This is a genomic window from Paracoccus sp. Z118 (genome assembly GCF_019061185.1).
GTDB lineage: Bacteria > Pseudomonadota > Alphaproteobacteria > Rhodobacterales > Rhodobacteraceae > Paracoccus.
Genome location: NZ_JAHQZU010000003.1, coordinates 57,672 through 114,564, shown reverse-complemented (window position 1 = coordinate 114,564; position 56,893 = coordinate 57,672). Strand labels below are relative to the sequence as shown.

At 68.4% G+C, this 56,893-nt stretch carries 51 protein-coding genes (2 of these 51 only partly in view); 27 read left to right on the top strand and 24 right to left on the bottom strand.

The genetic code is table 11. From position 1 onward, the window contains the following. From tssK to KTN05_RS03380, 11 genes are all read right to left on the bottom strand, one after another. Positions 1-684, bottom strand: the 5' portion of a protein-coding gene (tssK, locus tag KTN05_RS03430; RefSeq protein WP_217327976.1) for a type VI secretion system baseplate subunit TssK. It extends 648 nt beyond the left edge of the window; only the first 684 of its 1,332 coding nucleotides appear in the window; it begins with the start codon at positions 682-684; the stop codon falls past the left edge of the window. A gap of 6 nt (positions 685-690) precedes the next feature. Further along, complete coding sequence (gene tssJ / locus KTN05_RS03425) at positions 691-1,155, bottom strand: type VI secretion system lipoprotein TssJ (protein WP_217327975.1); 465 nt, start codon at positions 1,153-1,155, stop codon at positions 691-693. After that, positions 1,148-2,389 (bottom strand): type VI secretion system-associated FHA domain protein TagH, encoded by a 1,242-nt coding sequence (gene tagH / locus KTN05_RS03420; RefSeq protein ID WP_217327974.1) that lies wholly within the window; start codon positions 2,387-2,389, stop codon positions 1,148-1,150. Before tagH ends, tssJ begins: the two co-directional genes overlap by 8 nt. Next, positions 2,386-3,465 carry a type VI secretion system baseplate subunit TssG gene (tssG, locus tag KTN05_RS03415; protein ID WP_217327973.1) on the bottom strand — a complete coding sequence of 360 codons (1,080 nt, stop codon included), beginning with the start codon at positions 3,463-3,465 and terminating at the stop codon, positions 2,386-2,388. The genes tagH and tssG overlap by 4 nt, the downstream gene beginning before the upstream one ends. Then, positions 3,429-5,318 carry a type VI secretion system baseplate subunit TssF gene (gene tssF / locus KTN05_RS03410; RefSeq protein WP_217327972.1) on the bottom strand — a complete coding sequence of 630 codons (1,890 nt, stop codon included), beginning with the start codon at positions 5,316-5,318 and terminating at the stop codon, positions 3,429-3,431. The genes tssG and tssF overlap by 37 nt, the downstream gene beginning before the upstream one ends. Before the next feature lies 1 nt (position 5,319). Next, positions 5,320-6,036 carry a type VI secretion system baseplate subunit TssE gene (tssE, locus tag KTN05_RS03405; protein ID WP_371823264.1) on the bottom strand — a complete coding sequence of 239 codons (717 nt, stop codon included), beginning with the start codon at positions 6,034-6,036 and terminating at the stop codon, positions 5,320-5,322. A gap of 31 nt (positions 6,037-6,067) precedes the next feature. Continuing rightward, positions 6,068-6,556: a type VI secretion system tube protein Hcp gene (locus tag KTN05_RS03400; protein ID WP_217327971.1), complete on the bottom strand. Its 489-nt coding sequence runs from the start codon at positions 6,554-6,556 to the stop codon at positions 6,068-6,070. A gap of 30 nt (positions 6,557-6,586) precedes the next feature. After that, the gene (tssC, locus tag KTN05_RS03395) at positions 6,587-8,095 is read right to left on the bottom strand and encodes a type VI secretion system contractile sheath large subunit (protein ID WP_217327970.1); all 1,509 of its coding nucleotides are present in this window, start codon (positions 8,093-8,095) and stop codon (positions 6,587-6,589) included. Position 8,096: 1 nt separating this feature from the next. After that, positions 8,097-8,630: a type VI secretion system contractile sheath small subunit gene (tssB, locus tag KTN05_RS03390; protein ID WP_217327969.1), complete on the bottom strand. Its 534-nt coding sequence runs from the start codon at positions 8,628-8,630 to the stop codon at positions 8,097-8,099. After that, positions 8,623-9,738: a type VI secretion system ImpA family N-terminal domain-containing protein gene (locus KTN05_RS03385; protein ID WP_217327968.1), complete on the bottom strand. Its 1,116-nt coding sequence runs from the start codon at positions 9,736-9,738 to the stop codon at positions 8,623-8,625. Before KTN05_RS03385 ends, tssB begins: the two co-directional genes overlap by 8 nt. A gap of 129 nt (positions 9,739-9,867) precedes the next feature. Continuing rightward, on the bottom strand, positions 9,868-11,961 hold the full coding sequence (locus KTN05_RS03380; RefSeq protein WP_217327967.1) for a serine/threonine-protein kinase: 2,094 nt from the start codon (positions 11,959-11,961) through the stop codon (positions 9,868-9,870). 140 nt (positions 11,962-12,101) lie between these two features. On the opposite strand from KTN05_RS03380, the gene KTN05_RS18025 reads away from it, so the two are divergent. Both KTN05_RS18025 and KTN05_RS03365 read left to right on the top strand, forming a co-directional pair. Then, positions 12,102-15,047 (top strand): ATP-dependent Clp protease ATP-binding subunit, encoded by a 2,946-nt coding sequence (locus KTN05_RS18025; protein ID WP_254367956.1) that lies wholly within the window; start codon positions 12,102-12,104, stop codon positions 15,045-15,047. 15 nt (positions 15,048-15,062) lie between these two features. After that, positions 15,063-15,482 (top strand): hypothetical protein, encoded by a 420-nt coding sequence (locus KTN05_RS03365; protein ID WP_217327966.1) that lies wholly within the window; start codon positions 15,063-15,065, stop codon positions 15,480-15,482. A 65-nt stretch (positions 15,483-15,547) separates the two neighbouring features. Here KTN05_RS03365 and KTN05_RS03360 read toward each other — a convergent pair whose 3' ends face one another. From KTN05_RS03360 to mmsB, 3 genes are all read right to left on the bottom strand, one after another. Then, on the bottom strand, positions 15,548-16,750 hold the full coding sequence (locus KTN05_RS03360) for an ABC transporter substrate-binding protein (RefSeq protein WP_217327965.1): 1,203 nt from the start codon (positions 16,748-16,750) through the stop codon (positions 15,548-15,550). 97 nt (positions 16,751-16,847) lie between these two features. Continuing rightward, complete coding sequence (locus KTN05_RS03355) at positions 16,848-18,350, bottom strand: CoA-acylating methylmalonate-semialdehyde dehydrogenase (RefSeq protein ID WP_217327964.1); 1,503 nt, start codon at positions 18,348-18,350, stop codon at positions 16,848-16,850. Between the two features lie 24 nt (positions 18,351-18,374). Next, positions 18,375-19,271, bottom strand: coding sequence for a 3-hydroxyisobutyrate dehydrogenase (gene mmsB / locus KTN05_RS03350; protein ID WP_217327963.1), 897 nt, complete (start codon positions 19,269-19,271; stop codon positions 18,375-18,377). Positions 19,272-19,496: 225 nt separating this feature from the next. Between mmsB and KTN05_RS03345 the strand changes: the two genes are divergently transcribed. Continuing rightward, positions 19,497-20,381: a LysR family transcriptional regulator gene (locus KTN05_RS03345; RefSeq protein WP_217327962.1), complete on the top strand. Its 885-nt coding sequence runs from the start codon at positions 19,497-19,499 to the stop codon at positions 20,379-20,381. 59 nt (positions 20,382-20,440) lie between these two features. On the opposite strand, the gene KTN05_RS03340 is transcribed toward KTN05_RS03345, so the two are convergent. Beyond that, a complete protein-coding gene (locus tag KTN05_RS03340; RefSeq protein ID WP_217327961.1) occupies positions 20,441-21,709 on the bottom strand; it encodes a S8 family serine peptidase in 1,269 nt (422 codons plus the stop codon). 60 nt (positions 21,710-21,769) lie between these two features. On the opposite strand from KTN05_RS03340, the gene KTN05_RS03335 reads away from it, so the two are divergent. The 3 genes from KTN05_RS03335 (at position 21,770) to KTN05_RS03325 (ending at position 23,490) form a co-directional block, all read left to right on the top strand. After that, entirely contained in the window at positions 21,770-22,285 is a 516-nt protein-coding gene (locus KTN05_RS03335; RefSeq protein ID WP_254367955.1) for an RNA polymerase sigma factor, read from the top strand. Positions 22,286-22,336: 51 nt separating this feature from the next. Next, complete coding sequence (locus KTN05_RS03330; RefSeq protein WP_217327960.1) at positions 22,337-23,056, top strand: anti-sigma factor; 720 nt, start codon at positions 22,337-22,339, stop codon at positions 23,054-23,056. Between the two features lie 122 nt (positions 23,057-23,178). Continuing rightward, a complete protein-coding gene (locus KTN05_RS03325; RefSeq protein WP_217327959.1) occupies positions 23,179-23,490 on the top strand; it encodes a hypothetical protein in 312 nt (103 codons plus the stop codon). Between the two features lie 66 nt (positions 23,491-23,556). On the opposite strand, the gene KTN05_RS03320 is transcribed toward KTN05_RS03325, so the two are convergent. Further along, a complete protein-coding gene (locus KTN05_RS03320; RefSeq protein WP_217327958.1) occupies positions 23,557-23,916 on the bottom strand; it encodes a DCC1-like thiol-disulfide oxidoreductase family protein in 360 nt (119 codons plus the stop codon). A gap of 83 nt (positions 23,917-23,999) precedes the next feature. Between KTN05_RS03320 and KTN05_RS03315 the strand changes: the two genes are divergently transcribed. From KTN05_RS03315 to KTN05_RS03300, 4 genes are all read left to right on the top strand, one after another. Continuing rightward, positions 24,000-25,376 (top strand): HTTM domain-containing protein, encoded by a 1,377-nt coding sequence (locus tag KTN05_RS03315; RefSeq protein WP_217327957.1) that lies wholly within the window; start codon positions 24,000-24,002, stop codon positions 25,374-25,376. Positions 25,377-25,484: 108 nt separating this feature from the next. Further along, positions 25,485-25,868, top strand: coding sequence for a response regulator transcription factor (locus KTN05_RS03310; RefSeq protein WP_254367954.1), 384 nt, complete (start codon positions 25,485-25,487; stop codon positions 25,866-25,868). Next, positions 25,865-26,161 carry a hypothetical protein gene (locus tag KTN05_RS03305; protein ID WP_217327955.1) on the top strand — a complete coding sequence of 99 codons (297 nt, stop codon included), beginning with the start codon at positions 25,865-25,867 and terminating at the stop codon, positions 26,159-26,161. The genes KTN05_RS03310 and KTN05_RS03305 overlap by 4 nt, the downstream gene beginning before the upstream one ends. Beyond that, positions 26,161-28,887, top strand: a complete 2,727-nt coding sequence (locus KTN05_RS03300; RefSeq protein ID WP_254367953.1) for a sensor histidine kinase — start codon at positions 26,161-26,163, stop codon at positions 28,885-28,887. The genes KTN05_RS03305 and KTN05_RS03300 overlap by 1 nt, the downstream gene beginning before the upstream one ends. Before the next feature lie 7 nt (positions 28,888-28,894). On the opposite strand, the gene KTN05_RS03295 is transcribed toward KTN05_RS03300, so the two are convergent. Further along, complete coding sequence (locus KTN05_RS03295; protein ID WP_217327954.1) at positions 28,895-30,466, bottom strand: XRE family transcriptional regulator; 1,572 nt, start codon at positions 30,464-30,466, stop codon at positions 28,895-28,897. A 172-nt stretch (positions 30,467-30,638) separates the two neighbouring features. Between KTN05_RS03295 and KTN05_RS03290 the strand changes: the two genes are divergently transcribed. From KTN05_RS03290 to KTN05_RS03270, 5 genes are all read left to right on the top strand, one after another. Next, positions 30,639-31,985, top strand: a complete 1,347-nt coding sequence (locus KTN05_RS03290; RefSeq protein WP_217327953.1) for a substrate-binding protein — start codon at positions 30,639-30,641, stop codon at positions 31,983-31,985. A gap of 107 nt (positions 31,986-32,092) precedes the next feature. Continuing rightward, the gene (locus KTN05_RS03285; protein WP_217327952.1) at positions 32,093-33,121 is read left to right on the top strand and encodes a branched-chain amino acid ABC transporter permease; all 1,029 of its coding nucleotides are present in this window, start codon (positions 32,093-32,095) and stop codon (positions 33,119-33,121) included. Between the two features lie 6 nt (positions 33,122-33,127). After that, entirely contained in the window at positions 33,128-34,264 is a 1,137-nt protein-coding gene (locus KTN05_RS03280; RefSeq protein ID WP_217327951.1) for a branched-chain amino acid ABC transporter permease, read from the top strand. After that, a complete protein-coding gene (locus KTN05_RS03275) occupies positions 34,261-35,049 on the top strand; it encodes an ABC transporter ATP-binding protein (RefSeq protein WP_217327950.1) in 789 nt (262 codons plus the stop codon). The genes KTN05_RS03280 and KTN05_RS03275 overlap by 4 nt, the downstream gene beginning before the upstream one ends. Further along, positions 35,046-35,804: an ABC transporter ATP-binding protein gene (locus KTN05_RS03270; RefSeq protein ID WP_217327949.1), complete on the top strand. Its 759-nt coding sequence runs from the start codon at positions 35,046-35,048 to the stop codon at positions 35,802-35,804. The genes KTN05_RS03275 and KTN05_RS03270 overlap by 4 nt, the downstream gene beginning before the upstream one ends. A gap of 282 nt (positions 35,805-36,086) precedes the next feature. On the opposite strand, the gene KTN05_RS03265 is transcribed toward KTN05_RS03270, so the two are convergent. Both KTN05_RS03265 and KTN05_RS03260 read right to left on the bottom strand, forming a co-directional pair. Then, the gene (locus KTN05_RS03265; protein ID WP_217327948.1) at positions 36,087-36,713 is read right to left on the bottom strand and encodes an inner membrane-spanning protein YciB; all 627 of its coding nucleotides are present in this window, start codon (positions 36,711-36,713) and stop codon (positions 36,087-36,089) included. A gap of 72 nt (positions 36,714-36,785) precedes the next feature. Further along, entirely contained in the window at positions 36,786-37,931 is a 1,146-nt protein-coding gene (locus KTN05_RS03260; protein WP_254367952.1) for a thioredoxin family protein, read from the bottom strand. A gap of 253 nt (positions 37,932-38,184) precedes the next feature. Between KTN05_RS03260 and acnA the strand changes: the two genes are divergently transcribed. Next, complete coding sequence (gene acnA, locus KTN05_RS03255) at positions 38,185-40,971, top strand: aconitate hydratase AcnA (RefSeq protein WP_217327947.1); 2,787 nt, start codon at positions 38,185-38,187, stop codon at positions 40,969-40,971. Positions 40,972-41,133: 162 nt separating this feature from the next. Here the strand turns inward: acnA and KTN05_RS03250 are convergent, their stop codons facing one another. The 3 genes from KTN05_RS03250 to ggt all read right to left on the bottom strand — a co-directional run bounded on the left by KTN05_RS03250 (position 41,134) and on the right by ggt (position 44,080). Beyond that, on the bottom strand, positions 41,134-41,541 hold the full coding sequence (locus KTN05_RS03250; protein ID WP_217327946.1) for a hypothetical protein: 408 nt from the start codon (positions 41,539-41,541) through the stop codon (positions 41,134-41,136). Between the two features lie 89 nt (positions 41,542-41,630). After that, a complete protein-coding gene (locus KTN05_RS03245; RefSeq protein WP_217327945.1) occupies positions 41,631-42,005 on the bottom strand; it encodes a hypothetical protein in 375 nt (124 codons plus the stop codon). Between the two features lie 257 nt (positions 42,006-42,262). Beyond that, entirely contained in the window at positions 42,263-44,080 is a 1,818-nt protein-coding gene (ggt, locus tag KTN05_RS03240; RefSeq protein WP_217327944.1) for a gamma-glutamyltransferase, read from the bottom strand. Between the two features lie 149 nt (positions 44,081-44,229). Between ggt and KTN05_RS03235 the strand changes: the two genes are divergently transcribed. Beyond that, complete coding sequence (locus KTN05_RS03235) at positions 44,230-45,129, top strand: ATPase (RefSeq protein ID WP_217327943.1); 900 nt, start codon at positions 44,230-44,232, stop codon at positions 45,127-45,129. Continuing rightward, positions 45,130-46,059, top strand: coding sequence for a homoserine O-succinyltransferase (gene metA, locus KTN05_RS03230; protein WP_217327942.1), 930 nt, complete (start codon positions 45,130-45,132; stop codon positions 46,057-46,059). Positions 46,060-46,182: 123 nt separating this feature from the next. On the opposite strand, the gene KTN05_RS03225 is transcribed toward metA, so the two are convergent. Continuing rightward, on the bottom strand, positions 46,183-46,812 hold the full coding sequence (locus KTN05_RS03225) for a hypothetical protein (RefSeq protein ID WP_217327941.1): 630 nt from the start codon (positions 46,810-46,812) through the stop codon (positions 46,183-46,185). Between the two features lie 145 nt (positions 46,813-46,957). Here KTN05_RS03225 and KTN05_RS03220 point away from each other — a divergent pair, with 145 nt between their 5' ends. The 6 genes from KTN05_RS03220 (at position 46,958) to KTN05_RS03195 (ending at position 53,088) form a co-directional block, all read left to right on the top strand. Further along, the gene (locus tag KTN05_RS03220; RefSeq protein WP_217327940.1) at positions 46,958-47,701 is read left to right on the top strand and encodes an SDR family oxidoreductase; all 744 of its coding nucleotides are present in this window, start codon (positions 46,958-46,960) and stop codon (positions 47,699-47,701) included. A gap of 152 nt (positions 47,702-47,853) precedes the next feature. Continuing rightward, positions 47,854-49,461: an ABC transporter substrate-binding protein gene (locus tag KTN05_RS03215; protein ID WP_371823263.1), complete on the top strand. Its 1,608-nt coding sequence runs from the start codon at positions 47,854-47,856 to the stop codon at positions 49,459-49,461. A gap of 9 nt (positions 49,462-49,470) precedes the next feature. Further along, positions 49,471-50,559, top strand: a complete 1,089-nt coding sequence (locus tag KTN05_RS03210; protein WP_371823262.1) for an ABC transporter permease — start codon at positions 49,471-49,473, stop codon at positions 50,557-50,559. Then, entirely contained in the window at positions 50,556-51,482 is a 927-nt protein-coding gene (gene nikC / locus KTN05_RS03205; RefSeq protein WP_217327938.1) for a nickel transporter permease, read from the top strand. The genes KTN05_RS03210 and nikC overlap by 4 nt, the downstream gene beginning before the upstream one ends. Further along, positions 51,479-52,318: an ABC transporter ATP-binding protein gene (locus KTN05_RS03200; protein WP_217327937.1), complete on the top strand. Its 840-nt coding sequence runs from the start codon at positions 51,479-51,481 to the stop codon at positions 52,316-52,318. The genes nikC and KTN05_RS03200 overlap by 4 nt, the downstream gene beginning before the upstream one ends. Further along, complete coding sequence (locus KTN05_RS03195; protein ID WP_217327936.1) at positions 52,315-53,088, top strand: ABC transporter ATP-binding protein; 774 nt, start codon at positions 52,315-52,317, stop codon at positions 53,086-53,088. The genes KTN05_RS03200 and KTN05_RS03195 overlap by 4 nt, the downstream gene beginning before the upstream one ends. Before the next feature lie 303 nt (positions 53,089-53,391). Here KTN05_RS03195 and KTN05_RS03190 read toward each other — a convergent pair whose 3' ends face one another. Beyond that, positions 53,392-54,534 carry an aminotransferase class V-fold PLP-dependent enzyme gene (locus KTN05_RS03190; RefSeq protein ID WP_217327935.1) on the bottom strand — a complete coding sequence of 381 codons (1,143 nt, stop codon included), beginning with the start codon at positions 54,532-54,534 and terminating at the stop codon, positions 53,392-53,394. 140 nt (positions 54,535-54,674) lie between these two features. Here KTN05_RS03190 and KTN05_RS03185 point away from each other — a divergent pair, with 140 nt between their 5' ends. The 3 genes in view from KTN05_RS03185 to KTN05_RS03175 are tightly spaced (at most 40 nt apart) and all read left to right on the top strand, a layout consistent with a single transcriptional unit that may run on beyond the window. After that, positions 54,675-55,367 (top strand): type 1 glutamine amidotransferase, encoded by a 693-nt coding sequence (locus tag KTN05_RS03185; RefSeq protein ID WP_217327934.1) that lies wholly within the window; start codon positions 54,675-54,677, stop codon positions 55,365-55,367. Further along, entirely contained in the window at positions 55,367-55,987 is a 621-nt protein-coding gene (locus tag KTN05_RS03180) for an FMN-binding negative transcriptional regulator (protein WP_217327933.1), read from the top strand. The genes KTN05_RS03185 and KTN05_RS03180 overlap by 1 nt, the downstream gene beginning before the upstream one ends. A gap of 40 nt (positions 55,988-56,027) precedes the next feature. After that, positions 56,028-56,893, top strand: the 5' portion of a protein-coding gene (locus KTN05_RS03175) for a glutamine synthetase family protein (protein ID WP_217327932.1). 490 nt of this gene lie beyond the right edge of the window; only the first 866 of its 1,356 coding nucleotides appear in the window; the start codon lies at positions 56,028-56,030; the stop codon falls past the right edge of the window.

Genomic DNA, 56,893 nt, shown 5'->3' with positions numbered 1-56,893 from the left:
GACCGTCCGGCCGGCGGCGCCCAGAACCATCTGGCCGTGCGCCTCGGCGATGCGGTCGAGGCCCATCGCCATCTCGGCCGCGAAAGCCGCATACCACGGCACCGCCGCCGTCCGCAGCGCTGGCGCGAGGAACCCCGGCGCGAGCCGCACGGACCCGTCAGCGGCCAGACCTTCGATCCGCGCCACGGGCATGGTGACATAGCCGGAGGTGTCCTCGCCCGGAACGAACAGCCGGGGCATGAGCCGCGCCACCTCGATCTCGGCCGCCTCTGCCCCGCCCTGCACCGCGTCGCGCACCGTCACGTGGACGCCCCGGTAACGCGCGCCCGCACGCGGCGCGTGGGCGGGTTCGGTCGAGGCTGCGCCGGCTGCGTCCAGCGGAACGCCGACACGGGCGAGCCCCGTTCCCTCGCGGCGGACCGGCACGGCGTCGGGCGCGGCGGCGTCGGCGGGAATGGCGAAGGGGGTCCCGTCGGGGAAGATACCGCTGGCCGCCGCGATGCCGATCCGCCCGGCCTGCAGCGCGCCCTCGTCCAGCGCCAGCGTCCAGAACCCCCACGCCTGAAGATGCGCGGCCCGCAGGCTGCCGCGCACCAGCGACTCGGCAAAGCGGTCCTGCTGCTGGAAATGCTGGGTCCGAAGGAACAACCCCTCGGACCAGACGACCCTGCTGGCCTCATCCATGCCGGCTCACGCTGCTGTGGCGGTCACGCCCGTCGCAGAGACGCCGACCGTCAGGTTCAGGCTGGCCCCGGCCGCCACCGGCACCAGCGCGCGGAATACCCGGCCCGTCGGATCGCGGAACCCGGCGTAGATGCCGAGCGCGGTCGTGGCCGGGTCCAGTTGCAGCGTCGTCGAGGCGCTTGCGCCGGGGGCGAGAACGATCTGGCTGGCCGAGACGAGATCGCCCCCCAGCGCGGTTTCCGGCGCCTGCAGCGCAAAGAAATCCGCCGCGTTGAACGCCCCCGTTCCCCGCAGTTGCAGCACGGTGAGCGTCAGCGGCCGGTCCGCGCCGTCCGGCCCCGGATTCATCCCCGCGCTGGCGGCGGCGGCGATGGTCGCGGTGGCGGGCGGCGGCTCCTTGCCGCCGCAGCCCGACAGGGCCAGCAGCCCGAGCGCGGCCCCGCCCATCAGCACGGTGCGTCTGTCAGTCATGGTCCATCCTCCCCTTGCCCTCGTATGCGTCGCGGAAATCGCCGCCGACCTCGCCCAGAAAGCGGTCCTCGGCCGCCTTGGCGATGCCCTTGTATCGTTCGCAGTAAAGCTGCCACAGCAGCGCGGACCGGCCGCCAGCGAGGATCGCCCGCAGCCGCCCGGTCGCCTCGATCTCGCGCTCGATCTCTTCGGGGTCGAAACGGTCGATCATCCGGCGCAGCGCCGCCTGAAGACCGGACCAGGACCGCATCTGGTGATCGGCAAGATCGCGCCCGGCGGCGGCGATCGCGGCGTCGGCATCCATGTAGCCGGGACGCGGCTGGCCGATCATCGCCTCGATCATCGCATCCGTGGTCGGCAGGAACTTCAGCGGGTTCACGTTGGCCGAGCCGATCACCGTCTGCGCGACGCGAAGATTGCGCTTCTCGCGCGCGCGGCTGCGCAGCGCCTGCTCGATCAACTCGACGAGCCCGCGGAAGCGCCGGCCCAGCGCCTCCATCTCGGCCGGTCCAAGCTCGCCCGCCGTGGCGGGGTCGAGGCCGAGACCGCTGACAAGAGCTTCGACCAGTGCGGCCTCGGTTGAGGACGCCACCGGCTGTGTGGGCCGAGGCTCGGGCGGGGCCTGCGCCATTTGCGTGACGGGAGGGGCTGGGGCGGCCTCATCTGCAAACGCGACGGGCGCGGGGGCGGCGTCTGAAGCGGACAGCGGCAGCGGGTCAAGCGTGAAGGGATCGTCGAAGCCCTGCCCCGCCGCTGGCCGGGCCGCCGCAGGTCGCGGCGGGGTTCGCGGCGCGTCGAACGGATCGGGCAGGTCCGCCGGCCGGGGCTGCTGCGTCTCCTCCACCGGGCGCTGCGCGAAGAAATCATCCGCAGAGAACGCGCCCGTGTCATGCACCGCCGCCGCCGTTGCGCGGGAAGCGACCCGCAGATCGGCGCGGATCACCACGTCGCCCAGCCGGATCCGCATTCCGTCACGCAGCGCGCAGCCCTGGCCCGCGCCAAGCGGCGCATCCGCCCCGTCCACGAAGACGCCGCCGCGGCTGATGTCGGTGACCGTGAAGCCGTCGCCCGCCGCCGCGATCAGGCAGTGCTTGCGCGAGATGAACATGTCGGGATCCTCGAGCCGCCAGTCGGCGTCGGCCCCTCTTCCGATCGACAGCTCGCCGCCTGGATGGGAAAGCTCGGGCACCGGCTGCGGATGCGGCGAGTGTTCGATGACGAGACGCAGGGTCATGCCGCCTCCCGCGTGATCCGTGGCAGCCGCAGATCGTCGCGGTCCGCCGGATGCGCCGCCCGCAACCACGCCGTGCGCCCAAGCGCGACGCGGCCCAGCAGGGGCGGCGGCACCGCATCCGCGGCCAGCACCGGCCGCAGGTCGATATCGATCTCGCGCCCGACGAGGTGCAGGACCAGATGCCGCAATGCGCCGCGCAGGGGCGCGTCGTCCGCAAGGCGCCTATAGGCGGGAAGATCGACCGGCCCGACCCGCAGCTCGGCCCGGTCCTGACGCGAGAATATCCGCGCCCCTGCGACGGCCCCGCCGCCCAGCCGCGCATGCGCCTGCCCGAGCCGCGTCTGAAGCGGCGCGGGAATGTCGATCCAGTTGGCGACGAACTCGACCACCCGAACCGGGGCGCCGAGCAGGTCCGCGACCGGCGCGGCAAGACGCTCGGGTCCGTGCACCTGCTGCGCGATCTGCATGGCGCGGTTCAGCTTGACCGGCTCGGCGGTGGCGGACGGGCTATTACCCCGCTTCTCTCCCCGCATCCCCGGCAGACCGACGCCCGCAAGCGCCGCCAGCGTGGCGCCGACGCGACCCGCGCCGGGGCGGCCCGCGTGCACGGAAGGCCGCGCGTCGCCCCATGCCCGCCAGTAGAGCGCGATCATCCGGTGTTGCAGCATGTTGCAGAAATCCAGCGCCGAGGTGTCGGCGGTCGCGTGTTCGCTGCCCGCCTCGAACCAGCGCTGCGAGACGCGGTCGAAGACCCGGCGGGTCAGGTGCAGCGGCATCGGCCCCTCGGGGCCGAGCAGTCCGATCACCTCGACCTCGATCCGGCGCGGGGCGTCGCCCCGCTGCGGGGTCAGGCGGGCCACGTCGCGGGTCGCGGCCGACAGCCGCGCCGATTGGCCGAGCCGCGCAGGCTCGCGCCCCGGCCCGCCGCTTCGGCCGAACCACTCCCCGCCCCTCTCCAGCCGGCGCAGAAGCTCGAAGAACTCCGTCGCTTCGTCCGGGGGCGTCGCATCCGGGGGCACCTCGTCGGGGGGCAGGCGCGTCAGATCATCGCGCGCGAGCCGAGCGTCATCGGCCATGCCACCTCCTCCTGCGCCTGAGAAAGCCGGACTCGCGTGCGGACAAAGCCGTTGATGGCGGCATGGCGCGCGAACAGCCGGGCCAGCAATGCGGGCAGCAGCAGCGCGCTCGACCCGGCGAAGGGGCCCTCGTCGAGGGTCAGCGCGATCTCGGTGCCGTGGCCGAAGCAGAGCGGGCCGGGCAGGTCCAGCCGCTCGACCACGCGACGGGAGCTGACGGCGCGGATCGCCTGCGCATGGCGGGCGAACGCCGGATCGCCGCGATCCGCATAGAGCCGCAGCAGCGCGACCAGAGGCTCCGCCCCCGGCACGCCGTCATCCTCGCCCTCGCCCTCGCCCAGCGAGAGATGGTTCAGCGCCAGTTGCGCCACCATCCGCCACGCCACCTCGTCCTGCCCGGTCTCGCCGCCGGGGCCGCGCTGGGGCGGGCGGCCGTGCCCGCCGGGAACCGGGCGCCGCAAGGGGCCGGTCAGCTCCACCCGCGCAACCGGGTCGCCGCTTTCAACGGCAAGCTGGGGCAGGTCATCGAGGATCGGCAGGTCGCGATTGGTGCAGAGCGCGCGGATGTCCAGGCTGCGCGGCACCGGCGCGCCCGCGACAGAGATGTAGAGGTCGTCCCCCGCATAGCTCGTCCGCATCTGCCCCCGCCGGATCTCGTCCTCGGCCGGGCGGCGGGGCCGGCGCTCGGTGGTATAAACCCTTCCCCCCGCGCCCTGCCCGGCCGCCATGTGCAGCGGCGGTATCGCGCCCGCCGCGCCGCCTGCGGCGGGGTCCTCCACCCGCAGCAGGCGATAGATCTCGAAGTCGCGGGGCTGCGCCCGGTCGGCGTGGACCACATGCGCCGAACGGCCGGGGTTCAGATCGACGATGTCGCATTCCCGCTCGAACAGGTTGATGACCGGCGTCGCGAACAGCCGGAAATCCCCCGCCGACACGTCCGCCAGCACGGGGCGCGGGCGCCGCAGCGGAATGACGATCTCCAGCGGGCCGGCAACGCAGTCGCGGACGGCAGCGGCGAGGCCGTCGAGCCGCAGATAATGGAACCGTTCCGGCATCAGGAAATATTCGCGCAGAAGGCGATAGCCGCCGAAGGCGGGGCGCAGCGGCGGCAGCAACGCCTCGGCGTCGCCAAGACCGGCCATCGCCGGCGCAGGCGCGGGGTGATAGCTGCCCACGACGGACGGGTTGCCGGGCGGCGCCGCAGCCCGCGTCTCGACAGGCAGCGCCTGGCCATGAATGGCGTCGAACAGCGCGCCGCCGCGATTGGCGAGGAACAGGTCCAGCCGGTCCAGCGACAGTTCGGCCAGCGCCCCCGGCCCGTCGCGCGCCAGTGTCAGGCGCAGCCCTGCCTCGGCCTCGCGCGCGCGCGGGGGCAGCCCGGCGGCATGCAGCGCCCCGCGATCGGCCAGATACTCGGCCCGCTCGACCCTGAGCGGCCACAGCGTCACGTCCTGCGCGGTGGTATAGACGGCGCGGGTCGCCAGCCCTTCGCGGAAAGCGGCGACGAGGCGGGTGCCGCGGCGCACCGGATGCCCGCCCGGCATCCCCTGAACCTGCGCGCCGGGATGCAGGACCGCCATGCCCATCGCGGGACCGGGCGCCAGCAGGTCGGGGGAAAGCGCGTCGAGCAGCGTCTCGACATAGCGCGTGCTTTCCAGATCGACCTTCAGCCGCGTGCGGGCGGCAAGAAAGGCCACGCCCTCCAGCAGCCGTTCCACATAGGGATCGGGACAGGGAACCGCGTCCAGCGACAGGTTGCGGGCCACGGTCGGGTGCAGGGCGGCGAACTCGCCCGCAAGCTCGCGCAGGTGGAGGAGTTCCTCCTCGTAATAGCCGAGGAACGTGCGGTCCATCTCACCGCTCCGTCAGCCGCGTGGCGGCGCGCCCGTTGTCGAGGTCGATGGTGGTGGACAGGTGCATCCGCTCGGGCACCGGCGCGAGCATCAGGACGCCCTCGACCTCGATCCGCAGGCCGGTGCGGTCGCCCGTGACCACCCGCACGACGATGCTGTCGGACCCCAGACGCGGCTCATAGGCGGCGACGATCCGGCGCAGCTCGCGGGAAAGGCGGTCGCTGTCGAAATCCTTGGCCCGCCGGCCGGAAAAGGCGGGAACGCCGAAGTTCACGACGCTGCGCCGCACCTGCGGGAAATCGGCGATCAGCGCGGCGGGGCTGGGCACGGATGCCCGCTCGGCGTCGGTCAGCAGCGGCTCGGATTCGAAGCGCTCGACGTTGAACAGGGCTTCCAGATCGCGGCGCACGGCCTCGCGCAACACCTCGGGGGTGACGACGATGCCGCGCTCCTGCAAGAAGCGCTGCCGTTCGGTCATCGCCAGCAGGTCGCGCAATTCGCGCCGGTGCAGATCGTCAAGCGCGGGTTCGGCCTCGATCCCCCGCTGTCCGGCCGCGAGCAGACGGTCGAGCCGCTCAATCCCCAGTTCGCGGCCGAGATCGCCCCGAAGCCGCGCGATCTCGACCGCAAGGCCGGGCAGGTCGTCCACCAGCCGGTCCCACAGGCTGGGCTGGACCGCCTCTCGCCTCGCGTTCGCGACTGTGCCACGATCCTGCACGCGTCATCCCCTTGCTGCGCCCGGTCCGGCCTCAGTGGCCAGCGACGATGTCGTATTCAACCTCATGCTCGTCGCCCGCCGAATGGTCGTCGGCCTGGACGGTATAGACGATGTTGATCTTCTCGGCCGTGAAGCTCACCTCCTCCTCGACCATCTGCTCGGGATCGGCCGCCTCGGTTTCCAGCATCCGAAAGCCCGAGACCGCCGCGTTCGAGAGCGTGATCTTGAGGTAATCGAGATGCGCGTCGCCCGAATCCTTGCGGGCCATGATGACGATCTCGGGAATGGACTTGGCCTGCATCACCGCCAGCGCGAGATAGGGCGAGGCCGCATCGGTGAACTTGCGTATCTTGATGTCGCTGATCTGCGCCCGCCCGCGTGAGCGGCCGGAGCCGACATTGGCCGAGGACTGCTGCTGGACCTGCCAGCCGATCGAGTGAACGTCGATCTCGTCCTCGTGGTCGGCGCGCTTGGATTCGCCCTTGATGTCCTCGATCTTGATGTAACCAGAGACGGGCATCGTCGTGTTCTCCCCCTTTTAGACGGTTCGTCAGCCCTTGATGGACGGAAGCTCGGACACCAGCCGCAGGCTCGCGTTGATGCCTTCAAGCTGGTAATGCGGGCGCAGGTAGAACCGGGCGCTGTAATAGCCCGGTCGCCCTTCGACGCTGTCCACCTGCACCTCGGCCCGCGCGAGCGGCCGCTTGGCCTTGGCCTTTTCGTCGGCCATCGCCGGATTGGCGAGGACGTAACGGTTGATCCATTCCGACAGCCATACCTGCATGTCGGCGCGTTCCTTGAACGTGCCGATCTTGTCGCGGGCGATGGCCTTGAGATAATGGGCAAAGCGGCAGACCGGGAACAGATACGGCAGGTTCGCGGACAGCCGCTCGTTCGCCTGCGCGTCCGGGTCCACCAGCCGCCCCGCCCGCGCCTCGTCGTCCTGCAACGAATGGGCGCCGATGAAGGCGGCAAGATCGGTGTTCTTGCGGTGCAGGATCGGCATGAGGCCGAGCTTGGCCAGTTCCGCCTCTCGCCGGTCGTCGATGGCGATCTCGGTCGGGCATTTCATCGCCACCGCGCCGTCGTCAGTGGGGAAGGTGTGGACCGGCAGGTTGATGACCGTGCCGCCCGACTCGACCCCCCGGATCTGCGTGCCCCAGCCGTAGAGTTTGTGGCTGCGGTTGATGTTCACCCCCATGGCGAAGGCGGCGTTCATCCAGACATAGTTGTCGTGCTTGCCGTCTATGGCCTCCTCGAAGGCGAAGCCCTTGACCGGCACCGTCGCCGCGCCATAGGGCAACCGCGCCAGAACGCGGGGCATGGCCAGGCCGATATAGCGGCTGTCCTCGCTTTCCCTGAGCGATTGCCAGCTGGCATAGTCGGGCGACGAGACGATCTGCTGCAGGTCCTGCGGGTTCGGCAGTTCCTGCCAGCTTTCCATGCGGAACAGCGATGGCGCCGCGGCGGCGATGAACGGCGCATGCGCCGAGGCGCAGACGCCCGACAGGTTGCGCAGCAGGCTCACATCGCTGGGGCGGTGGCTGAACTCGTAGGCGCCGATGATCGCGCCGATCGGCTGGCCGCCGAACATCGAATATTCGTCGGAATACACCTTCTTGAAGATCGGGGACTGGTCCCACATCTGCCCCTCGAAATCCGCGAGGGTGTCGCCCAGCTCCTCCTTGGTGATGTTCATCACCCGGATCTTCAGCTTCTGATCCGTTTCGGTGTTGTTGACCAGGTAATGCAGCCCGCGCCACGTTCCCTCGATCTGGCGGACTTCCTCGGCGTGCATGATCTCGTTGACCTGCGCCGACAGGACGCGGTCGATGCCCGCGATCAGGGACTTGATCGACCGGATCGCGTTGCCGGAAATCGCCTCGGTCCCCGTGCTTTCCAGCGCCGCGCGGGCGAGGTTCTGGACCAGGCCCTGAAGCTTCTCTCCCTCGGTGTCCTTGACCCGGAAATCCTTCTCCAGAAGCTCGCTGAACTCGTCGAGGCTCGGCGCCTCTGCGGCGGCGGGGGCGGCGGCCTCCTGCTTGCTGATCTCGGCCATCTCACGCCTCCTTGTCCGCGCCGGCGACGGCTTCGCCCGCGACGCGGGCCAGCAGCGGCTCGTTCGACAGCAGCTGGGCGATGCGCTTTTCGGCGTTCACCTTGCCGTCCATGTAACCCAGCAGCTCCTCGAGTTGGCGGCGCATCCGCAGCAGTTCGGCCAGGGCGGGCACCTGCTCGGCCATCCGGTCGGGGGCGAAGTCGCGCATCGACTTGAAGCTCAGATCGACGAACATCTCCTCGTCCGCCTCCTCGCCGGGCTTGCCGGGAAGGCGGTTCGGCACCCGCGCCTTCACCCGCGGCGACAGCGCCTCCATGAACTTGCCGAAGCGGCCCGCATCCACATCGACAAAGCTGCGCTCGCCCACCGGCTTCTGCGCCTCGCGGGTTTCGGAAGCGCCGGCGAGGTCCGCCATCACCCCCAGCACGAAGGGCAGTTCGATCGTGGTCGGGCTGCCGTAATGTTCGACGTCATAGGCGATCTGCACGCGCGGCGCGCGGTTTCGCTCGATCACCTTCTGCTTGCTCTCAGCCATCGGTTCCCCCCTTGGCCCTGGCCTTCTCGTCGGCGACCCCGGCGAGACTGCGCACTTCCTTCAGCCCCGCCGGCGCCATCTCCTCCATCAGCTGAAGGAAGGTCATCGGCACCATCCGGCGCAGCCGCCGCGCGATGAGCGGGATCGGTGAGGCAGGCTCGGTCCGCTCGTAGAAGGCAATGATGCCGTCCAGCATCCGCTCGACGTCGCGGCGCGAGGTGATCGCGGGGGCGGCGTCGGCCGTGGCAGGCTGACCCGGCTCCACCCCGGCCGGGGCCGTGGCGCTATCGGCCGGCGCGGCGGCGGCCGCCTGCCCGTCCGTCAGCGACATCGCCAGCTGATCGAGGAAACGGCCCAGCCTCGCAAAGGTGACGCCGGTGCCGTTGTCCGCCACGCGGGCCGACAGGCTGTCTTCCAGCGCCGCCAGTGCCGTCCGGGCCTGCTCCACGCCGCCGGCAAGGTCGGCCATGACGGCAGGTTCCTCGGTGGCCAGCGCCCGGCACGCGGTCCTGACCCGCTGCGCGAGCGCCTCGTGCTGCGCGATCAGCGCCGCGGTTTCGGCCTCGCCAAGCCCCGACGGCACCTCGGCCAGAAAGGCGGCGCGGGACAGGCTGCCCGCCGTGAGGTCGGCCCCGGTGAACCGCCCCAGCCCCCGCAAGGTGAACATGGTCCGATGGGACAGGTCGCAGAGCAGCCCGTCATCGGTGCTTTCCAGCTGGAACAGCGCGTTGATCCGGCGGATGGCGGCCTCGCGCGGCGAGGCGCGTTCGCGCAGTTCGGGGTGCAGGCTGGGCCAGTAGCTCTCGATCGTCCGCGTCAGCATGGACAGGCCCTCGGCCACGCCTTGGAACCCTTCCGACTGGGCCAGCGCCCGGACGACGATTACCAGCAGGCGCAGGTCGCGCCCGGTGGCGCCCAGCTCCTCGCACTGGCGCAGCACCTCGGCCCAATCGACGGCCGGTTCGCTGCCCGGCGCCTCGGCGCGGGCCGCACGGCTGGCGGGAAGGAGCAGGCGTTCCAGCGCATGGAAGCGCACGTCGTTTCGCAGGTCGATCCCTGATGGGTTCGGCTCGGAGATCGGAGCAAGGAACGCATCAAGCGAGCCCACACTGTCCGCCTTTCCAAAGCGTCAGCCGAGGGGCGGCCAGAGCTTCCCCGGAGCAAGATTGCCTGTCGCGACTCTGGCTCTATCCGTATGTCTCGGCTGATTGAATTGTCGCAGCGGGGCGTTCATCCGTCAAGGCCGCGCTTCCAGAACCCGCCGTGCAATCGCCACAAGGTTGCCGGGATTTCGGGCCTGCGCCTCGGCCAGTCCCTGGGCGAACGACTCGACCGATTCGTCGCGCGGACGGCGGACGTCGAACAGCGGCTCTTGCGACACGAAGGCGACGATCTCGCTCTTGCCGAAATCGTCGGCCGAGACCCGGAAGGCGAGCTTCGTGTTGTCCTGACCGAATTCGGCAACGGAATGAAGGACCCGTATCCTGCGGATGCCGTTCTCCACGACCCCCAGCCGGTCGATGCGATGCTCGGGCGCGGCGATGTTGGGGATCAGGTTGAAGACCTGCCCGGTATTGCCGACCAGCGCCACCGCAAGCCAACCCTGATCCAGCGCCACCGGCAGCTCGATATCGACAACCGGGTTCGCGCCTACGCCATACACACCCGAGGGATTGAGCCCGCCCGTCTGCCCGTCCGACATCCGCACGGACATCCGCCCCGAGGGCAGGTCCGGCAGCATCGCCCGGATCGCGCAGACCGAGGGGTTCACGACCTCCGTCTCGACCCGAACGGCGCGGTCGCCAACGACCCTTGCCAGCGCGTCGCGGATCGCGGCTTCGTCGCCCGGCGCGTCAATGTCCCCGGTGACGCGCACGGTGTCGCCCATCGCATAGCCATCTGCGGCGGAGTTCAGCGCCAGCGGCCCGCAGGTCGCATGGCTGGCGAGGGCGTCGGCCACCGTCCGCGCCGGAAGTATCCGCGGCCCCGCCGCCAACCGCAGGTCGAGATCGATTCCCGCCTCGGCCGCGATCCCGGAAAGCTCGGCAGCCTTCCTGTCGCGGCTCTCCCCATCGGGGGCGAGGCCGGCGAGGTGGACGCTCAGGTCCTGCGCCTCAAGGGTCCAGCCCTCCAGCCCCCCGGTGGCGGCGATAAGTTCGGCCATGACGGCAGGCCATTCCGGCGACGGAACCCCGGCGGCGAGCGTCAGCCCGCCCTCGGGCGGCATGGCGCCGGTCGCGGTGCCGAAAGCGCGGCGCAGCAGGGTTTCGGAATCGGCGTCTGGCACGTTGCCGCTGAGTTGCGGCGCGCCATCGACGCTCGCGACCAGCCGGTAAGGCGCGGCCGCCGGCAACTCGGGCGTCAGAAACCGCTGGAAGGCGCCGAACTGCCACAATACCACGAGCGCCCCCCCAAGCAGAAGGAAAAGCACGGCGGGCAGCACCCCTCGCCTGCGCGGGGCCCGGCCACCCTGCCCCGCAGAACGGCGCGACCCCCTGACCTCCCGCAGCGCCCCCTCGAACAGCTCCAGCGCGGCGGCGGTCGTCGCGGGGCGGGCCGCTGGCGACGGGGCCGCAAGCCGGTCGATCACGCCTTTGAGCGGCTCCGGCACGCCGTCCGTGTCCAGCGCCTCGCGCTTGCGGCGCACGATCTCGCCCGGCGTGGTGCCGACATCGGGAATCTCGCCGCGCCATGCCGCCAGCAGCGAGGCGCCAAGCGCATAGAGGTCCGAGCGGACATCCACCCGCCCCTCCAGCTGCTCGGGCGCGGCATATTCGTATTTGCCGGCGAAACTGTTGCCGACGATGGTCCGCGCCCCGGCAGCGGTATCCTTTGCGATGCCGAAGTCGATGATCGTGGCCTTTTCCACCGCGCCGCCGCGCAGGATGATGTTGTCAGGCGACAGGTCGCGATGGATGATGCCGCGCGCATGCGCCGCGTGCAGCCCCTCGGCCACCCGGTGCCCGAGGATCAGCAGCTCGCGCGGGTCAAACCGGCGGCGGCGCGATTCGGCGTCGAGCGAGGGACCCTCGATGTAGTCCATCACCAGAAAGACATGCCCGTCATCCGAGCGGGAACATTCCGTATAGCGCACCACCGCGTCATGGGCGATGTCGCGCATCTCCTCTTCGCGGCGCATGAGATCGATGTAATCCTCGTTGGCCGAGAACTGCCGCGCCAGCGCCTTGATCGCGACCACCCGGCCCGAGACGAGGTTGCGGGCGCGATAGACCTCGCCCGTGCCGCCGCGGCCGAGGACGCCCTCGATGTCGTAGGTGTTGTTCAGCACCTGGGCCTGGCTGAAGATGTCGGTGGGCAGCGGTGGGATCATGGGCCGGACCTCCGCAGGCTGGCCGGAAACGGGACCAAGAAAACTGTCGCCAGTGGCGCCTGACGATATTAAACTCCATTTGCAGGCCGTGTGCCGGATTTTTCGATTCCCGCCCGGCCGTTGCCCAAGGGAGAGGTCGGATGGCCGCACGGGCGATGGGCGAGACCGTCAAGCGGCGGGAACTCGTCGGCAAGCTGAACCCCGTCTGCATGCGGGCCTTTTCGGACGCCGCGCAGACCGCCAAGGCGCGGGGCAATCCCTATGTCGAGTTCGTGCATTTCATCGAACAGCTTTCGATCGCGCCTAATTCGGACTTCGAGATCCTGCTGAAATCGGCGGGCGTCGATTTCTCGCGCCTCGCGGCCGACACGACCCGCGCGCTGGACGCCCTGCCCCGCGGCGCCTCTGCGGTCGAGGAGTTCTCGGACCACATCTTCCGCGCCATTCAGGAGGCGTGGGCCTATGCCAGCCTCGAACGGGGCGAGGATACCGTCCGCTCAGGCCACATCCTGCTGGCGGCGCTGAAATCGGGGGTTCTGTCCGGGCTGCTGCTGAAGATCAGCCTTGAATACGACAAGCCGGACGCCGCTTCGCTGGCCGCCGCCCTGCCCGATCTGCTCGCCGGTTCGGCCGAACAGGACCGGCAGGCCGCGCCCGAGGCCGCGACGCCCGCGCCACGCGGGGACAGCGCGCTGACGAAATATGCGACGAACCTGACCGAGCGGGCGAAGGCTGGCAAGATCGACCCCGTCGTCGGGCGGGACGCCGAAATCCGCCAGATCATCGACATCCTGATGCGCCGCCGGCAGAACAACCCGATCCTGACCGGCGAGGCCGGGGTCGGCAAGACCGCCGTCGTCGAGGGCTTCGCGCTGCGGCTGGCGAAAGGCGATGTGCCGCCGCAGCTTGCGGGGGTGGCGCTTCAGATGCTCGACCTCGGGCTGATGCAGGCCGGCGCCAGCGTGAAGGGAGAGTTCGAGCGCCGCCTCAAATCCGTCATCGACGAGGTGCAGTCCAGCCCCGCGCCCGTGATCCTGTTCATCGACGAGGCGCATACGCTGATGGGCGCCGGGGGCGCTGCGGGCACGGGCGACGCGGCAAACCTGCTGAAGCCGGCGCTTGCGCGCGGAGAGCTGCGCACCGTCGCCGCGACCACATGGTCCGAATACAAGCAGCATATCGAGAAAGACCCGGCCCTGACCCGCCGCTTTCAGGTGGTCAAGATCGAGGAACCCTCGGAAGAAGCCGCGATCCGCATGTGCCGCGGCGTGGCCGAGGTGCTGGAACGGCATCACAAGGTCGAAATTCTCGACGAGGCCATCGAGGCCGCCGTGCGGCTGTCGCACCGCTACCTTCCCGACCGGCAGCTGCCGGACAAGGCGATCAGCCTGCTCGACACCGCCTGCGCGCGCGTGGCGGTCAGCCAGCATGCGACCCCCGCCGAGGTCGAGGACATCGAGCGGCGCCGCGCGGGCCTGCTGGTGGAGCAGGGCATCATCGAACGCGAAGCCGAGATCGGGATGGACGTGGCCGAGCGAAGCGCCGCGGTGCAGGCGGCCCTTGCCGCAGCCGAGGCCGATCTGACCGATGCGGCGGCCCGGTGGAACGCCGAGCGGGCATTGGTGGACGAGATCCTGTCGCTGCGGGCCCGGCTTCGCCGTGGCGGCGCGGCGGTGGGCGGGACGGACGGCAGCGGCATGAAGGCCCCGCAGCCAGATACGGCAGCGGCCGACTTGGCACCGGGCGATTCCTCCGCGGGCAGCAGCAAGGAGGCGTCGCCGTCCGCCGCGCCAGCATCCCAGACGGCAGCAGGCAGTGCGGAAGAGCGCGGCGCAGACGAGGCCGGCGCAGACGGGAAGGGCGCGGGCGGGAAGAGCGCGGGCGGGGACGGGGCAGACGAGGACGGGGCGAGCAACAAGGACGCGGCGATGGCTGCCGCCGAGCCGGAGCCGACCGGCAATGCCCCCGATACCGCAACCCCGCCCCCCCTTTCCCCTGCCGAGCGCGAGGAAGCCTTGCAGGCCCTGCGCGCCCGCATGTCGGAGCTCGGCGCGGCCCAAGGCGAGCGGCCGCTGATCCTGCCTTCGGTGGACCGCAGCGCCGTGGGCTCGGTCGTGCAGGACTGGACGGGCATCCCGCTGGGGCGGATGCTCACGAGCCGGACCGAAAAGGCGTTGAACCTCGCCACCATCCTGTCCCAGCGCGTCGTGGGCCAGGATCACGCCATGCGGATGGTCGCAAACCGCGTCCAGACCGCCTATGCTGATCTGGGCGCCCCCGAGAAACCCATCGGTGTCTTCCTGCTCTGCGGCCCGTCCGGCGTCGGCAAGACCGAGACGGCGCTTGCGCTGGCCGAGGCGCTCTATGGCGGCGAGCAGAACCTCATCACGATCAACATGAGCGAGTTTCAGGAGGCGCACACCGTCTCGACCCTCAAGGGCGCCCCGCCCGGTTATGTCGGCTATGGCAAGGGGGGCGTGCTGACCGAGGCCGTGCGCCGCCGCCCCTATTCGGTCGTGCTTCTCGACGAGGTCGAGAAGGCACATCCCGATGTGCACGAGATCTTCTTCCAGGTCTTCGACAAGGGCAGGATGGACGACAGCGAAGGGCGGCGGATCGACTTCAAGAACACGCTGATCCTGCTGACCTCGAACGTCGGAACCGACGAGATCATGGCTGCGGCCCGCAAAGGGGATGTCGATCCCGATGCGCTGGCCGCTAGGCTGCGCGCGCCCCTGCTGCGGGTCTTTCCGGCCGCCCTGCTCGGCCGGGTCGTGGCGATCCCCTATTACCCGCTTTCGACGGCGATGATCGAAGCGATCGCGACCCAGAAGCTGCGGGCCATCGCCGGGCGTCTGGCGCGGGGCCATGACGCCGAACTGGTCATCGGCGCGGGCACGATGGAGGTCATCCGCGCGCGCTGCACCGAGGTCGAATCCGGCGGCCGAATGATCGACGCCATCCTGACCAACACCCTGCTGCCCGAACTCAGCCGGCAGGTGCTGAACCGCCGCCTCGCCGGCGAGGCGCTGGCGCGTGTCACGGTGACCGGCGACGAACGCGGCTTTTCCTACGACTTCCAGTGACCCGGAGGATACGCGATGCCCGATGGCCAGCCGAGTGATTTCCGCTTCGATACAGGGCTGACGCAGGGATGGCTGAGGGATTTCTCGGCCTCGGGGTTTCCGCTGGTCGAGACAATCGACGGATCAGCGATGGAAGCGCGCTCGCTGGTCCCGCTCGGCCCGGCGGATCGCGGGCGCGAGGTCGTCCTGTGGTGCCCGGCCGGCGGCGCCCTCAATGCGGTCGTCCTCGGCCTCATCCGCCCGCCCGCGCTAACGGTCCGGGCCGACGAGGGCGCCGTGCAGATCATCGAGGCGCGCGAGCGGCTCGAACTGCGCTGCGGTCCGGCGAGCCTCACGCTGTTCTCCGATGGCCGGGTCGAGATCCGCGGCACCCAGATCCTGAGCCGCGCGCAGGGCGCCCAGCGGATACAGGGGGCGAGCGTCCATCTCAACTGAGGCGATCAAAAGGAAAGTGCCGGCAGCGGAACGCCGGCACTCGCAACGTCGGATCGGCGTCTGCCTCAGCCCGTCACAAGCGGGCAGGTCGATTGATCCAGCGGGGTGGCGGTCTGCTCGGCCGGGATGGTGCTGAGGATCTTGAAGTAGTCCCACTCTCCCGACGATTCCTCCGGCGTCTTGACCTCGAACAGATACATGTCGGTGATCATGCGCCCATCCTCGCGGATGCGGCCGTTGGGGGCGAAGGCGTCGTGGACCGGCATCTCGCGCATCTTGGCGGCGACCGCGGGGCCGTCGTCGCTGTTCAGCTCGTCGATGGCGCGCAGATAATGCAGGACCGACGAATAGGTGCCGGCCTGGATCATGCCCGGCATCCGGCCGGTCTTTTCCATGAAGCGCTGCGCGAACTCGCGGCTCGCATCGTCGCGGTCGTGGTAATACGAGGTCGTGCCGGTCAGGCCCTGCGCGGTCCCGAGTCCCATGGCGTGCACGTCGCTGATGACGATGTTCAGCGCGGCGATGGTCTGGCCCGCCTGGGTGATCCCGAACTCGGCCGCGCCCTTGACCGCGTTCACCGTGTCGGTGCCGCCATTGGCAAGGCCGATGACCTGCGCGCCCGAGCTTTGCGCCTGCAGCAGGAAGGACGAGAAGTCCATCGTGTTCAGCGGGTGGCGCACCTCGCCGACGATGTTGCCGCCATTGGCCTTCACGGTGTCGCTAAGGCTTTCGGCCATCTGGTGACCGAAGGCGTAGTCGGCGGTGATCAGGAACCAGTCGGTCTTGCCCTGCCCCACCAGCGCCGAGGCGGTGCCGACCGACTGCGAATAGGTGTCCCAGCCCCAGTGAAAGCCGGTGGGCGAACAGGCGGCGTTGGTCAGCTCGGTCGTGGCGGGCGCCGACATCAGGGTGATCTTGCCCTGATCCTTGGCCATCGTCGTCACCGCGATCGCGGCGGCCGAGTTGGTCATGTCGGCGATCGCGTCCACGCCCTGCGTGTCGAACCACTGCCGGGCGGTGGTGGCGGCGACGTCGGGCTTGTTCTGGTGATCGGTCGCGATGACCTCGACCGTGATCCCGTTCTTGCCGCCGTTGAACTCCTCGACGGCGAGCCTGGCCGCCTCGACCGAGGTCGGGCCGCTGAAGTCGGAATAGGGCCCGGACAGATCGGACAGGACGCCGATGCGGACCACCCCGTCCGAGATTTCGGCCTGCGCGACGGCGGTCGAGCCAAGCAGGACGGCAGCAATGCCGAGTGCGAATTTCATGTGTCAGTTTCCTCCCATATCTGGCCGGCTTCGCCCCGAAGAGCGACGAAAGGACCGGCACCGCCCGGCCACGAGCGCGGTGCCGATCCTCGTCGGGTCAGCTGTTGCTGGGGAACGACATCGACAGGCCCTCGTCAACCGATTCCGGTTCCGGCCAGCGATGCGAGACGGTCTTCATCTTGGTGTAGAACCGCGCCGCATCGGGGCCGAACATATGCGCGTCGCCGAACTTCGACCGGCGCAGGCCGCCGAAGTTGTGATAGCCGACCGGGATCGGAATCGGGACGTTGACGCCGATCATGCCCGCCTCGACATCGTTCGCAAAACGCTGCGAGGCATAGCCGCTGCGGGTGAAGATCGCCGCGCCGTTGCCGTATTCATGGGCGTTGACGATATCCAGCGCCTCGTCCAGGTCCTTGGCCCGCATGAACGCGCGCACCGGGCCGAAGATTTCCTCCTGCCACAGCTGCATGTCCATGGTGACGTTGTCCACCAGCGACGGGCCGCAGAAATAGCCGTCCTCGTAGCCGTCGATCTTCAGGTCGCGGCCATCGACGACCAGCTCGCCGCCTTCGTCCACCGCCCGCGCGATGGCGTCGTTGACGGATTTCTGCGCGCCGGCCGTGACGACCGGGCCGAAGTCGGCCCCCTTGGTGTCCCAGGCGCCGACCCGCAGCCCGCCGATCAGCGCGACGACCTTCTCGCGCAGCTTCGTCGCCGTTTCCTCGCCCACCACGACGGCGACCGAAATCGCCATGCAGCGCTGGCTGGCCGAGCCGTAGCCCGCGCTGACGAAGGCCGACGCCGCCTGGTCCAGATCGGCGTCCGGCATGACGATCATGTGGTTCTTGCCGCCCGTGTAAGCCGCCACGCGCTTGTTGTGCGAGGTGCCCTTCTGGTAGATGTATTCGCCCACACCGGTCGAGCCGACGAAGCTGATCGCGCCGATGGCCGGATGCTCGAGGATTGCGTCCACGATCTCCTTGTCGCCGTTCACGAGGCTCCACACGCCGTCGGGCAGCCCGGCCTCGGTCCAGAGCTTGCTCAGATGCGCGGCGGCGCCCGGCACCCGCTCGGAGGGCTTCAGGATCACGGCGTTGCCGGTGGCGACCGCCATCGCGGTCATCGCCAGCGGGACCATGACGGGGAAGTTGAACGGCGCGATGCAGGCGACGATCCCGACCGGCTGGCGGAACGAGAACATGTCGATGTTGCCGCCGACGTTGCGGGTGAATTCGCCCTTGGTCACATGCGGCTCGGCCGCGGCGAATTCCAGCGCCTCGACCCCGCGCCCGATCTCGCCCTTGGCGTCGTCGATGGTCTTGCCGTTCTCCTTGCCGATCAGCTCGGCGAGGATCTCGGTGTCGCGGATCACCAGCTCGCGCATCTTGAAGATGACCTGCATCCGCCGCGCATGCGACTGGTTGCCCCAGTTCCGTCCGGCCTTGCCTGCGATCTCGCAGACGCGGTCCAGCGTCGCCCGGTCGGCATAGTTCAGCTGATAGGCCACCTCGCCGGTGGCCGGGTTGTAGACCGGCCCCGTGCGCGTCCCCAGACCGGGGTCGAAGGCTCCGCCGATGAAGTGATTGGCTCCGTCCATGTCTTCCTCCGTTCGTCCGGCCGCTTATGCAGGCCGCGTGAAAAGTTTCTGAATGCTGGAAAAATCGGCGCGCGGCGCATCCTGCCCGCGGCGCGCCTGCAGCATATACATGCTCTGCGCCAATGCCCCGAACGGCACCGAGGCCCCCGCGTCCCGCGCATTGGCCACCGCCAGGTTGAGATCCTTGAGCATCAGCCCAAGCTGGAAGCCGCCCGCATAGTCGTGGCTGGCCGGCGCCTCGGGCATCACGCCCGGCCACGGGTTCCAGCGGTCCAGCACGAAGCTGCCGGCGGTGCTGCCCGCCATGATCCCCGACAGCGTCTCGGGGTCGAGACCCTGCGAGATGCCCAGCGCCAGCGCCTCGGCCGTCGCGGCCATCACCACCGCCACGGTCATGTTGTTGCACAGCTTGGCGACCTGTCCCGCGCCGCTGTCCCCCGCATGAACGATCATCCGCCCCATGTTCTTCAGCACCGGCTCAGCCTGCGCAAAGTCTTCGCCCGCGCCGCCGACCATGAAGGACAGCGTGCCGTCGGCCGCGCCGCGCGGGCCGCCCGACACGGGCGCGTCGATGGTCCGCAGGCCCTTCTCGGCCGCCGCGCGGGCGATCCGGCGCGAGGTATCCGGGCTGATGGTCGAGCAGTCGATCAGCAGCGGCCGCGCCGACAGCCGTTCGATCAGCCCGTCGTTCCCCAGCATCACGCGCGAGACGATGGCGTCATTCGGCAGCATGGTGATGACGAAGTCGGCACCCTGGGCAGCCTCGACGGCGGTCCCGGCGGCCGTCGCGCCTTCCGCGGCCAAGGCGACGCAGGCATCCGCGGTCACGTCGAAAACCCGAAGCTCGTGCCCTGCCTTCAGCAGGTTGCGCGCCATTGGGGCACCCATGGTGCCCAGCCCGATGAAGCCGATGACCGACAAGCCTTCCTCCCCCGGAAATGCGGCGCAAGGATCATCTGCGCGTGTCGGCAGAAGGCCCCTTTCCTCATGGGACCACCGGCACGGCGCAGCATTGCCTTCCTCCCGCAATGCACCTTCGTCCAAGCCTATACCATGTCGCCGAAGCTTCATGATAGACGAGGATGTGCAGACTGGCCGTGCAAAATTGCACAGAGCCTGCATAGGACGGGAGCCGGGGCGACGATCATGGAATGGGACGATCTGCGTCATTTCGTCGAGCTGGCGCGGGCCGGCACGCTGAGCGGTGCCGCCAAGCGGATGGACGTGACCCACACCACGATCTCGCGCCGCCTGCAGCGGCTGGAACAGCGCATCGGCGAGCCACTGTTCCTCCGCAGCCGGCAAGGCTACGCCCTGACCGCGCGGGGCGAGGCGCTGTGGATCGAGGCGCAGCGGATCGAGGCCGCCTTCGCCCGCATCGGCCAGCAGTTGCCCGAACGGCCGGAGGGCCTGTCGGGGCTGGTCCGCATCGGCTGCACCGAAGGTTTCGGGACGCAGATCATCGCCCCCCTCATCACCAGATTGCAGCAGAAATACCCGGCGCTGCAGATCGACCTGATCGTCCAGCCCCGGCCCATCCTGCTGACGAAGAACGAGGCCGACATCCTCATCACCATCGATCGCCCCGAGCGCGGTCCTTACGCGGTGGCCCGGCTGACCGACTACTCGCTCCATCTCTATGCCTCGCCCGGCTATCTCGACCGGGCGGGCCCTCCGTCGGGGCCGGAGGACCTCACCTCTCACCGCCTCATCGGCTATGTCGGAGAACACAGCCCCGCCCGCGATCTGCCCAATGTCACACAACTCGGCCCCGCGGACCTGCTCTCCATCCGCAGCACCAGCATCATCGCCCAGAAGGCGATGGTGGCATCGGGCGCCGGGATCGCCCTGCTGCCCGACTTCATCGTGAGTGAAACGGATGACCTCGTGCGCGTGCTCGATCAGGTCGCGTTCCACCGCAGCTTCTGGATGATCGTGCCGGTATCGCTGCGGCAGATCGCGCGGATCAGGGTCGTGGCCGACACGATCGCCGAACTGATCCGGCAGCAACGGTCACGGCTGATCCGCTGAGGGCTTGCCGCGAGGTGTGCCGACATCCGCGCCTTGCACACAGTCGGATGCGGGCGCCCTCAGGAACATCCCGCCGGCGGCGTGAGCAGGCCATGGCCGAAGATGTTGTCGCGTCCCTCGGCGCCCAGGTCGCGCGTCCGCTCCAGCAGGCGGGCCCGCACCTCCGCAGCCGTCAGCGACGGCTGCGCCTGCAGCAGCAGCGCGGCGGCGGCGCTGACGAAGGGGGCCGCGTATGAGGTTCCGGTCTTGGTGCGCGCGCCGCTGACCGAGGCGGCGGTCCAGACGTCCACGCCCGGCGCCGCGATGTCGATATGGGGGCCGCGATTGGCGCGGCGATAGACCGCGCCGCGGCGATCGACCCCGGTCACCGCGATGACCTGCGGATAGGCGGCGGGATAGGCTGGCGGGGCCGAGGGTCCCATGTTTCCCGCAGCGGCGATCAGCACGAGGCCCTGCCGCTCCATCTCGGCGATCTGCGCTTCCAGCGCGTCATTGGGCGGCCCGGCGAGCGAAAGATTGACGATCCTGGCCTGCCGGTCCCGCAGGTGGTCGAGCGCCCGGACAAGCGCGAAGGCATCGGTGCGCTGATCCTGCCCGGCGCGGTGAAAAGCGTCCACGGCCACCAGTTCGGCCTGCGGGACCAGCCCCGGCGCCCGGCTCTCCGGGTCGCCGACCAGCAGCGAGGCAACCGCCGTGCCGTGCAGCAGATCCGACGGGGCGCGCTCGTCCTCCATCCGGTGCAGGTCGATGCTGGCCCCGGCGAGCGCCTCGTGCCGCGTGTTCACGCCGGTATCGACCATGCCCATGCGCGGCAGCGGCCCGCATGTCGCCGCCGAGACGGGCCAGTCGATCATCTGCCGGGCCGGGCAGTCGATGCCCTCGCAATTCGCGGCCTGCTCCGATCGGTAGAAGTGGTTGAAGTCGCTGCGGCCTGCCGGCGCGGACTGGCGAGCGGCAGAAAGCGCCTCGTCCATGGTCAGGACCGCCGGCTTGCGCAGACGGGCGAGGGTTTCGCCGCTGGCCAGGACGCTGCGCTCCAGCACCGTGAAGTCCTGCTGCGACAGCTCCGCCAGTTCCTGATCGGAGAGGCCGCGGACCAGTATCTCGTTCCCGGCCCGCTGCGGCAGCGGGATCGGCCGCGCGGGTGCCGCCCGCACGCGCGGGCCGTCATCATCGTCATCGTCATCGTCGTCGTCGCCGCCGTCATCGTCGTCGTCATCCTCGTCGGCGAACGCCGAGGCGAGCAGCCACACCCCCTCCGCATCGATGCGCGGCTGGAGCGTGAGCGACATCGACGCAGCCAACAGGATGAGCAGGACCTTCCGCATGAACTTGCCTCTTTGCTTGCCTTCACGGACAACTACGCTTCGGAACGGGAAATCTTCCACATGGTCAAGCGGTCGGAGGGTGGCATGGATGCGGAGTTCGGCGAAGCGCTGATCCGTCTGCTGCCGAACCTGCGGCGCTATGCGCTGTCGCTCGCCCGCCGCAGCGATGTCGCCGACGATCTGGTCCAGATCACGGTCGAACGGGCGATCACTGCCGCCGGCAGCCATGATCCGGCCACGCGGATCGAGCCGTGGCTGTTCCGCATCCTGCGCAACGCCTTCATCGACATGACCCGCCGCCAGCGGACCCGCGGCGCCGAAGTCGATGTGTTCGACATCCCCGAGGCGCTGCCCGTCGATACGGAACGGGGCATCGAGGCGCGGCTGATGCTGCGATCCACGCAGGGCGCGATGCGGGAGCTGCCGGTGGAGCAGCGCGAGGTGCTGGAACTCGTCGGCATCCATGAGCTGAGCTACGCCGAGGCCGCCGAGGTGCTGGAGATTCCGCGCGGCACGGTGATGAGCCGCCTGTCCCGCGCCCGCGTCGCGCTAGCCGAAAAGCTGGGAATAAAATGACCCGTCGCACGTTCCTTCATGTGACCCCTCAGACTGGCCGAGGCACTGCGCATGCAGATTACCGATGAAATCCTGATGGCGTTCGCCGACGGCGAGTTGGACGCTCACGACTCGCGCGATGTTGCCGCCGCGATCGAGGCCGATCCGCAGTTGCAGGCCCGGCTGCGGATGTTCAGCGAGACGCGCCGCCTGCTCGGCGAGGAAGCTGCCGCGCCGCAACCCGCGCATGACGATGCGGCACTGATCGCACGCATCCGCTCGGCGGCCCGAGCGCCCGCCACGGCGTCTGAACCGGCCCCTGCGCCACCCCGAATGTCGGCGCCGGTCGCCGCCAACCTCAACCGCCGTCCGCTCGCCATGATCGCGGCGGCGCTGGCGGCGGCGGTTGTCGGGCTTTCCTGGTGGCAGTTCGGCGGTCCGGCCGGCGACATGGCGGGGGCGGAACTGGCCGCGCTCGACGGACTCGCCTCCGGCGAAAGCCGGGAGCTTCCCAACGGGCAGAGCCTCGTGATGATCGCCTCGTACGTGACCGGCGGCGACGAGTTCTGCCGGGAATACGAAACCCGTTCCGCCGCGGCGGCGACGCTGGTCGTCGCCTGCCGCGAGGACGGCGGCTGGACGCAGCGCTTCGCCATGGACATGACCGAGGCCGAAGGCTACGCGCCCACGTCCGGCGGGATCGAGGCGCTCGATGCGTTTCTGGTGACGAGCGGCGCGGGCGAGCCGCTGACACCGGAGGAAGAGGCAGCCTTGCTGGCGGCCCTGCCCTGACCCGCTGGGGTCACATCGGCGTGAGGTTAGCGGGGCGGATGCGGTGGCCGGGAATAACCGCCAGCCTGCGCCGTAATCCTCCTGCGGCACCCAACGCGCCGCCTCGGAAACAGGAGAAGATCATGCAGATCGTGAAGATCACGGCTCTCGGCGCGCTGCTTGCCGGCGCGTCCGCCCCCGCCCCCACGTTCGCCGATCCGCTGGAGCGGATCCTGAACGGCGTCGTCCTGTCGCAGACCGGCCGCTCCTATCACGACGACGATGATGATGATGATGACGGTCGTTTCCGCCAACGCCTTCATCGCTACGACGACGACGATGATGACGATGGCCGCCGCCGCGCAGTCCGCGGCTGGCAGGGCGATGACGACGACGATGATGACGGCAGGCGCCGCCACCGGCGCGGTCCGCATCGGGATGACGACGACGATTGATCCACGTCCCAATGCACGGGATCGCGGGAGTGCCGGCCGCCCGCCGGCACTTCCGCGATTGCCCCCTCAGCGCAGGCCGCGCCGGTTCATCAATCGCAGCGTCAGCCTGCGCCCCGCGCGCAGCACCGGATACAGGATCGCCGCGCGCCGGGGTGAACGCAGCAGCACCTGCATTACGCCCCTATCGGAAAGCGCCGAAAGCAGCTGCACCGCATCGGCCCCGTGAAAGAGCCGCCCGCCGTGCCGCACCGCCATCCCTTCGTCGAGGTCCAGCCCGGCTCGCAGCAGCCGGGCGACCTTCGGATCGCCCGAGCGCGCGTCGATCAGCTCGACCCGCCCCACGGCGCGGCGCAGGTTGAGCATCCGCACATAGGCGCTGCAGAACGGGCATTCGCCGTCGTAGTAGATCTCGAGCGCGTCGGCCATTTTGCTACCCTTCTCGGCTGCACAGGGAATAACGCGCCGCCCGCCGCGTAATTCCATCACGAGGAGAGCAGAGGGAAGCGCCGATGTCCTGGATGAACAGCATGAAGACCCGCCTGTCCGAGGCCGTCCCGGCGCAGTCGCTGGCCGTCTTCCGCATATTGTTCGGCGCGCTGCTGGTCTGGGACTGCTGGCGGTTCATCCGGTATGACCGGGTCTGGCGCTACTGGATCGCGCCGGATTTCCACTTCTCCTATCCCGGTTTCGGCTGGGTGACGCCCCTGCCCGAGCCGTGGATCCACCTTGCCTGGCTGGGCGTGGGCGTCGCCGCGCTGATGGTGATGCTGGGGCTGTTCTATCGGGTCGCGACCGTCGCGTTGACGCTGCTATTCGGCTATTTCTTCCTGCTGGATGCCGCCGAATACCTCAACCACTTCTACCTCGTGATCCTCTATGCCGTGCTGATGTGCTTTCTGCCGGCGGCACGGGTCTGGTCGCTGGACGCCCTGATCCGGCCGGGCCGGAACCGGTCGATCCCCCGTGCCGCCGTGTTCATCCTGCGGGCGCAGACGGAAATCATGCTGATCTATGCGGGGCTGGTGAAGCTGACGCCCGACTGGCTGCGGGGCGAGCCGCTGGGGCTGTGGCTGAAGGGCCGGACCGAGGGGATGTGGATCGAGCCGCTGTTCCAGCAGGACTGGCTGATCGTGCTGGCATGCTGGGCGGTGATCGCGCTGCATGTCATCGGCGCGCCGTTGCTGCTGACCCCCCGGACGCGGCTCCCGGTCTTTCTGACCTACTGCGCCTTCCACGCGGCCAATGCGTTCTTCTTCAATATCGGCATCTTCCCGTGGATGGCGATCGCGGCCACCACGATCTTCTTCGCGCCGGACTGGCCAGGCCGGGTGGCGACCCGGCTTTCCGGCCGACAGCTGCCCGTGCCGCAGAGGCCGGCCGGCCCGTCACCCCGGCTTCCCCGCATCGCGCTGCTGGGAATGGCTGTCTGGATCGGGGTGCAGCTCGTGCTGCCGATCCGCGGCGCGGTCTTCGATTCCGAAATCCGGTGGAGCGGCGACGGCCACCGCCTGTCCTGGCGGATGCGCATCTACGACCGCGACGCGGTGGGCGCGTTCGTGGTCACCGACCGCGAAAGCGGAGACAGCTGGCGCGTCGATCCGGGCAGCTTCCTCACCCCGCGCCAGAGCGACAAGATGATGGTCCGGCCGGACATGATCCACCAGTTCGCCGACCATCTGGCCGAACTCTGGGCGCAGCAGGGCAGGAACGTCTCGGTCCACGCCGAGATCTGCAAATCCCTGAACGGCCGTCCCTGCCAGACCTTCATCGACCCCGCGGCCGACCTGACACAGGTGCCAAGGAACCTCTTCGCCGCCGATCCCTGGGTTCTGCCGCTCGGCACGCCATCCTGGGGCGTCGCCGATAACCGCCGCGCGGGGTTCTGATCGGCGCGCAGCCATACCGCCGGGCGCACATGATCATTTCGTGGGACTTGCCCGATTGGCAATCATCCGCCTAGCATGGAAAAAATCCGCCGAGGGGGGAACGGCGTCATGATCGACATTCTGATTGCCGAGGACGAGCCTGCCATTCTCGATCCGGTCAGCTTCATCCTCGAACGCGCCGGCTGGCGGGTGGAGGCCGTCACCGATGGCGAGGCGGCGTTGAGAGGTGTGCGGCAGAAGCGGCCGCGGCTGCTGCTTCTGGACATCATGCTGCCGGGACAGAGCGGGCTGGACGTGCTCAAGACGGTGAAGGCCGACCCCGATCTTGCCCGGACCCCCGTGCTGATCCTGACCGCGCGCGGCCGGAGCCATGATCGGCAACTCGCGCTGGACCTGCGGGCCGACGGGTTCATCACCAAGCCCTTCGCCAATGACGTCGTGATCGACGAGGTGCGGCGGCTCCTCCGCCCGGCATGCTGCCTCACAGGTTGACCGCGCGTCCGAGGCCGGGCAGCGCCGGGTTTCACCGCCGGCTGCGGGATGCGGCCTTCGTGGTCCCGGTCTTTGCCCTGCTTCTGCTGCTGCCGCCGTTTCTCAACCTGTTCAGGGTCGGAAGGATGCTGTTCGGCATCCCGCTTGAGGTGGTCTATCTCTTTGCGATCTGGACGGCGCTGGTCGCGGGCGCTTTCGTGCTGTCGCGCCACCTGCCGCGCCAGTCGGAGATCGGCCCGGAAATAGACCCGGAAGCGTCCACCCCCGATTCCGGTCAGGCGGACCACAGCTGATGCTGTCGCCGGACTTCGTCATCATGACGGCGGTCGCCTATGTCGGCCTGCTGTTCGTGCTGGCCTATGTTTCGGACGGCTTTGCCCGGCACGGGCGGGCGGGGTTCCTGCGGTCCCCGGCGGTCTATACGCTCTCGATCTCGGTCTATTGCACCAGCTGGACCTTCTACGGCGCGGTCGGCACCGCCGCGTCGGACGGGCTGGAGTTCGTCGCGATCTACATGGGGCCGACGCTGGTCTTCGTCGGCTGGTGGTTCATCCTGCGCAAGCTGGTGCGGATCGGAAGATCGCAGCGGATCACCTCGATCGCGGACCTGCTCTCGTCGCGCTTCGGCAAGTCGAGCCGGCTTGCGGTGCTGGTCACGCTGATCGCGGTGATCACGATCACGCCCTATATCGCCCTGCAGCTCAAGGCGATCACGACCTCGATCCAGGTCATTTCCAGCGCACAGGAAGGCGGCAGCCATCTGGCACGGATCGACAACAACCGGCTGGCGCTCGGCGTGGCCATCGGCATGGCGCTGTTCACCATCCTGTTCGGCACCCGCAATGTCGATGCGCGAGAGCAGCATCTGGGCGTCGTCGCGGCGATCGCCTTCGAGGCCGTGGTCAAGCTGCTGGCCCTGATCGCGGTGGGGCTGTTCGTCGTCTTCGGCCTCGGCGACGGGCCTGCCGATGTCTATGCCCGCGCGCTCGCCGCCGGGGTCGAGATCCACGAGAGCGATCCCTTCGGCAGCCGGTGGGTGACGGTGCTTCTGCTGTCGGCCAGCGCCATCATCTGCCTGCCGCGGCAGTTCCAGATCACCGTGGTCGAGAATTCGGACGAAGAGCATCTGCGCACCGCTGGCTGGGCGTTTCCGGCCTATCTGCTGCTGATGAGCCTGTTCACCCTGCCCATCGCCTTCTACGGTCTGGCGACCATGCCGGCGGAGTCCAACCCGGACATGTTCGTCCTGACCCTGCCGATGGCGGCGGGTCAGGACGGGCTGGCGCTGTTCGCGTTCATCGGCGGCTTCTCGTCCGCCACGTCGATGATCATCATCGCCTCGATCGCGCTGTCGATCATGGTGTCGAACCATGTCGTGCTGCCGCTGGCGCTGCGGCGCACCGACCATCTGGCCGACTCGGGCGAGCAGGGCATCGCCCGGCTGCTGCAACGCAGCCGGCGGATCTCGATCGCCGTGATGCTGGGACTGGGCTTCCTGTATTTCCGCCTGACCGGCGAGACCGGGGCGCTGGCGCCCATCGGGCTGATCTCGTTCGCCGGGGTGGCGCAGTTCCTGCCGGCGCTTCTTGCGGCGCTTTACTGGCGCGAGGCGAACATGCGTGGCGCCCTCGCGGGGATCCTGATCGGGGCGCTGGTCTGGTTCTGGACCCTGTTCCTGCCCAGTTTCGGGACCACCTCGGCCAGCATCGCCGCGCTGATCGCGGACGGCCCATGGGGGATCGCGGCGCTGCGGCCGCAGGCGCTCTTCGGGATGGAGGGGCTCGACCCGCTGGTCCATTCGGTTTTCTGGAGCCTGTTCCTGAACACCGGCACGCTGATCTTCGCGTCGCTGCTGACCCCGCAGGGGGCGCTCGACCGCATCCAGGCGGGGATGTTCGTGGATATCTTCAGCGCCAGCCGGGACGTGCAGGCGCATCCGATCCGCAGTTCGGCGACCACCGACGATCTGTTCTTCGTGGCCGAGCGGGTGCTGGGTTGGCGCCGGGCGCAGGCGCTGTTCGACGCCGACGAAATTCCGCGCGGCGAAAGCGCCGCGGATTTCGCGGTCGGCTCGGATTTCGTCATCCGGCTGGAGCGCGAGCTTGCCAGCTCCATCGGCGCCGCGTCGGCGCATATCCTGCTCTCCACGGCCATCGCGGGCGACACCATCTCGCTTGAGGAGGTGATGCGGATCACCGACGAAACCCAGCAGGTGATCGAATATTCCCACGAGCTGGAGAACAAGTCCCGCGAGCTGCGCGAGGCGGCCCGGCAGCTGGAGGAGGCGAACGCCCGATTGCAGGACCTGCACCGGCAGAAGGACGACTTCCTCAGCCAGGTCAGCCACGAGGTCCGCACGCCGATGACCTCCATCCGCTCGATTTCCGAAATCCTTCTGAAGGAGCTGGATCTGGAGGAGGAACGGCGCAGCCGCTTCGTCGGCACCATCCATCAGGAAAGCGTGCGGCTGACCCGGCTTCTGGACGAGATCCTCGACCTCGGCGCATTGGAGGGGAGCGAGCGGAACTGGGAAAGCCGGCCCATCGACGCCGAAGCGGTGCTCGACCGCGCCATTGCCGTCTGCGAGGCGCTGGCGCGGCAGAAGGGCATCGCCGTCGAGCATGTGGGGCGTCCACTCGCGGCCCCGGTGCTCGGCGATGCAGACCGGCTCAGCCAGGTGTTCATCAACGTGATCGCCAATGCCGTCTCCCATAACGACGCGGACCAGCCGGTGATTCAGGTCCGCTCCCGCATCGAAGACGGGCAGTATGTCGTCGAGATCGCGGATAACGGCCGCGGCATCCTGCCCGAATACCGGCAGAGCATCTTCGACAAGTTCGTCCGGGTGCAGCCTGAATCGGACCGTGGCGGCTCGTCGCCCGGTCTGGGGCTGGGGCTGAACATCAGCCATGTCATCATGCAGCGGATGAATGGCGCGCTGGAACTGGTGGACGGACCGTTGCCGGGGGCCTGCTTCCGCATCACCCTGCCGCTGAACGCCGAGGCGATCCCGGCATGACGGCGGATCAGCGCGACGCCGCCTTCTGGCGGTGACTGCAATCGTCGCGGACGCAAAGCAGGCAGGACGGACCGACGGGCACCCGTGTGGCCGCATCGCTCAGGTCAAGCCCCCGGCCATAAACGGTGCGGTCGGCATGCAGCAGGTCGCAGGCCAGCATGATCGAAAACACCAGCGGCTGTTCATGCCAGGCCTCCACCCGCTTCGACACCGACTTGGCGACCAGCAGGAAGCGCGCGCCGTTGGTGAACTCGGCGATCTGGCGGATCACCCCCTGCGCGCCGGCAGCGGCATAGAGCGGCCAGAGCAGGCAGCCATGGCCCGATCCCGGCAGGGTCAGCCCCGGCAGCGGAAACCGCTTGGTCAGTTGCCCGGCCGGATCGGCGCGCAGGAAGCCGAAGGGCACCCCCTCGGCCCCCTTGCGGCGCAACGTGACCAGCCGGTGCGCCACCTGCTCGAAGCTGGCGGTATAGCTGTGGCTCAGCAGGTCGATGTCGTAATGACGCTCCTCGGCATGGGACAGGAAGTCCTTGTAGGGCATCACCATCGCCCCCGCCGCGTAGGAGGTCAGCGCCCCCAGCGCCAGCCGCCGCGCATCGTCCGATGTCAGGTCGAAGCCCTCGCAGACCCGCGAAAGCTGCTCGGCCGCGGCCTGCTGGGCATAAAGCCGGCACATCTGGAACTGGCGCGTCGCCGCGGTTGTCGAGCCGCGCAGCCACAGCACCCGCTCGGCCCCGTCGTCGAAACGCACCTGCCCGGTCATCCGCTTGCCGCCGGAAACATCCCGCGCAGTCTCGCGCCAGCGCCTGCAGGTGATCGCGAAACGGCGGTGCAGCGCCTCGGCCAGCGCCGCCTCACCGAACTCCGCTCCGCTTTGCAGGATTTCGGCGCGCAGCGTCTCCGCCACCTCCTCAAGCTCGGGGAAGTGGTTGTTGGCGGCGATGAAGGCATCCTCGACCTCGCGCACGGGCGAGATCGAGCGTCGCCGCGACGAGGCGAGATCGAAATATGACGCCAGCCCCTGGATCGTCTCGGACAGGTCGCGCGCCTCGCGGGTGATCGAGCCCGCGAAACGGCTGCGGTCGCGGGGTGCCAGATCCTCGACCCCCGACAGGATCTCGGCGCTGGAGCGCATGGCGGTGATGCGGCTCAGCACCTCGTGCAGCATCTGGGACAGCAGCGGATCGGAATCGAGCCGGTTGGCATAGGCTTCCAGCTCGGCGTTGGCATCGCCCGAGGCGCGGTGCAGCAATGTCAGCGCCTTCGCCACCTCGGGAAAGCGGGCGACCAGATCGCGCAGGTCGGTCTGCTCGAATCCCGTCCCATGCAGCAGCGGATCGTTCAGCACCTCCTGAATCGCATGAAGCGAACGCTGCTCGGGATCGCCGGACAGATCCTCGATCCCGAGGCCGAGCTGCTCGGCGATGCGCAGCAGCAGCCGCCCGCCGACATCGCGCTTGTTGTTCTCGATCAGGTTCAGATAGCTCGGCGAGACTTCGGCCGCCCGCGCCAGCGCGACTTGCGACATGTTCATCTGAAGTCTGCGGCGTCGGATACGGATGCCGATGGGCGCGCGCATGGGGTCCTTTTGCGTTGGGTTCTGTAAATTATTGACAGAAACGCGGTTGCATTTGTCGTCATGTTTACAGAATTATCCATGCAAATCAAATTCATATTGCCACGATTTGCCATCCTCCCCCATCCTGCCGGAAGAAACGTCGGCAACAGCCGAGACTCTGGGAGGAGAAGAGATGACCAAGCTGATTTTGGGCAGGCGCCGCCTGCTCAAGACGATGGGGGCTGGCGTGGCGGCCAGTCTGGCCTCGCCGCTCGTCTTTACCAGCCGTTCCTATGGGCAGGAGTTCTGCAACAACCCGGCCAACGGAAGGGTCGTGTTCGGCTTCAACGTGCCGCAGACCGGTTCCTATGCCGAGGAAGGGCTGGACCAGCTCAAGGCCTATGAGCTTGCCGTCAAGCACATCAACGGCGAAGGCGACGGCGGGATGCTAAACACGCTGAAGCCGCTGTCGCTCAAGGGCAACGGCGTCCTGGGCAAGAAGGTCGAGTTCGTCACCGGCGACACCCAGACCAACACCGACGCCGCCCGCGACGGCGCCCGCCGGATGATCGAGCGTGACGGCGCGATCATGGTGACCGGCAGCGTGACTTCGGGCGAGGCGATCGCGGTGCAGTCGCTGTGTCAGGAAAAGGGCGTCATCTACATGGCGGGCCTGACCCATTCCAACGACACCACCGGCAAGGACAAGCGCCGCTACGGGTTCCGGCATTTCTTCAACGCCCATCAGTCGGGCGTCGCCATCGCGCCGCTGCTGGCGCAGGAATACGGCACCGACCGCCGCGCCTATCACCTGACCGCCGACTACACCTGGGGCTGGACGCAGGAGGAATCGATCAAGGCCGCGACCGAGGCGCTGGGTTGGGAAACCGTCGCGGCGGTCCGCACCCCGCTGGGGCTGGGGGATTACTCGCAGTATCTGACGCCGGTGATGAACTCGGGCGCGGATGTCCTGATCCTGAACCATTACGGCCACGACATGGTGAACTCGCTGCCGCAGGCGGTGCAGTTCGGGCTGCGCGACCGGCAGGCCAACGGCAAGAACTTCGAGATCGTCGTGCCGATGTTCTCGGAGCTGATGGCAGTGGGCGCGGGCGAGGCCGTGAAGGGCATCATCGGCACCTCGAACTGGCACTGGGCGCTTGAGGACGAAGGCACCAAGGCCTTCACCAAATCCTATGGCGAGGCATACGGCTCCCCTCCCTCGCAGTCGGCGCATACGGGCTATGTGCAAGCGCTGCTTTACGCCGACGCCTGCGAACGGGCCGGCACCTTCTATCCGCCCGAGGTCATCAAGGCGCTGGAAGGCTTCGAGTTCGACGGGGCGGGGAACGGCCCGACGCTGTATCGCGACGCCGACCACCAGTGCTTCAAGGAAGTGCTCGTCGTCCGCGGCAACGAGAACCCGACCAGCAAGTTCGACGTGCTGAACGTGGTCGGCCGCACCGCCCGCGCCGACGTCACCTATGACCCGACGATCTTCGAAGGCGAGCTCGGCCCCTACGAGCCGAACCAGTGCTGATCTGACTGCACCGGCCCGGCCGGCACCCAGGCGGTGCCCGGCCGGCGCCATCACACGAGACATAGAAGCCGGGCCTGAACCCGGCTGCAGGGGGGAGGGAGAAGCGGATGAACGCGTTTCTCGCGCAATTGCTCAACGGGCTGGACAAGGGCGGGGCCTATGCGCTGATCGCCCTTGGCCTGACGCTCGTCTTCGGAACGCTGGGCGTGGTGAACTTCGCGCATGGCGCGCTGTTCATGCTGGGATGCTTCTGCGCCGTCGCGTTCCGCTATCTGCTGACCATCGAGACGGTCACCGTCGATCCCACCCAACTGTCCCCCTGGGGCCAGCCGGTCGAGGTCCGCACGCCGCTGGTCCAGAACTGGTTCGGCGATTTCGGGGCGGTTCTGGTCGATTATTCGGTGCCGATCTCGGTGCTGCTCACGGTTCCGGTGATGCTGGCCATCGGCATCGCGATGGAGCGCGGGCTCATCAAGCATTTCTACAAGCGCACCCACGCCGAGCAGATCCTCGTGACCTTCGGTCTGGCCATCGTGCTGCAGGAGATCGTCAAGAGCTTCTTCGGCCCCAACCCGGTGCCGCAGCCGATCCCGACCGACCTTCGCGGCGCGGCCGATATCGGGCTGCTGCTGGGGATGGAGGCGCATCAGCTGACCTATCCCTGGTGGCGGCTGATCTACCTGTTCTTCTCGCTGGCGGTGATAGGCGGTGTCTTCGCCTTCCTTCAGTTCACGACCTTCGGAATGGTGGTCCGCGCCGGCATGGCCGACCGGGAAACGGTCGGGCTGCTGGGCATCGACATCGGCCGGCGCTTCACCATCGTCTTCGGCCTCGCCGCCGTGGTCGCGGGGGTGGCCGGGGCGATGTATACGCCGCTTCTGGCGCCCAACTACCTCATCGGCATGGATTTCCTGGTGCTGAGCTTCGTCGTGGTCGTGGTCGGCGGCATGGGATCGCTGACCGGGGCGGTAGCCGCCGGTTTCCTGCTGGGAATCCTGCAATCCTTCGCCTCGATGACCGAGGTGAAATCGCTGTTCCCCGGAATCGACCAGGTCATCATCTATCTGGTGGCCGTCGTCATCCTGCTGGTCCGTCCGCGTGGTCTGCTGGGCCGTCGCGGCGTCATGGAAGGCTGACCCGCCATGCTCTCACTCTCTCGCAAGGATGTCATCAAGCTGGCGGTTCTGGCCGCCATCGTGCTGACGATGCCGATCTGGCTGGCGCCCTTCGGCGCCGCCTATCCGGGGCTGATGCAGAAATTCGTGATCTACGCGATCTTCGCCGTCGGCTTCAACATCCTGTTCGGCCTGACCGGCTATCTCAGCTTCGGACACGCCGCCTTCCTGGGCGTCGGCTCCTACACGGCGGTGTGGTCGTTCAAGCTGCTGACCATGGACATCATCCCGGCGATGATCTTCGCGATCATCTTCTCGGGGCTGTTCGCGCTGGTGATCGGGTATTTCTGCCTGCGCCGCTCGGGGATCTACTTCTCGATCCTGACGCTGGCCTTCGCGCAGATGAGCTACAGCCTCGCCTATTCCGTGCTGACCCCGATCACCAACGGGGAAACCGGGCTGCTGGTCGCGCGCAGCGATCCGCGGGTGATCGACGGCCTGCTGGGCGCGGACGGCATGGCGAACGGCCTGCCCACGCCATCGCTGCTGGGCGTTTCGCTCAGCGGTTACGCGGGCTTCTATATCTGCGCGGCGTTCCTGATCGCGGCGTTCTTCGTCTCGCAGAAGGTCTTCGCCTCGCCCTTCGGAATGGCGCTGCGCGGGATCAAATCGAACCCGACCCGGATGATCTATACCGGCTTCAACACCAAACCCTATATGCTGACGGCGTTCGTCATCTCCGGCATGTTCGCGGGGCTGGCGGGCGGCCTGCTGGCAGTGACCGACCCCATCGCCGGGGCCGAGCGGATGAAGTGGACCGAATCCGGCAACGTGGTGCTGATGACCATCCTCGGCGGTGTCGGCACGCTGTTCGGCCCGGTCGTCGGCGCATGGCTCATCAAGTATTTCGAGAACATCTTCTCGGCGATCAACGTCAACGTGCTGAACGACTTCTTCGCCGTCCTGCCTGACGGGCTGCAGGCGGTCATGGTCACCATCCTGTCGAAATTCACCGGCGAAGGCTGGCACCTGACGCTGGGCCTCGTCTTCGTGCTGATCGTGGTGTTCCTGCCCGGCGGGCTGGTCGAGGGGGCCGAACGGCTCATCCGACGGCTGCGCCGATCCGGCAGGACAGCCGTCAAGAAGAAGGTCGTGCAGCAATGAACGCAGAACTACCCATTGCCCCGGTGCCGAATATCGTCCTGCACGCGGCCGATGTGTTCAAGAACTTCGGCGGGCTGCGCGCGCTGTCCGACATCGACCTGCAGATCGAAGAGGGCAAGACCCACGCGATCATCGGGCCGAACGGCGCGGGCAAGTCCACCCTGCTGAACGTCATCATCGGGCGCATCCCGCCCTCCAGCGGTGCCGTGATCTTCGACGGCACGCTGCTGACCGGAAAGGCCCCGCACGAGATCAACCAGCTCGGCATCAGCCGCGTCTTCCAGACGCCCGAGATCTTCGCGGACCTGTCGGTCCTCTACAACGTCATGGCGCCCGCCTTCGCCCGCCGCGACGGGGCGTTCCGCGTCAACATGCTCCGCTCGGTCTGGAACGAGAACGAGATCCGCGACGAGGCCGAGCATCTGCTGCAGGAATTCGGCATATGGGACCGGCGCGACGACAACGCCGGCGCCCTGTCGCGCGGCGACAAGCGGCGGCTCGAACTGGCGATGTGCCTGATCCAGCGCCCGCGCCTTCTGCTGCTGGACGAACCGACGGCAGGCATGTCGCGCCACGACACCAACACCACCATCGAGCTGCTGAAGAAGATCAAGCAGGGCGGCATGACCAAGGTCATTATCGAGCATGACATGCATGTCGTGTTCTCGCTGGCGGACACGATCTCCGTGCTGGCGCAGGGGCGGATCATCGCCTCGGGCTCGCCGCAGGAGATCAAGGAAGACCCGCGCGTGCAGGAAGCCTATCTGGGAGGGCCCGTCGAATGAATGTCGCCGCCACCGTCGCAACCGCGCCCCGGCCCGCCGCCGCCTCGCCCGACAGCTTCTTTTCGCTTCACGACATCCACGCCTATTACGGCGAAAGCTACATCGTGCAGGGCGTCACGCTGGAGGTCCGCAAGGGCGAGATCCTCGCCCTGCTCGGCCGCAACGGCGCCGGCAAGACCTCGACCCTGCGCGCGATCGCGCGGCTGGCCGATCCGGTGCTGACATCCGGGCAGATCTGGCTGGAAGGCAGGCCGGTCCACGAGATGAAGGCGTTCCAGGCGTCGCAGGCCGGCATCCAGCTGGTCCCCGAGGACCGCCGCATCATTCCCGGCATGACGGTCGAGGAGAACCTGATCCTCGCCCAGGTCGCCCCCAATCGCGGCTGGGAGATCGCCCAGATCTACGAGCATTTCCCCCGGCTGGCCGAGCGGCGGATGCAGGAGGGCGTGACCCTTTCGGGGGGCGAGCAGCAGATGCTCGCCGTGGCGCGCGCACTGGCGCGCGAGGTCAAGCTGCTGCTGCTGGACGAGCCTTACGAGGGGCTGGCCCCGGTGATCGTCAAGGAGATTGAACAGATCGTGCATGACATCAAGCAGCGGGGCATCACGACGATCATCGTCGAACAGAACGCCGTGGCGGCCCTGCGCCTTGCCGACCGCGCGGTGATCCTCGATTCAGGAGAGCTGGTGTTCACCGGCAGCGCCCGCGAACTGCTCGACAATGCGGAGCTGCGCAACGAGTACCTCGCCATTTGAGGACATCTCGGTGTGGGCCCGCGCTGTCCCGTCGCCTGAGCGCTGCGCCGGACGCAACCGAACTCTGTGAGATAACGCCGGGTTCTGTGCCCGAGCCTGGTGACAGGAGCAAGGTTCCGGCCTCCTCCTCTCCTTCATTGTTCCCCGGTGACAGGCCGCCCCTTCACTTGCGGCGTGCTGGCTTGCAGCACGTCCAGCATGTTGGGAAAGCGAGAACGGCCCGCATCATGTTGGGGCGGTGCTGTTGCGGCACATACCCGACTCGCCCTTCCGCCCCGACGATCAGTCGCTTTCCTTGGGCAGTGCGTAGCGCGAGAACAGCCGGCCGTTGGCGATGAAGAACGCGAAGGTGCCGATCGTCACGCCGAAGGTCTTGAAGTTCACCCAGGTCTGCTCGCTCAGATGCAGGCCCATGAAGCCGCCCGGATCGGTGGCGTAGCGCAGCACCTCGTTCAGCAGGGCGAGCGCGACGAAGAACAGGATCAGCCGGACCGTCAGGATGCGCCAGCCCTCATGGGTCAGCGGCAGCGCCTCGCCCATGACCAGTTCCAGCCAGTTGCGGCGCAAGGCGAGGCCGAGCGCCAGCAGCCCGGCGAAGATCGCGTAGATGATCGTCGGCTTCATCTTGAAGAAGCGCGGGTCGTTCAGCCAGACCGAGAGGCCGCCGAACACCACCACCAGCACCAGTGTCATCACCTGCATGACCGACAGCTTGCCGGTCAGCGCCCACAGCGCCAGCGTGCAGACGACCAGCACCGGCACGAAGATCAGCGTGGCGCCCACGACGCCGCCGTATTCGGTGCCCGCGAAGGTGATCGTCTGCTCCTTCAGCCGCATGAAGGCCACGAAGAACAGGATCAGCGGGCCGTATTCCAGAGCGGCCTTCAGCCAGGGGTTCACCTTGCGCATGATCGTCTTCCTTCCTCGGATCGGCCCCGCCTTTTCGCCCAGCCGGCGGTGCCGGGCAAGAACAACCGCGCCTCAGTCCAGCCGCACGGCGGCGAGGATCGGCCCCGGAAGCTCGGCCTTCCCCGGCACGCCCTGCTGGGCGAGGATCGCGTGGCGGGTGTCGGGCGGATAGCTGCCGGGCGCTTCCCCGGTCCCCGTGCCCGGCGAGACCGTCAGCCGCAGCGGCGTCTGCGCGTCCCAATGGGTCAGCTCCTCGCTGCCCAGCACCACGTTGGCGTAGAGGATCGTCTTGCCGCGATTCTCGCCCGCCTTCACCGTCACCTCCCGCTGGGGGGCATAGCGGACCAGCACCACCCGCACCCCGCCAGGGATGGCGGCGCGGGGGGTCAGCTGGATGACATGGCGGCCGCCATCCGCGGCGGCGGTGACGATGATGGCGGCGGGGCGCGCGCGGTGATCCTCGATCAGCGCGATCAGGTCGGCGGGGCGCGTCGCCAGCAGCGTATCCTGCCCGTCCACGACCATCTGCGGGGTATAGACGCCACGCTCGCCGACGACGCGGGCGTAGCCCTCCTGCCGCGCCGTGTTTTCGGGCCGGGCGAAGGCGTCGGCCCAGCCAAGATAATCCCAGTAATCGACGTGCCAAGCCAGCGGCAGCACGTCGGGGCGGCCGGCCAGGCTGGCGAGCAGCCGGTCGGCGGGCGGACAGGATGAGCAGCCCTGCGCGGTGAAAAGCTCGACCACCACCGGCGCCGCCTGCAGATCGACCAGCGTTGTGGGGGCCGGGGGCGCGGCCGCCTGCCGCGCCGCTGCGGCGGGGGCTGAAGCCTGCGGCGCGAGGAACCCCGCGACGCCGGGCCAGCCGCCATCGAGCGGCGGCTCTCCCATCAGCGGAATCGCCGCGGCATCCGCGCCGGACAGCAGCGCCGCGCCGTCCGGGGCCTCGATCAGGCCGGCGGTGTCGTCGCTGCTCCAATCCGCGCCCCAGCCCGCGCCCGCGTCGAGATCGGCCGCGGTTCCGTGCGAGAGCGAGTCGGCCGCCGCATCCGGCCCTTGCTGCGCCACGGCGCCGCCGGCGGCAACGCTCAGCCCCAGCGCGGCGGCGGCGAGCCATCGGATGCCCGGACGCGCCGGGACGCGGTCGGCCGGGGGCTGAGGCGGGGCGGCGGGACGGATCGCTCCGGCGGCGCGGGGGGAATGGAACAGACGCATGTCCATCGGAACTAGGCCATCGGGCCCGGATCGCAAATCAATGCTTCGTTAGCCCGCGCGAGCATGGCGTCGCCCGTGCATGTGCGACACACTGCACCGCCACGGCCGGACGCCAGCTTGCAGCCAGCGGCAAGTGCATGTATACCACGGCATACAGCGCATCCCCGGCTTGCGGAGAAAGCCTTTTCGGGGCAATCCGGGAACGCGCACCAATCCAGCCGCCGTGCCTCCGGGGCACCGCCAGAGGGGAACGAACGCCATGCCTATCGTCACAGGCTCCGACACCGCCAAGACCCGCCGCGATCTCACGGTCGGCGGGCAGACCGTGTCCTATTATTCCATCCAGGCCGCGACCGACGCGGGCCTGGGCGATTTCTCGCGCCTGCCCGCCTCGCTCAAGGTGGTGCTGGAAAACATGCTGCGGTTCGAGGATGGCGGCAAGACCGTCAGCATCGACGACATCAAGGCGTTCGCGGAATGGGCCGCCAAGGGCGGCCAGAACCCGCGCGAGATCGCCTATCGCCCGGCCCGCGTGCTGATGCAGGACTTCACCGGCGTTCCGGCGGTCGTGGACCTTGCCGCGATGCGCGACGGGATCGTGGCGCTTGGCGGCGACGCGCAGAAGATCAACCCGCTGAACCCGGTCGATCTGGTCATCGACCACTCGGTGATGGTGGATGAGTTCGGCAACCCCCGCGCGTTCCAGCGCAACGTCGATCTGGAATACGCCCGCAACATGGAACGCTACCAGTTCCTGAAATGGGGGCAGAAGGCGTTCCAGAACTTCCGTGTCGTTCCGCCCGGCACCGGCATCTGCCATCAGGTCAACCTTGAATATCTGGCCCAGACCGTCTGGACCGACACCGACCAGACCGGCGCCACGGTCGCCTATCCCGACACGCTGGTCGGCACCGACAGCCACACCACGATGGTCAACGGCCTCGCCGTCCTCGGCTGGGGCGTCGGCGGGATCGAGGCCGAGGCCGCGATGCTCGGCCAGCCGATCTCGATGTTGATCCCCGAGGTCGTGGGCTTCAGGATCACCGGCGCGCTGACGGAAGGGGTGACCGCGACCGACCTCGTTCTGAAGGTCACGAAGATGCTGCGCGACCACAAGGTCGTCGGCAAGTTCGTCGAATTCTACGGCCAGGGCCTCGACAACATGCCGCTGGCCGACCGGGCGACGATCGCCAACATGGCGCCCGAATACGGCGCGACCTGCGGCTTCTTCCCGATCGACGCCGAGACGCTGCGCTACCTGCGCCAGACCGGCCGCGACGAGGATCGCATCGCGCTGGTCGAGGCCTATGCCAAGGAAAACGGCTTCTGGCGCGGCGCGGATTACGAGCCGGTCTTCAGCTCGACCCTGCATCTGGATCTCGGCGACGTGGTGCCGGCCATCTCCGGCCCCAAGCGCCCGCAGGACCACGTGGCGCTGGACGTCGCCGCGCAGACCTTCAAGGACTACATCAACGGCATTCGCCCGGCCCCTTCGGCACCGCCGGCCCAGAAGTTCGAGATGACCGAGGAAGGCGGATCGCCCGCCCCGGCCACGGGCGAGATTCCCGGCGCCACCCACGGCGCGCATGAGGTCGGCACCTTCGCGGTCGATGGCGAGGATTACCGCCTGCGCGACGGCTCGGTCGTGATCGCGGCGATCACCTCGTGCACCAACACCTCGAACCCCTATGTGCTGATGGCCGCCGGCCTCGTTGCCCGCAAGGCGCGCGAGCGCGGGCTGACCCGCAAGCCGTGGGTCAAGACCTCGCTGGCCCCCGGATCGCAGGTGGTGGCCGAATATCTGGAGGCCGCCGGGCTTCAGGAAGACCTGGACGCGCTGGGGTTCAACCTCGTCGGCTTCGGCTGCACGACCTGCATCGGCAACTCGGGTCCGCTGGACCCCGCCATCTCGAAGTCGGTCAACGACAACGATCTGGTCGCGGTATCGGTCCTGTCGGGCAACCGCAACTTCGAAGGCCGGATCTCGCCGGACGTGCGGGCGAACTACCTCGCCTCGCCGCCGCTGGTCGTGGCCTACGCCATCGCGGGCGACATGAACATCGACATCACCCGCGAACCGCTGGGCACCGGCAGCGACGGTCAGCCCGTCTATCTGAAGGATCTGTGGCCGTCGTCGCAGGAAATTTCGGAACTGGTGGAGCGGATCGTCACGCGCGAGATGTTCATCGAAAAATACGCCGACGTCTTCAAGGGCGACGAGCGCTGGCAGGCGGTCGAGACGACCGACAGCGAGACCTATGACTGGCCGCCGACCTCGACCTATATCCAGAACCCGCCCTATTTCCAGGGCATGTCGAGGGAGCCGGGGACGATCGAGGACATTGAGGGCGCGCGCGTTCTCGCTGTGCTGGGCGACATGATCACCACCGACCACATCAGCCCGGCCGGCTCGTTCAAGCCCAACACCCCGGCGGGCCGCTACCTGACCGAACGGCAGGTCGCGCCGGCGGACTTCAACAGCTACGGCTCGCGCCGGGGCAACCACGAAGTGATGATGCGCGGCACCTTCGCCAACATCCGCATCAAGAACGAGATGCTGGAGGGCGTCGAGGGCGGCTTCACCAAGGGCCCGGACGGGAAGGAAACCTCGATCTACGACGCCGCGATGGCGTGGGAGGCTCAGGGCGTCCCGCTGGTCGTGATCGGCGGCGTGGAATACGGCGCGGGTTCCAGCCGCGACTGGGCGGCCAAGGGCACCAACCTCTTGGGCGTCAAGGCCGTGATCGCCGAAAGCTTCGAGCGTATCCACCGCTCGAACCTCGTCGGCATGGGCGTCATCCCGTTCGAGTTCACCGGCGGCGACACCCGCAAGTCGCTGAAGCTGACCGGCGACGAGGTGATCTCGATCGAGGGGCTGGCGGGCGAGTTCAAGCCGCTGGCGCTGGTTCCGGCGACGATCCGCTATGCGGACGGTACGGAAAAGACCGTGCAGCTGAAGGCCCGCGTCGATACCGAGGTCGAGATCGAGTATCTGCAGAACGGCGGCGTGCTGCACTACGTGCTGCGCAACCTCGCCAAGTCCTGAATCCGGCCGCGGCGGGCGCAGTCCGCTTCGCCGCGCCATCTCCTCCAAGCCTGCCAGCCGAAAGGTTGGCAGGCTTCTTGTTGTCCGCGGAGCGTCCGGGCGGGAGCGTCGTGGTTCAGGCAATGCCCGCCTGACGGGTGCGCCGCGGGTTCGCCCGGCGCGTCAGCAGGCGGCAGTCACGCCGGCGGCGCTCGCCATTTCGACGGGCGACGACCAGCTGCGATCATCCGGTCCCAGCGCGTCGTGGCCGCGCCCGATCATGGGGCGGGCGGTCATTTCGGCGAAGCTGGTGCCGGACGACAGATGGTCGCGCTTGCCTTCTGCAAGGGCGTCATGGCCGCGCTCGGCAGGGCCGGAGGTGGGTATGAAGAACGCGGTGGCGCCACCGGGATGAGGCTCCATCGCGTCATGCCCGCCTTCGGCGCCACGCTTGAGGGTGACGCATTGAGCGGAGGACGCGGCGCGAACGACGGGGGCGAATGACTGATCGCCCCAGGTTTGGGCCATGGTTGGGGCCGCAATGGTGCTGGCAAGCACGGCGACCACGGCCGACAGGAAAAGCTTGCACATATGATCGTTCCTTCTGGAAACGGGGCAAGCCCTTCGGACCGCCCCGTAACCAACGCGTCTCGTCTGGTTCTGGTTCCAGACAATTTTACTTATTGGCTGTCCAGCAAACCTGCCGCCTGGCAGTCCTCGATGGTCAGCCGGGTCACATCGAACGCCGCCGGAGCGCCGTCGGTCGCGCCCTCCTCCATGGCATCATGACCGCTGCCCGTGCTGCCGTCATCCGCGGCCTTCTCGCTGCCTTCGGTCGATGCGGTGGCAGTCGCGGCGGTGGTCGTGGCCGATGTCGGCCCCATCGCGTCGCTGCCGGTTTCGGCCTGCGCCTTCAGCGAGGCGCACTGCGCCACCGCCGAGGGACGGTCGGCTTCGGAGAGCGTCTGATCGCCCACCATCGTCTGGGCCATCGCGGGAACCGCAACGCCGCTGGCAAGCACGGCGAACAGGGCGGGAAGAGTGAGCTTGTGCATGGGATGGTTCCTTTCGAGAGGATCAAGCGCGCCATGAAGGCGCCACCCATGCAAACGCACCTCGCTCGGGCTTGTTCCGCGCTTTCCAGCAGGCGGGACGTCCGGCCGGAGCCTGCCGGGCAAGCGACCCGCTGTAACCACTCAGCGAGTGAGCCGCTCAGGATGGCAAAAAGCCCGCCGTCACGAAAGCCGGGCGTCCCGAACAGCAGGAGCCCCCGACCGTCAGCCGGGGGCTCCATTGCTCGCAGCCCGAAGGCTCAGCCGCCGATAGCGATGCCTTCCCGGCGGGGATCAGCGCCGCCCTGCAAGCCGTCCGGCGTGATGGCGATGCCCTGCAGGCCCGAGGTCAGCGCGGTCTCGTTGATCTCGAACCCGAGATCGGCCAGCCCCGCGGCCAGTTCCGCCGAGCGGCCGGGCTCGACATCCATCGGACCGAAGCGGTTGACGAGGTTGGGCGCCGAGATCGCCTGCTGAATGTCCATCCCCCAGTCGATCTGGGCGATGATCGCGCGGGCGACATAGCCGATGATCCGGCTGCCGCCCGGCGAGCCGATGGTCATCACCGGCGCGCCGTCCTTCAGCACGATGGTCGGCGCCATCGAAGACCGGGGCCGCTTGCCCGGCGCGACGGCGTTGGCGATCACCCGCCCCTCATCGTCATGCGTCCTGAACGAGAAGTCGGTCAGTTCGTTGTTCAGCAGGAAGCCCGCCGCCATCACCCGGCTGCCGAAACCGTTCTCGATGGTGGTGGTCATCGACAGCACGTTCCCATCACCGTCCACGATGGAGATATGCGTGGTCGAGGGCAGCTCCAGCGATTCGTCGCGGCCCCAGAGCGAGGCGTGGGCCCAGCCGGGCGAGCCGGGGCTGACCTCGGGCAGGCTGTCGTCGCCCGACAGCAACTGCCCGCGCTCGGCCAGGTAGGCCGGATCGACCAGCCCCCGCGTCGGCACGGCGAGGAAATCGGGATCGGCCATGTAGCGTTCCCGGTCGGCGAAGGCGACGCGCGAGGCATCGCCGATCAGCCGCCAGCTTTCCGGGCTCTCGGCCCCCAGCGCGGCCAGGTCATAGCCGCCCAGCATCCCGAGGATCTGCCCGACCGTCAGCGCGCCGGACGAGGGCGGCCCCATGCCGCAGACATCGTGGTCGCGGTACTCCACGCAGACGGCGGGCCGCTCGATCACGCGGTAAGCGGCGAGGTCGTCACGGGTCATGTGGCCGGAATTGTCCTCGGCCCCGCGCACCGCCGCGACGATCTCATGCGCGATCTCGCCGCGGTAGAAGGCGTCGGCCCCGTCCGCTGCCAGCTGCGCCAGCGTGTCGGCATAGGCCGGGTTTGTCAGCATCGACCCTGCCGCCACCGGCTGGCCGCCGGGGAAGAAGTAGTCGGTCGTCGCCGGGTAGCGCTGCAGCGCCTCGCCCTCCTCGGCCACGAGGCTCGCAAGGCGCGGCGAGACGGTGAAGCCGTCCGCGGCCAGCCGGATCGGACCCTCGAAAAGCCCCGCCCAGTTCATCCGGCCCCAGCGGCGATGCGCTTCCTCCATCAGCGCGGGGGTGCCGGGAACGCCGACCGAGCGGCCGCCGACCACCGCCTCCATGAACTCCAGCGGCTCGCCCTGCTCGTTCTGGAACAGCGTCGGCGTGACGGCGCGGGGCGCGGTCTCGCGCGCGTCGAGCGTCGTCGTCTCGCCGCTGGAAGAATCGTGCCAGACGAGGAACGCGCCGCCACCGAGACCCGAGCTTTGCGGCTCGACCAGCCCCAGCACCGCCTGCACCGCGACCATCGCGTCGGCGGCGCTGCCGCCGGTCTCGAGGATCTTCGCCCCCGCTTCGACGGCCAGCGGGTGCGCGGCGCTGACCATCCAGTTTCCGGCCGTGACCGGCCGCCCCTCGGATTTCGCGATCAGCCCCGCGCGGCTGGCGTCGGTCAGCGGGCCGAAGCCCGCGTCCGGCGCGGGCGCCGTCTCCGGCGCGGCGGTCGGCGCCTCGGGGGCGACCGAATCGGTGGCCTGCTGCGCCAGCCCAGCCGAGGCGCTGCCCAGCAGCAGCGCCAGCATCAGTCCGTAGCGTGTCATGTTCATCGATCCTCACTGATCCCGTGAGCGGACTGTGAACGGGCGGCTCCGCTCGCGCAACCGTGAACAGCGCCGCCCGCCCCCGCCCTGCCCTTTCCAATGGTGGCGCGGGCGCTTACCTAGCGGGGCAGAACAGGACGGGGGCACGGATGATCTACGGCAGCGGGAAGGCATGGCGCGAGGCGGGCGCGAAACGTGTCATGCTGTTCGGCATGTCGGGCCTCGGCAAGACGCATATCGCCTCGATGCTGCGGCGGTCGGGCGCGTGGTTCCACTACAGCGTCGATTACCGCATCGGCACCCGCTACATGGGCGAGCTGATCGCCGACGACTTCAAACGCCACGCGATGCAGGTGCCGCTGCTGCGCGAGTTGCTGATGACGGATTCGGTGCGGATCGAATCGAACATCACCTTCGACAACCTCGCCCCGCTTTCGACGTATCTCGGCAAGCCGGGCGATCCGGCGCTGGGGGGGCTGGCGTTCGACGACTACATGAAGCGCCAGAACCAGCACCGCGCGGCAGAGATCGCGGCGATGCTGGACAGCGCCCATTTCATCGACCGGGCGCGGGCGATCTATGGCTATGCGCATTTCGTCTGCGACACCTCGGGGTCGATCTGCGAGGTGGTGGACCCGGACGATCCCGACGATCCGGTGCTGTCGGCGCTGGACGGGCTGCTGCTGCCGGTCTGGATCCGGGGCAGCGACGATCACACGGCGGAGCTGGTGCGCCGCTTCGACCGGGCGCCGAAGCCGATGTATTACCAGCCCCAGTTCCTGCTGGACGCCTGGGCCGAATACGGGCGCGCCCGGCCTGGCCCGGTCGATCCCGACGCCTTCATCCGCTGGGCCTATGCCCGCGCCCTCGCCCATCGCCAGCCGCGCTATGCGGCGATGGCGAAGCGCGGCGTCACCGTGGACGCCGATGACGTGGCGCGGGTGAGGACGCCCGAGGATTTCACCGACCTGATCGCCGGGGCCATCGACGCGAAGGCCCTGCCCCGCGCCGCCGCCCCTGCCGAATTGCTGACCCGAGGAACGGCCTGAATGCCGATCACCCTGCACGAAGACCTGCCCGCCTACGACATCCTGTCGCGCGAAGGCGTCATGGTCATGTCGCCGGGGCGGGCCGCCACGCAGGACATCCGGCCGCTGCGGATCGCCCTGCTGAACCTAATGCCCAAGAAGATCCAGACCGAGAACCAGTTCGCCCGGCTGATCGGGGCGACTCCGCTTCAGATCGACCTGTCGCTGATCCGCATGTCGGACCACGAATCCAAGAACACGGCCGCCGACCACCTGGCGTCCTTCTATCGCCCCTTCAACGAGGTCGCGGCGTCGGGCGAGCGGTTCGACGGGCTGATCGTCACCGGCGCACCCATCGAGCATCTGCCGTTCGAGGAGGTGACCTACTGGGACGAGCTGCGCCGGGTTTTCGACTGGTCGCGCAGCCACGTCCATTCCAGTTTCGGCGTCTGCTGGGGCGGGATGGCGATGGCCTGGCATTTCCACGGCCTGCCCAAGCACACGCTGGTCCGCAAGGCGTTCGGCTGCTTCCGCCATCAGAACCTCGCCCCCGCCTCCCCGTTCCTGCGCGGATTTTCCGACGACGTGCTGATCCCCGTCAGCCGCTGGACCGAGGTGCGGCAGGACGACATCGATGCCCGCCCCGCGCTGAGCACGCTGCTCGCCTCGGAGCAGGTCGGCCCGTGCCTGATCGAGGACCGGGCGCAGCGGATGCTGTTCATCTTCAACCACCTGGAATACGATTCCGGCACGCTGAAGGAAGAATACGACCGCGACGTCGAGGCCGGAAAGCCGATCAACGTGCCGGCGAACTACTATCCTGGCGACGATCCGACGCAGTGCCCGTCGAACCGCTGGCGCAGCCACGCCCATCTGCTCTACGGCAACTGGATCAACGAGATCTACCAGACGACGCCCTTCGACCTGCGGGACATCGGCAGCAACCCATGAGCGGCGAGATGCCGCTGGTCGGTCGGATCACCGACTGCGGGCAGTGGACAACGGCAAGAAGCTGATCGGCGCTCCCGTCCCCAAGATCACCGCCGGACGGGAAATCGCGCGGGAAAGCTTTGCTCAGTAGGTCGAGAAGCTGAGGCCGAGGAAGGTCTCCTCCTCCACGAACTTGTGCCCGGCGCGCAGCGAGAACCCGGTGTCCAGCAGCTTCATGGAGACCATGACCGCCGGAACCGTCGCGCCGTCATCGTCGTCATAAACCGATATCTGCCCGCCGAATCCGGTCGGCAGATGCGTCAGCCCGGCGACACCCAGCCGCGCGTTGTCGATGCTGCTGTAGTCGGCCATGAGATACAGGCCGAGGCTCTCGTATGATTTCCAGCGGTCCACCTGAAGCCGCACCCCGGCGCGGGCGCCGTAGCAATCCTGCATCTCGGCGTCGCAATATGCGTAATCCTGCTCCTCCGCCTCCCACCAGCCGATCTCCTCGGCCTTCAGCGCCGTTCCCGCCCGCAGCTTCCACGGCGCGTCCGGGTTTCCGAACTGCCACGTCCGCAGGAGCGATAGCGTGACCCAAGACTGATCGTCGCTGCCGACCACGAGGCCATAGACCTGCCGCCCACGCTCGACATTCGTGACCAGCAGACCGCCCTCGTTCGAGAAATCGAGCTGCGTCCATATCCCGTTCCCCGCCGTCGCGGGCAGAGGCAGGGCGAGGGCGCAGCAGAGGATCGGCGCGAGTCGGCGCATGGGGACCGGCTGTTTCGGTTTCGTCGCCGGACCATGCGGGAAAACTGGTTTAGGAATGGTTAACGGCGGTGCTTCCATCGCGGCCCCGCCCTTGCCGCGCCGCTTGCCGCTGCTAGGATCGCGCCGCAGAACGAGGGAAACGACCATGGACCTGTCCACCGCCCGAGCCATCGTCACCGGCGGCGCCTCCGGCCTCGGGGCCGCGACCGCGCAGCATTTCCGCAGCCGCGGCGCCGAAGTCACGATCCTCGACCGCGACGCGGGGGGCCGGGATTTCGCCGCCGGGATCGGTGCCGGGTTCGTCCAGACCGACGTGACCGACGAAGGCAGCGTCGCGGCGGCCATCGCGCAGGCGGTGGAGCGGATGGGCGGGATCGACGTTTGCGTGAACTGCGCGGGCATCGCCATCGGCGAGAAGACCGTGGGCCGCGAGGGGCCGCACAAGCTGGACAGCTTCCGCCGTACCATCGACATCAACCTGATCGGCAGCTTCAACGTGCTGCGGCTCGCTGCCGCCGAAATGGCCCGGAACGGCCGAGAGGAGAACGGCGTGATCGTCAACACCGCCTCGATCGCGGCGTTCGACGGGCAGGCCGGACAGGCGGCCTATGCGGCATCCAAGGCCGGGATCGCGGGCATGACGCTGCCGATCGCGCGCGATCTCGCCCGCTCGGGCATCCGCGTCTGCGCCATCGCACCCGGCATCTTCGGAACGCCCATGTTGCGCGGGTTGCCGGACGAGGTACAGGACAGCCTCGCCGCCGAGGTGACGTTCCCGAAACGCCTCGGCGATCCCGAGGAATACGCCCGCACCGCCGCCTTCATCGTCGAGATGGGATACCTGAACGGCGAGACGATCCGGCTGGATGGCGGGCTGCGGATGCGCTGATCCCGAACGCCGATCCCGCCCGCGCCGTGCGGAGGTGCCGCTGCGGCAGGGCCGACTAACATCGTTGCATGGAACGGAAACGTGACATAGCGTTCGCCCATTCGCCTGGGCGATCAGACAATCCCATCGGCCGCTTGCACATGAGGTCTTCCGTGTTCCATCTCCGCGCCTCTCTCCTGACCAGCACTGTCCTCGTGGGCGGGCTGTTGCTTGCCGCACCGCTTGCGAGCGCCGATACCCCGCCCGACACGCTGGTCATCGCGACCTCGATCGACGACCTGATCTCGCTGGACCCGGCGCAGAGCTTCGAATTCTCGGGCCAGGACCAGATCAACAACATCTACGAGACGCTGGTCGAGCTTGACCCCGAGACGCTGACGCCGATCCCCGGCCTCGCCTCGGAATGGTCGGTGTCCGAGGATGGCCAGACCTTCACCTTCACCATGGCCGAGGGGCGCAAGTTCGCCTCGGGCAACCCGGTGCGGGCGCAGGACGCCGCCTTCTCGCTGCAGCGGGTGGTCAAGCTGAACCTGACCCCGTCCTTCGTGATCGGACAGTTCGGCCTGACGCCGGAGACCGTGGACCAGAAGGTCCGGGCGACCGACGACCGGACGCTGGTGATCGAGACCGACCGCCCCTTTGCCCCGTCCTTCCTGTATAACGCGCTGACCGCCGAGGCGGGCTCGATCGTGGACATGGAAACGGTCATGGCCAACGCGCAGGGCGAGGATTTCGGCCATGAATGGCTGAACCGCAACTCGGCCGGCTCCGGCCCCTACACGCTGCGCTCGTGGTCGCCGAACGAATCCGTGATCCTGGAAGCCAACCCCAACTGGCACCGCGCGGATGAGCTTGCGATGAAGCGGGTATTCGTGCGCCACGTCCTCGAACCCGCCAGCCAGCGCCTGCAACTGGAGGCGGGCGACGTGGACATGGCCCGCAACATGACGCCCACCGATGTCGAGGCGATCCGCGGCAACGAGGGCGTGAAGATCGAGGAGAACCTGCGCGGGCAACTCTATTACGTCTCGGCCAACCAGAAGCACGAGATCCTGTCGAACCCGAAGGTGCTGGAGGCACTGAAATACGGGATCGACTATCAGGGTATGGCCGATTCCATCGTCAAGGGCACCAACGTCGTCCACCAGTCCTTCCTGCCGGCGGGCTTCCTCGGGGCGATCGAGGACAAGCCGTTCTCGCTGGACGTGGAAAAGGCCAAGGCGCTGCTGGCCGAGGCGGGCTATGCTGACGGTTTCCAGATCGAGATGCTGATCCGCAACGAGCAGGAGCGCATCGACATCAGCCAGGCGATGCAGGGCTCGCTGTCGCAGCTTGGCATCGACATGTCGATCCGCTCGGTCACCGGGGCCGAGTCGCTGTCGATCTATCGCGCCCGCAACCACGAGCTGACGCTGCAGACCTGGGGGCCGGATTATCCCGACCCGCACACCAACGCTTCGGTCTTCGCGCTGAACCCCGACAACTCGGACGAGGCGCAGCTGACCGGCAACCTCGCCTGGCGCAACGCCTATGCCGCGACCGAGACCTCGCCGATGGTGGAGGCCGCCGTGGTCGAGCAGGACGAGGCGACCCGCCGCGGCATGTATGAGGAGATGCAGCGCATCAGCCAGGCGACGTCGCCCTTCATGATCCTGTTCCAGCGCGTGGAGCAGACCGCGATGCAGGACAACGTCGAGGGCTTCACCGCTGGCGGCGCGGTCGCCTCGGCCTTCTACTGGCCGGTCACGAAGTCCGAGTAAGCCGGGCCGATGACCCCCGCGGACATCGAGAACCCGCGCGGCCCCCGCCGCGCGCGGTTCGGCTCCTCCGGTCTGCCGCGCGTGATGAAACGCGCGGCTGGCTTCGTCTTCTCGCTTGCGATCACGCTGTTCGGCCTGCTGCTGGTGACGTTCCTGATCGCCCGCGTGGTGCCGCTGGACCCGGTTCTGGCCGTGGTCGGCGACCGCGCGACGCAAGCGCAATACGAGGCCGCGCGCGAGGCGATGGGCCTTGACCGGCCGCTGCCGGTCCAGTTCGTGGAGTATGTCGGCGACGTGGTGACGGGCGATCTGGGCCGCTCGAACCTGACCTCGCGCCCGGTGACCGAGGATATCCGCCGCGCCTTCCCCGCCACGCTGGAACTGGCGACGCTGGCGACGATCATCGGCGTGATGCTGGGGATTCCAGCCGGGGTGATCGGCGCGGTCAATCAGGGGCGATGGCCCGATCATATCATCCGGGTGGTGGGGCTGCTGGGCTATTCGATGCCGGTCTTCTGGCTGGGGCTGGTCGCGCTGCTGATCTTCTACGGCCAGCTCGGCTGGACCGCCGGGCCGGGACGGCTCGATGTGAGCGAGCAGTTCACCTATGAGCTGGAGGTGGCGCGGCGCACCGGCTCGGTCATCATCGACAGCGCCCTGTCGGGCGCGTGGGACGTGTTCCGCAACGCCCTCGCCCATGTGGTGCTGCCCGCTGGGGTGCTGGGTTATTTCTCGATGGCCTATATCTCGCGGATGACGCGGTCGTTCATGCTGGAGCAGCTGGGGCAGGAATACGTCACCGCCGCGCGGGTGAAGGGCGTGCCGGAATGGCGCGTCGTCTGGGTCCACGCGCTCGGCAACGCGATGGTCCCGCTGATCACGGTGATCGTGCTGTCCTATGCCGGGCTGCTGGAAGGCTCGGTGCTGACCGAAACCGTGTTCGCATGGCCGGGGCTCGGGCTCTACATCACGCAGGCGCTGTTCGCGGCCGACTTCAACGCAGTTCTCGGCGGGACGCTGGTGATCGGGGCGATGTTCATCGTGCTGAACCTGCTGTCCGACATCCTCTACACCATCGTCGATCCGAGGGCGCGATGAGCCAGGCGCACACCACCCCCCCGACCCTGCGCGAGTGGCTTTCCACCGACACCCCCCGCTCGCGCTTTCAGGCGCGCAGCATCGCCATCTGGAACGCTTGGCGCACCCTGTCGTCCAACGGGCTGGCCATGCTGGGGCTGGCGATCATCGTGGTTCTGGTGCTGATGGCCCTGTTCGCGCCGTGGATCGCGACCCATGAGCCGAACGCCCAGAACCTCACCGGCCGGCTGAACCCGCCGGGGTGGGAGGGACATCTGCTCGGCACGGACGAGCTTGGCCGCGACATCTTCTCGCGCATCGTCTTCGGGGCGCGGGTGACGCTGTATATCGTGGCGCTGGTCGCGGTGACGGCGCCGGTCTTCGGGCTGATCGTCGGCACCGTCGCGGGGACGATGGGCGGCTGGACCGACCGGGTGCTGATGCGGATGACCGACATCTTCCTGGCGTTCCCCCGGCTGATCCTCGCGCTGGCCTTCGTCGCGGCCCTCGGCCCCGGCATCTTCAACGCGGTGCTGGCGATCGCGCTGACGGCGTGGCCGGCTTACGCCCGCGTTGCGCGGGCCGAGACGCTGACCGTGCGCCGGTCCGACTACATCGCCGCCGCCCGGCTTCAGGGCGCCAGCACCTTCCGCATCATCACCGGCCATGTCATGCCGATGTGCCTGTCCTCGGTGATCGTGCGGGTGACGCTGGACATGGCGGGGATCATCCTGACGGCCGCCGGGCTCGGCTTCCTCGGCCTCGGCGCGCAGCCGCCGCAGGCCGAATGGGGGGCGATGATCTCCACCGGGCGGCAGTATCTGCTGTCGCACTGGTGGGTCGCCACCATTCCCGGCATCGCGATCCTGACCGTCAGCTTGGGCTTCAACCTGCTGGGCGACGCTTTGCGCGACGTGCTGGACCCGCGGGCGGCGACGAAATGAGCGCGCCGCTTCTCTCCGTTCGCGATCTGACCGTGACCTTCGACACCCGGCGCGGCCCGTTCGAGGCCGTGCGCGGCGTCTCGTTCGACGTGGGGCGCGAGCGGGTCGGCATCGTCGGCGAGTCCGGCTCGGGCAAGTCGATGACCGGTCGTGCGATCCTCGGCCTCGTGCGCCCGCCCGGGCGGGTCGGGGCGTCGCGCCTGACCTTCGACGGCACCGAGCTGCCGGGCCTGCCCGAGCGGCAGATGCGGACCATCCGCGGGCGCCGCATCTCCATGGTGATGCAGGACCCGCGCTATTCGCTCAACCCGGTGATGACCGTCGGCCGCCAGATCGCCGAGGCGCTGCGCGTCCACGGCCGCCCTTCGCGCGCGGAAATCCGCAAACGGTCGCTCGACATGCTGGCCGAAGTGCAGATCCGCGACCCGGAGCGGGTGCTGACGGCCTATCCGCACGAGCTTTCCGGCGGGATGGGCCAGCGCGTGATGATCGCCATGATGCTGGTGACGCAGCCCGAACTGCTGATCGCGGACGAGCCGACCTCCGCGCTGGACGTGACCGTGCAGCTCGAAGTGCTGCGCATCCTCGACGATCTGGTGCGGCGGCGCGGCATGGGGCTGATCTTCATCAGCCACGACCTGCGGCTGGTCTCCACCTTCTGCGACCGGGTGCTGGTGATGTATCGCGGCCGTATCGTGGAAGAGATCAAGGCTTCGCTTCTGCATCAGGCGCAGCATCCCTACACGCAGGGTCTTCTGAACTGCCTGCCCCGGATCGGCGGCGGGCATGAGGCGCTGCCCACATTGCAGCGCCAGGACGCATGGAACGACGCATGAGCCAGCCGCCCCGCATCGAGGTCGAGAACCTGACCGTCACCTTCGGCGAGGGCCGCCGCCACGTCGTCGCGGTGGACCGGGTGTCGTTCCGGGTGGAGCCGGGCGAATCCTACGGTCTTGTCGGCGAATCCGGGTCGGGCAAGTCCACCGTCCTGCGAGCCATCTGCGGGCTCGCGCCGATCGAGGGCGGGCGGGTGCTGATCGACGGCCAGAACCTGACCGGTGCGCGGTCCCGCGCCTTCACCCGGCAGGTGCAGATGGTGTTCCAGGACCCCTACGGCTCGCTGCACCCGCGCCACACGATCGACCGCATCCTGTCCGAGCCGCTGTCCATCCACGGCTTCCAAGGCCGCGACCAGCGGATCACCCAGGCGCTGGAGGATGTGGGGCTGGACCCCGCCTTCCGCTTCCGCCTGCCGCACCAGCTTTCCGGCGGCCAGCGCCAGCGCATCGCCATCGCCCGCGCCCTGATCCTCGAGCCGACCGTCCTGCTGCTGGACGAGCCGACCAGCGCGCTCGACGCCTCGATCCAGGCCGAGATCCTGAACCTGCTGACCCGGCTACGGCGGGAAAAGCAGCTGACCTACCTGTTCGTGAGCCACGATCTGGCCGTGATCGACCACATGTGCGACCGGCTGCTGGTCATGCGCGGCGGCAAGGCGGTCGAGGAGATGACCGACGGCGCGCTCGCCAGCCGGGACGTGGACAGCGACTACACCCGCGCGCTGATGAAGGCGAGCGAGGGGTTCGTTCGGCCCGGAGCAGCCTGAACCCGGCCACCTCTTGCGGTTGTGATCTTGCGCGATAGCCACCGCCATCCCGCCACGGCATCAGCGTTTGATGATAAGCGCCTTGATGCGCGGCGCGAAGGCGATCAACCTTTCCCGTGAGCCTCACGCGCTCATGGGGAAGGAACGCGGGATGAACGGGAGCGAAGCCCTTGACCCTCGCGGCCGAGGCCTTGGCACTGGCGCTCGCCACCGACGCGCAGGAAGGGCTGAGCGCCGCGGCGGCCGCTGCGCCGTCGGGGGTAAAAACGCCGCGCAGACCGGACGCCCGCGCGGCGCGGGTCGTCACAGCACCTTGTCGAACGCCTGCGTCAGCGTTGCCACGGTCGCGTCCACGTCCCGCAGCTTGTCCAGCCCGAACAGGCCCAGCCGGAAGGTGTGGAAGTCGGCGCCCTCGCCCACCTGCAGCGGCACCCCGGCGGCGATCTGCAAGCCTTCGGCGGCGAACTTGCTGCCGTTCTGGATCGCCGGATCGTCGGTGTAGCTGACGACGACCCCCGGCGCGGCAAAGCCATCGGCGGCGACCGAGCGCACGCCGCGCTCCTTCAGCGCCGCGCGGACGGCGTTGCCGAGCTTCCATTGAGCGTCTCGCGCAGCATCCCAGCCCATGTCGCGCGTCTCGACCATGGCGTCGCGCAGCACCACCAGCCCGTCAGTCGGCAAGGTCGCGTGATAGGCGTGGCCGCCATCCTCATACGCCTTCATGATCGCGCGCCATTTCTTCAGATCCAGCGCGAAGCTGTCGCTGGTCGTCGCCTCCAGCCGCTCCAGCCCGCGGGCCGAAAGCATGACCATCCCGGCGCAGGGCGTTCCGCTCCACCCCTTCTGCGGGGCCGAGATCAGCACGTCCACGCCGGTCTGGCGCATGTCCACCCAGATCGCGCCCGAGGCGATGCAGTCCAGCACCATCAGCGCGTCCACCTCGTGCGCCGCATCGGCCAGCGCGCGGATATAGTCGTCGGGCAGGATCAGCCCGGCCGACGTCTCCACATGCGGGGCGAAGACGACCGACGGTTTCGCGCTGCGGATTTCCGCCACCACGTCCTCGATCGGCGGCGGGGCGTAGGCGGGCTGCGGGGCGTTGCCTTCGGCCCGCGCCTTCTCGACCGCGGCCTCGCCGTCGAACTTGGCCATCTCGTGAATCTGGGTCCAGCGGAAGCTGAACCAGCCGTTGCGGACGATCAGCGCGTTCGCGTCGCGGGCGAACTGGCGGGCGACCGATTCCATCGCGAATGTGCCGCCGCCGGGAACCAGCGCCATCGCCTCGGCCCCATAGACGTCGCAGGCGATGCCCGAGATGTCGCGCATGACCTGCTGGAAGCGCTTGCTCATGTGGTTGAGGCTGCGGTCGGTGAACACGACCGAGAACTCGCGCAGGCCCCCCGGATCGACATCGGGATGCGGGAGTTGCTGAGGATCGGTGGACATGGCGCTTTTCCCTTGCAAGATCTGTTGGGTGGCAGGCTAGCCGCGCCACGGCGCGGGCGCCAGTCTTCGGCGACGGCAGTCTTGCGGGCGTAATGCCGCGCGCTTACCTTTGCCGCACACAGATCGGACATTTGATTTCCATGCGTATCGGCATCCTCAAGACCGGCCAGTCGCCCGACCTCCTGCGCGGCGAGCTGGGCGATTACGACACCATGTTCGAACGGCTGCTCGCCGGGCGCGGCTTCACCTTCGACAGCTACCATGTCGAGGCGATGACGTTTCCCGAAAGCGTCCATGCCGCCGATGGCTGGCTCATCACCGGCTCGCGCCACGGCGTCTATGAGGATCATCCGTTCATCCCCCGCTTGGAGCAGTTCATCCGCGACGCCTTCGAGGCCGAGGTGCCGCTGGTCGGCGTCTGCTTCGGCCACCAGATCATCGCCCAGGCGATGGGCGGGCGCGTGGTCAAGCACCCCAAGGGCTGGCGCGTCGGCGCGAACGACTACGTGATCGGCGGCGAGAAGATGGTGCTGAACGCCTGGCATCAGGATCAGGTCGTGGACCTGCCGCCCGGCGCCGAGATCGCGGGCACCAACGCGTTCTGCCAAGCCGCCGCGCTGGTCTATGACCACCGCGCCTTCACCGTGCAGCCCCACCCGGAGTTTCCCGACACCTTCATCGACGGGCTGATGGAGCATCGCGGCGGCGCGGTGCCGGACGAATTGCTCGACAAGGCCCGCGCCCGGCGGGGCGAGGCGGACTCGGCCGCGATGGCCGACCGGATCGAGGCGTTCTTCAAGGACCCGAAGGCCACAGCGGAAAGCCTCGTCTGATGTATGTCCCGCCCGCCTTCGCCGAAGACCGGCCCGAGGTGCTGGGCGCGCTGATGGCCAGCCATCCGCTGGCGACGCTCATCACCCAGGGCGCGGACGGGCTGACGGCGAACCTGATCCCCCTGCTGCACGATCCGGCTGGGGCCGTGCTGCGCGGCCATCTGGCCCGCGCCAATCCGCAGATCGCCGACCTGCGGGCAATGGAAGCGGCCGGGCAACCTGCGCTGGTGGTTTTCCAGGGGGCGCAGGCCTATATCTCGCCCGGCTGGTATGCGACCAAGCGCGAGACGGGCAAGGTCGTGCCGACCTGGAACTACCTCGCCGTGCAGGTGCGCGGCGTGCCGCGGGTCTTCGACGATGCGGGTTGGCTGCGGGCGCAGGTGGACGATCTGACCGGCCGGATGGAGGCCGCCGAGCCCGATCCCTGGGCGGTGGACGATGCGCCCGAAGCTTTCGTCGCCGCGCAGCTTCGCGGAATCGTCGGGGTGGAAATCCCGGTGGCGCGGATCGCCGGCAAATGGAAGGCCAGCCAGAACCGCCCCGCCGCAGACCGCGCGGGCGTGATCGAGGCGCTGACCGCGCAGCAGAACCCGATGGCGGGCGTCGTTCCCGACCCCTGAATCCTCAAGCCAAGCCGGCCCGAGCCGGCGGAAAGTTCCCATGGCAGACTGGTTGAAAGACACGCCGGAAGCAGCCCGCAGCTATATCGAGGGGCGGCGGCTGGACGAGGTCGAGTGCATCGTCCCCGACATCGCCGGGGTCGCGCGCGGCAAGGCGATGCCCGCCTCGAAGTTCGCCAAGCAGCCCAGCTTCTACCTGCCCAACAGCATCTTCCTGCAGACGATCACCGGGGAATGGGCCGAAAATCCGCATGGCGCCTTCACCGAGCCGGACATGGTCTGCGTGCCCGACTACTCGACCACCAGCGCCGCGCCCTGGACGGCAGACTACACGTTGCAGGTCATCCATGACGTGATGGATCAGCAGGGCGCGCCGATGCCGGCCGCGCCACGCAACGTGCTCAAGCGCATCGTCGGGCTGTATGCCGAGCGCGGATGGCGCCCGATCGTCGCGCCCGAGATGGAGTTCTTCCTCGTCGCCCGCAATATCGACCCGAACCAGCCGATCCAGCCGCCGATGGGCCGGTCCGGCCGGCGGGCGGCCGCCAAGCAGGCCTATTCGCTGTCGGCGGTGGACGAATACGGCAAGGTGATCGACGACATCTATGATTTCGCCGAGGCGCAGGGGTTCGAGATCGACGGCATCCTGCAGGAAGGCGGCGCGGGCCAAGTGGAAATCAACCTCGCCCATGGCGATCCGGTGCGGCTGGCGGACGAGATCTTCTACTTCAAGCGCCTCATCCGCGAGGCGGCGCTGCGCCACGACTGCTTCGCGACCTTCATGGCCAAGCCCATCGAGGGCGAGCCGGGCAGCGCCATGCATATCCATCATTCGGTGATCGACGTGGCGACCGGGCGCAACATCTTCTCGGACGAGCAGGGGCGCGAGACGCCCGCCTTCCTGAA

Bases quoted from the DNA above. Each gene is read 5' to 3' on its own strand.
- KTN05_RS03340 (WP_217327961.1), bottom strand. From the start codon at position 21,709: ATGCGGAAGGTCCTGCTCATCCTGTTGGCTGCGTCGATGTCGCTCACG.
- KTN05_RS03260 (WP_254367952.1), bottom strand. From the start codon at position 37,931: ATGGACATGCGTCTGTTCCATTCCCCCCGCGCCGCCGGAGCGATCCGT.
- KTN05_RS03265 (WP_217327948.1), bottom strand. From the start codon at position 36,713: ATGCGCAAGGTGAACCCCTGGCTGAAGGCCGCTCTGGAATACGGCCCG.
- ggt (WP_217327944.1), bottom strand. From the start codon at position 44,080: ATGACACGCTACGGACTGATGCTGGCGCTGCTGCTGGGCAGCGCCTCG.
- KTN05_RS03280 (WP_217327951.1), top strand. From the start codon at position 33,128: ATGCTCTCACTCTCTCGCAAGGATGTCATCAAGCTGGCGGTTCTGGCC.
- KTN05_RS03380 (WP_217327967.1), bottom strand. From the start codon at position 11,961: ATGATCCCACCGCTGCCCACCGACATCTTCAGCCAGGCCCAGGTGCTG.
- KTN05_RS03290 (WP_217327953.1), top strand. From the start codon at position 30,639: ATGACCAAGCTGATTTTGGGCAGGCGCCGCCTGCTCAAGACGATGGGG.
- KTN05_RS03300 (WP_254367953.1), top strand. From the start codon at position 26,161: ATGCTGTCGCCGGACTTCGTCATCATGACGGCGGTCGCCTATGTCGGC.
- KTN05_RS03315 (WP_217327957.1), top strand. From the start codon at position 24,000: ATGTCCTGGATGAACAGCATGAAGACCCGCCTGTCCGAGGCCGTCCCG.
- KTN05_RS03360 (WP_217327965.1), bottom strand. From the start codon at position 16,750: ATGAAATTCGCACTCGGCATTGCTGCCGTCCTGCTTGGCTCGACCGCC.
- KTN05_RS03310 (WP_254367954.1), top strand. From the start codon at position 25,485: ATGATCGACATTCTGATTGCCGAGGACGAGCCTGCCATTCTCGATCCG.
- tssG (WP_217327973.1), bottom strand. From the start codon at position 3,465: ATGGCCGATGACGCTCGGCTCGCGCGCGATGATCTGACGCGCCTGCCC.
- acnA (WP_217327947.1), top strand. From the start codon at position 38,185: ATGCCTATCGTCACAGGCTCCGACACCGCCAAGACCCGCCGCGATCTC.
- metA (WP_217327942.1), top strand. From the start codon at position 45,130: ATGCCGATCACCCTGCACGAAGACCTGCCCGCCTACGACATCCTGTCG.
- KTN05_RS03210 (WP_371823262.1), top strand. From the start codon at position 49,471: ATGACCCCCGCGGACATCGAGAACCCGCGCGGCCCCCGCCGCGCGCGG.
- tssB (WP_217327969.1), bottom strand. From the start codon at position 8,630: ATGGCTGAGAGCAAGCAGAAGGTGATCGAGCGAAACCGCGCGCCGCGC.
- KTN05_RS03325 (WP_217327959.1), top strand. From the start codon at position 23,179: ATGCAGATCGTGAAGATCACGGCTCTCGGCGCGCTGCTTGCCGGCGCG.
- KTN05_RS03180 (WP_217327933.1), top strand. From the start codon at position 55,367: ATGTATGTCCCGCCCGCCTTCGCCGAAGACCGGCCCGAGGTGCTGGGC.
- KTN05_RS03245 (WP_217327945.1), bottom strand. From the start codon at position 42,005: ATGCACAAGCTCACTCTTCCCGCCCTGTTCGCCGTGCTTGCCAGCGGC.
- KTN05_RS03355 (WP_217327964.1), bottom strand. From the start codon at position 18,350: ATGGACGGAGCCAATCACTTCATCGGCGGAGCCTTCGACCCCGGTCTG.
- KTN05_RS03220 (WP_217327940.1), top strand. From the start codon at position 46,958: ATGGACCTGTCCACCGCCCGAGCCATCGTCACCGGCGGCGCCTCCGGC.
- KTN05_RS03335 (WP_254367955.1), top strand. From the start codon at position 21,770: ATGGTCAAGCGGTCGGAGGGTGGCATGGATGCGGAGTTCGGCGAAGCG.
- KTN05_RS03190 (WP_217327935.1), bottom strand. From the start codon at position 54,534: ATGTCCACCGATCCTCAGCAACTCCCGCATCCCGATGTCGATCCGGGG.
- KTN05_RS03235 (WP_217327943.1), top strand. From the start codon at position 44,230: ATGATCTACGGCAGCGGGAAGGCATGGCGCGAGGCGGGCGCGAAACGT.
- nikC (WP_217327938.1), top strand. From the start codon at position 50,556: ATGAGCCAGGCGCACACCACCCCCCCGACCCTGCGCGAGTGGCTTTCC.
- KTN05_RS03200 (WP_217327937.1), top strand. From the start codon at position 51,479: ATGAGCGCGCCGCTTCTCTCCGTTCGCGATCTGACCGTGACCTTCGAC.
- tagH (WP_217327974.1), bottom strand. From the start codon at position 2,389: ATGACCCTGCGTCTCGTCATCGAACACTCGCCGCATCCGCAGCCGGTG.
- KTN05_RS03330 (WP_217327960.1), top strand. From the start codon at position 22,337: ATGCAGATTACCGATGAAATCCTGATGGCGTTCGCCGACGGCGAGTTG.
- tssJ (WP_217327975.1), bottom strand. From the start codon at position 1,155: ATGACTGACAGACGCACCGTGCTGATGGGCGGGGCCGCGCTCGGGCTG.
- KTN05_RS03295 (WP_217327954.1), bottom strand. From the start codon at position 30,466: ATGCGCGCGCCCATCGGCATCCGTATCCGACGCCGCAGACTTCAGATG.
- KTN05_RS03320 (WP_217327958.1), bottom strand. From the start codon at position 23,916: ATGGCCGACGCGCTCGAGATCTACTACGACGGCGAATGCCCGTTCTGC.
- KTN05_RS03400 (WP_217327971.1), bottom strand. From the start codon at position 6,556: ATGCCCGTCTCTGGTTACATCAAGATCGAGGACATCAAGGGCGAATCC.
- KTN05_RS03270 (WP_217327949.1), top strand. From the start codon at position 35,046: ATGAATGTCGCCGCCACCGTCGCAACCGCGCCCCGGCCCGCCGCCGCC.
- KTN05_RS03225 (WP_217327941.1), bottom strand. From the start codon at position 46,812: ATGCGCCGACTCGCGCCGATCCTCTGCTGCGCCCTCGCCCTGCCTCTG.
- KTN05_RS03195 (WP_217327936.1), top strand. From the start codon at position 52,315: ATGAGCCAGCCGCCCCGCATCGAGGTCGAGAACCTGACCGTCACCTTC.
- KTN05_RS03345 (WP_217327962.1), top strand. From the start codon at position 19,497: ATGGAATGGGACGATCTGCGTCATTTCGTCGAGCTGGCGCGGGCCGGC.
- KTN05_RS03250 (WP_217327946.1), bottom strand. From the start codon at position 41,541: ATGTGCAAGCTTTTCCTGTCGGCCGTGGTCGCCGTGCTTGCCAGCACC.
- KTN05_RS03365 (WP_217327966.1), top strand. From the start codon at position 15,063: ATGCCCGATGGCCAGCCGAGTGATTTCCGCTTCGATACAGGGCTGACG.
- KTN05_RS18025 (WP_254367956.1), top strand. From the start codon at position 12,102: ATGGCCGCACGGGCGATGGGCGAGACCGTCAAGCGGCGGGAACTCGTC.
- KTN05_RS03185 (WP_217327934.1), top strand. From the start codon at position 54,675: ATGCGTATCGGCATCCTCAAGACCGGCCAGTCGCCCGACCTCCTGCGC.
- tssC (WP_217327970.1), bottom strand. From the start codon at position 8,095: ATGGCCGAGATCAGCAAGCAGGAGGCCGCCGCCCCCGCCGCCGCAGAG.
- tssF (WP_217327972.1), bottom strand. From the start codon at position 5,318: ATGGACCGCACGTTCCTCGGCTATTACGAGGAGGAACTCCTCCACCTG.
- KTN05_RS03285 (WP_217327952.1), top strand. From the start codon at position 32,093: ATGAACGCGTTTCTCGCGCAATTGCTCAACGGGCTGGACAAGGGCGGG.
- KTN05_RS03275 (WP_217327950.1), top strand. From the start codon at position 34,261: ATGAACGCAGAACTACCCATTGCCCCGGTGCCGAATATCGTCCTGCAC.